The following is a 56123-nucleotide window of genomic DNA, read 5'->3' on the forward strand; positions in this document are numbered from 1 at the left end:
TCTCGGCCATGCTGCCGTCGGAGTTGCGGTAGTCCATGAACCACTCGGCCTGCGCGGCCTGATCGCTCACCTCGTGACTGTCCTTGGTGCGGGCCACGCGGAGCACGCCGTCGGCGCCGATGCCTGCCCTCCTGTCACAGATCTTGGCGACGAGCGCGGCCGACACGTCGACCTCGCCCTCGGGATCGGGCAGGATGACAAAATCGTTCTCGGTGCCGTGCCCCTTGAGAAAGCGCATTGCAAAAGTTTATTCGCACGGGTGCCCCGCGATTCGCGCCAGGGACCGCTCAAGCAGGTCGGGGGCGTCGTACGGCAGCCACCGGACCCGCGGATCCCGGCGGAACCACGACTCCTGCCTGCGGGCGAAACGCCTGGTCAGCCTGACCGTCTCGGCCATCGCCTGCTCCTCGCTCCACTCGCCTTCCAGGAAGCGGACGACCTGGGCGTAGCCGAGGGCGCGGCCGGCCGTGCGCCCCTGCGCCAGCCCCTGGTCGAGCAGCGCGCGCACCTCGTCCACCAGGCCCGCCGCCCACATGCGCTCGACCCTGAGCTCGATCCGGGCGTCCAGCTCCGGCCTGGGCACCTCCAGCCCGATCTGGACGCTCGGGTAGACGGCGTCGTAGGAGGGCATCGTGGCCGAGAACGGGCGGCCCGACAGCTCGATCACCTCCAGCGCCCGCACGATGCGGCGGCCGTTGCTCGGCAGGATCGCCGCGGCGGCGGCCGGGTCGCGCTCGCGCAGCCGCTCGTGCAGGGGGGCCGGGCCGCGCTCGGCCAGCTCGGCCTCCAGGCGCGCCCTGATCTCCGGATCCGTGCCGGGGAACTCCAGCTCGTCGATGGCGGCCCGCACGTACAGGCCGCTCCCGCCGACCAGCACGGGCACCTCGACGGCGTCGATGACCGCCCTGGCCAGCTTCTGGTACTCCGCCACGCTGGCCGTGACCGTCACGTCCCAGATGTCGAGCAGGTGGTGCGGCACCCCGCGCCGCTCCTCCTCCGTCAGCTTGGCCGTGCCGATGTCCATGCCGCGGTAGAGCTGCATGGAGTCGGCGTTGACGCACTCCCCGCCCAGCCTGAGGGCGAGGTCCACGGCGAGATCGGACTTTCCTGCGGCCGTGGGACCCACGACGGCGATGACTGGCTGCTGCTGACGCACACCGACAAGTTTGCTAGAGATCGAGCAGCGTCGGCTGCAGGTATCCCTCATGGGTCAGCAACCAGCGCTTGGTCTCCACGCCCTCGCCGCCGCTGAAACCGCCCAGCCCGCTGCCCGCGATCACCCGGTGGCAGGGCACGACGATCGGGATCGGGTTGGAGCCCATGATCGAGCCGATGCCGCGGGCGGGCACGCTGGAGCCGCTCAGCCTGGCCAGCTCGCCGTAGGTGACGGTCCTGCCGTACGGGACCTCGTGCAGGGCCCGCAGCACCCGCAGCCGCGAGCCCGACATGAGCCGCCAGTCGATCGGCGTCCCGAACGTCTTCAGCTCGCCCGCGAAATAAGCGTTCAGCTCGGCGACGACGGAGGCCGTACGATCCGCATCATGAACCTCAGCCAGGTCGAGGCGGCCCGCCAGCCGGTCGCGGGACCCCCATCCCGACGCGACGAGGCCGATCTCGGTGACGGCCAGCACGAACATGCCTACAGGCGTGGGCACCTCGGCGAAGGCAACCGTGGTGGTCATCGTGTCCTCACGTGAGCTCGTGGTGCTGGGCACGTCCAGCGCCGTTCCTACCCGACACCGTAACCACAACGGCTACCTTCTGCGCTGGGACGGTCATGGCTTCCTGTTCGATCCCGGCGAGGGCACCCAGCGGCAGATGGTGCACGCCGGGCTGAGCGCGAACGACGTGCACTGGCTCTGCCTGACCCACTTCCACGGCGACCACTGCCTGGGCGTGCCCGGCGTCGTCCAGCGCATCGCCCGCGACAAGGTGCGGCACCCGGTGCGGGCGGTCTTCCCCGGCTCCGGCGAGACGTACTGGCGGCGGCTGCGCCACGCCGCCGCGTTCGCCGACACGGACGTCATCTCCGAGCATCCCGTCTCCGGCGACCTGTCCGGCGTCGGGCCGCTCATCGCGCGCCGCCTGTCCCACCCCGTCGAGTCGTACGGCTACCGCGTCCAGGAGCCGGCCGGCCGCCGCATGCTGCCCGACAAGCTGGCCGCCCACGGCATCCGCGGCCCCGAGATCGGCGAGCTGCAGCGCACCGGCTCCGTGCGCGGCGTCACGCTCGCCGAGTGCAGCGAGCCGAAGCCCGGCCAGAGCGTGGCGTTCGTGATGGACACCCGGCTCTGCGACTCCGTCTTCGAGCTGGCCTCCGGGGTGGACCTGCTGGTGATCGAGGCCACGTTCCTGTCCGCGGAGAGCGCGCTGGCCAAGGAGTACGGGCATCTGACGGCGTTCGAGGCGGGCGTGGTGGCGGCGGACGCGGGCGTGCGCAGGCTGGTGCTCACGCACTTCTCGGAACGGTACGGGTTCGACGCCGAGCCGTCCTTCGTCGAGGAGGTACGGCGCAGCTTCGGCGGCGAGGTCGTGACGGCCCGCGACCTGATGCGGATCCCCGTGCCGAAGCGTCAGGCCAGCCAGGCCCCGGCGAGGTAGCCGACCCCGTACGGCGCCGCCTCCATCAGCAGACGCCCCCGGTACGCCCGCGCGCCCGCCGCCCCCGCCAGCACCTGCAGGGCCGCCCGCCCGCTCACCCACAGCCTGTCGGCCTCCTCGGGATCGAGCGCCGCCAGCGTGGCCGGGTCGCCCGTCGCGATCGCCTTCGCGATCAGGTCGTTGTACGGGCCCGCCGCCTCGTCGTGCCTGCCCGGGGCCCTGGGGCTCAGGCAGGCGGAGCCGTCGGCCATGACCAGCAGCGCCACCCGGTCGCCGCGCCCGCCCAGCTCCGCGCCCAGCGCCAGGCAGCCGGCGGTCGTCGTGCCGAAGGCCACGGACTGGAAACCCTGGGGTTCGCCGTCACCGAGGAGCAGGCGGGCGACGGTCAGGGACAGCGGCAGCACCGGCTCCCCGGCCCCCGCCGTGCGGTCCACGCCCCAGGGGCGCAGGGTGCCCGCCGCGCCTGCCGCGTACGCGCGGGTCGCCTCGGCGCCGCCCACCACGACCAGCGCGTCGGGGCGCGCCTCCCGCAGCGCGGCGATCGCGGCCTGGCAGGCGGAGCGCAGCTCGGGCATCCCGAGCACGACCAGCGGGGTCGAGGGGCAGACGGCGGCGGCGACAAGCACGAGCGCAAGCGTACGTGGCCCCTCGCCGCCGCCCCCACCCGGAGGGTTCAGAAGGGCCTGCGGCCCTCCCGGATCCCGGCGATCAGGCCCTGGGTGAAGGCGTGGGACGCCCCGTGCAGCCCGCTCCCGAAGCTGATCCTGGCCACTCCGAGCTCCGCCAGCCTCTCGAGGCTCGGTGCCCGCTCGCCGAAGTACACGTTGACCGGCGCCCCGAGCTCGCTCACCAGGGCCCGGATCTCGTCCTCGTCGGCCAGCAGGATGGGGTACACGCAGTCGGCCCCCGCCTCCAGGTACCGCCGCCCGCGCGTGACGGCCTCCTGCCTGGACGCCGGGCCGTGCAGGTAGACGTCCACCCTCGCGTTGATCACCAGCGCGTCACCGGCGGCGGCCCGCACCTCGGCCAGGAAGTCCGCCTGCGCCCCCGGATCCACCAGCTCGCCGCGGCCCGGCAGGGAGTCCTCCAGGTTGCAACCGGCGGCTCCGGCCTCGGCCAGGCGTTCGACGAGCTCGGCGGGCCCGAGCCCGTACCCGCGCTCGACGTCGGCGGTCACCGGCACACCCGCCACGGCCCTGGCCACGCGGGCGATGGCCGCCATCATCTCGCCGACGGGAGTGCGCTCGCCGTCGTCGTAGCCCAGCACGTGCGCGACGGCGGCGCTGCTGGTGGCCACGGCGGGAAAGCCCGCCTCCCGCACGGCGCGGGCGGAGGCGGCGTCCCAGACGTTGGGCAGGATCAACGGGGTGCCGGGCACATGGAGCGCACGCAGTGCGGACGCGTCGTCAGTCGTCATGGCCCAACCCTAGGAGCGGGAAGTGGCGCCCTGGCAGAGCCAGTCCGCCCTCAAGACGGCAAGCCACTTTCCGGCATGCCGCCCGCGCAGCGGCTCCTCGCCCGCCCTAGCAGCCGCTCTTCGAGCACTGGCCGGCGACCTCGCCCGCGGGGCCGTTGGCCGGGGTGTCGGCGGGAGTGTCGCTGCCGGAGGACTGCGGTGCCTTGGTGGGGGACGTGGTGGCCGGCTTCTTTCCGTCGCCGCGGCTCGTCTGTGTGGCCGGCCCGGTGTCCGTCGAACCGGAGTCCGTCGAACCGGTGTCCGTCGAACCGGTGTCCGTCGAACCGGTGTCGGCGGGGCCGCCCGTGCCGGGGTCGGCGACGTCGCCCATGCTGCCGTCGTCGGGGGCATCGGTGGACAGGTCGCCGTCCTCGGGGGACTCGGCGGTGACGTCGCCCATCGTGGCGTCGTCGCCCCCGAGGTCGTCGCCGGCCTCGGTGCCGCCGGTGGTCTGGGCCGGCGCGGGGCCGCCGCCGCCCTGCTGGGCGGCCTCGCCCCGGCCGCCGGCCAGCATGTAGCCGCCACCCCCCGCCAGCAGAACCGTCAGCACCGCCGCGGCGATGATGAGCGGCCTCTTGTTCGTCGCTTTTCTCTGACGGCCATTTCTCGACGCGGGGCGGATGTCTCCCGGCCCGGTCAGGATCTCGTGACGATCCGGCGCGTTCGGATCATGCATGGGGTTACAGCTCCCTGCGGTCGTATCGGGGAAAGCTCGCCGGCTTCCGCGGGTGATGGACCACACTAGCCGCAACGGCTGAATGCTCGCACACCAATCACAAAGGAATCACGACTTGTCCCCCCTTCGATCCATTTGCCCAGGTAGCCGACCGCCCCTCGCGCCGCTGGCAGGAGTCGCCGGCGTGCTCGCCACCGCCGGGGTGGGAATATTCCTGGCATTCAGCAACGCGCCCGATGCTTCACCGCATAGACATGGCGAATTCGATCAGGAAACCCCGCTTTCCCCAAGATCGAATACGTCGGCTTCGCCACTCTGGGCATCGAACGTGACACCAACAGCGACCGCCGCGGCGACCTCTCCTGGATCGTTCGCCTTCCCGTCCGTCCAGCCGGCGGGCATGATGCTCGGGCCTTTGTCACCGCCCTGGATCGAGGCCGTGCCGCCGTGGAACGCGGCGGTCTCCCCACCCGTGGACGCGGTGCTCTCGCCGGTTCCGGGCGCGCCCGTCGCACCGCCCGCGGACGGGATCCCGTACTCGTCGGACGTGATCGCGCCGCCTCCGGGCGGGGTCGCACCACCCGTCACCGTCCCCGCGGGGACCGCCGGCCCGCTCGCGACGGTCCTCGACCGGCCCGGGCGCTCGTCCGGCGCGCCCGGCCACGCCGCGTCTCCCGGCCGCTCGCCGGTTCCTCCCCGGGAACGCTCAGCCCCTCCCGACCGGGCACAGGCCTTCCTGACGCCGCGGGCGTCCCCGCAGGCGCCTCCCCCGCGCCGGCCGGCACCGAGCAGGCACGCCGACACCCCGCCGCCCGCACGCGGGCGCGGCCTGCCGAACCCCTGCGCCACGATGCACGATTTCCGCCGGCAGCCCTGCGAACAAGTCCTCGACAGCCTCACCCGCTGATCGCCCGCCCTCGCCCCGACCGGGCGAGGGCGGCCGCACGCCGCAGCCCGGTCAGTGGGCCGAGCAGCCTCCGGTGGACGCGGGCAGCGGGGCGGGGCGCCCGATGCCGGGCATGCCGAGCAGCACCCCCGTGCCCGGCGAGGAGGCGGGGGCGGCCTGGCGGGCCTGCCAGGCGTCACCGGCACGGGTGCGCCGGACGCCCAGGACGGCGCCGTCGGCCACCAGGTGGTGCGGGGCCGCGTACGTGACCTCGACCGTCACCATGTCGCCCGGCCGGGGCGTCTCGGCGCCCACCGCGAAGTGCACGAGGCGGTTGTCAGGCGCGCGGCCCGACAGCCGGTGCGTGGCCTCGTCCTTGCGGCCCTCGCCCTCCGCCACCAGCACCTCGAGCGTCCGCCCGACCTGCTTCTTGTTCTCCTCCCACGAGATCTCCTCCTGCAGGGCCACGAGCCGCTCGTAGCGCTCCTGCACGACCTCCTTGGGCACCTGGTCGGGCATGGTGGCCGCGGGGGTGCCGGGACGGATGGAGTACTGGAAGGTGAAGGCGTTGGCGAAGCGGCTCTGGCGGACGACGTCCAAGGTGGCCTGGAAGTCCTCCTCCGTCTCGCCGGGGAAGCCGACGATGATGTCGGTGGAGATGGCCGCGTCGGGCATGGCCGCGCGGACGCGCTCGATGATGCCGAGGTAGCGCTCGGCCCGGTACGAGCGGCGCATCGCCCGCAGCACCCGGTCGGAGCCGGACTGCAGGGGCATGTGGAGCTGGTGCATGACGTTGGGGGTCTCGGCCATGGCCGCGATCACGTCGTCGGTGAAGGCGGCCGGGTGGGGCGAGGTGAAGCGGACCCGCTCCAGGCCGTCGATGTCGCCGCAGGCGCGCAGCAGCTTGCCGAAGGCGAGCCGGTCGCCGAACTCCACGCCGTACGTGTTGACGTTCTGCCCGAGGAGCGTGACCTCCAGCGCCCCCTGATCCACCAAGGTCCGGACTTCGGCCAGGATGTCCCCGGGCCGGCGGTCCTTCTCCTTGCCGCGCAGGGACGGCACGATGCAGAACGTGCAGGTGTTGTTGCAGCCGACCGAGATGGACACCCAGGCGGCATAGGCGGACTCGCGCTTGGTGGGCAGCGTCGAGGGGAAGACCTCCAGCGACTCCTTCAGCTCCACCTGCGCCTCGCCCTCGACGCGGGCCCGCTCCAGCAGCACCGGCAGCGAGCCGATGTTGTGCGTGCCGAACACCACGTCGACCCATGGCGCCTTGCGGACGATCTCGCCCTGGTCCTTCTGCGCCAGGCAGCCGCCGACGGCGATCTGCATGCGCGGGTTGCGCGTCTTGGCCGGCCGGAGGTGGCCGAGGTTGCCGTAGAGGCGGTTGTCGGCGTTCTCCCGCACGGCGCACGTGTTGAACACGACCACGTCGGCCGTCTCGCCGTCGTGGGCGGGCACGTAGCCGGCGTCCTCCAGCAGGCCTGACAGCCGCTCGGAGTCGTGGACGTTCATCTGGCACCCGTATGTGCGCACTTCGTACGTGCGGGCGCCCTCCTGGGTCACAGTCATGGCATGTTCAAGGGTAGTCGTTGTGCGGCTCGCAGCGGCCCGTATGGATCTAAAAGGCCAGCTTGGCGGCATGATGTGATCGGATCGGTACCGCTCGGTTAGTGCACAGCGTTCTAAGGCCCTCTACGTTTTACTCCATGACGGAGAACGGGGACGCCACTCCACTGGTCCAGATGGAGAACGTCAACAAGCACTTCGGGGCGCTGCACGTCCTGAAGGACATCAACTTGACCGTCTCTCGCGGCGAGGTTCTGGTCGTCATCGGCCCTTCGGGCGGAGGGAAGAGCACGCTCTGCCGCACGATCAACCGGCTGGAGACGATCAACGACGGCAGGATCATATTCGACGGCCAGGTGCTACCGGCCGAGGGCAAGGCGCTGGCAAGGCTGCGTTCCGAGGTCGGAATGGTCTTCCAGTCGTTCAACCTGTTCGCTCACAAGACCATCCGGGAGAACGTCACGCTCGGCCCGACCAAGGTCCGCGGCGTCTCGAAGGCCGCCGCCGACGAGCGGGCGATGGAGCTGCTGGAGCGGGTGGGCATCGCGGCGCAGGCCGACAAGTACCCCGCGCAGCTCTCCGGCGGTCAGCAGCAGCGTGTCGCGATCGCCAGGGCGCTGGCCATGGATCCGAAGATGATCCTGTTCGACGAGCCGACCTCCGCACTGGACCCCGAGATGGTGCAGGAGGTGCTCGATGTGATGATCGGGCTGGCGCGTGACGGCATGACCATGATGGTCGTCACGCACGAGATGGGGTTCGCCCGCCGCGCCGCCAACCGGGTCGTGTTCATGGCGGACGGGCAGATCGTCGAGGAGAACACCCCCGACGAGTTCTTCACCAACGCGCAGACGGACCGTGCGCGCGACTTCCTTTCGAAGATCCTCACGCACTGAGAGTTATGAGGCAGGTACACATGCACATGCGTCGAACGGGAGCGGTGCTCTCCATTGCGGCACTCGCCGCGGGCCTGGCCGCTTGTGGCGGTGGGGGAGAAACGTACGCCACCGTGGCTGACAAGATCACGGGCGGCGGCACGATCGTGGTCGGCACCAAGTGGGACCAGCCGAGCCTGGGCCTGAAGATGGGCAACGAGCCCGAGGGCTTCGACGTCGACGTTGCCAAGGCCGTGCTGAAGGAAGTGAACGGCGGCAAGGATGTGAAGGTCGAATGGAAGGAGTCGGCCTCGTCCAACCGCGAGCCGTTCCTCCAGAACGGCACGGTCGACATCATCTTCGCCACCTATTCCATCACCGAGGAGCGCAAGGGCAAGGTCACCTTCGGCGGCCCGTACGTCATCGCGCACCAGGACATCATGGTCCGCAAGGACGACGCCTCGATCAACACCCCGCAGGACCTCAAGGGCAAGAAGATCTGCAAGGCCTCGGGCTCCAACTCCTACAAGCGCATCACCGACCCGCCGCCGGACGGTGAGCTCGACATCGACGCCACCACCGTCGACGCGGCCAACTACTCCGAGTGCGTGCAGAAGCTGACCGGCAGCAACCTCGACGCCGTCACCACCGACGACCTGATCCTGGCGGGCTTCGCCAAGCAGGCCGGCGGCAACTTCAAGGTGCTGGGCCAGGGCTTCACGGACGAGAAGTACGGCATCGGCCTGAAGAAGGGCGACACCAAGACCTGCGAGGCCGTCAACAAGGCGGTGGCCACGCTGTGGAGCAACGGCACCATGAAGACGCTGCTGGACAAGTGGTTCGGCGGCATCCAGGGCCTGAACGTGTCCACGCAAGCGCCGCCGGCCGAGGGTTGCGCCTGATCACGTCGGTGACGGCGGCCGGTGACCCGGCCGCCCGTCGCCCCTGCGGTGGAGCACGATGGACGAACTAATCAAGTACGGGCCCGACCTCGCGCTGGGATTCCTCGAGAACGTCAAGCTGTCGATCGTGGCCGCGATCGTCGCCTTGCTCCTCGGCACGGTCCTGGTGGCGATGCGGGTCTCCCCGACCCCGGTCCTGCGCGCGGCCGGCACCGTCTACGTCAACGTGGTGCGCAACACCCCGCTGACGCTGGTGCTGGCGTTCTCCGCGCTGGGCCTGAGCGACCAGCTCGGCCTGGTCTTCTCCGAGACGCCGACGACCAACTCGTTCTGGATCGTGGCGATGGGGCTGTCGGTCTACACGGCGGCCTTCGTGTGCGAGGCGCTGCGCGCCGGCGTGAACACGGTGCCGATGGGCCAGGCCGAGGCGGCCAGGGCGATCGGGCTGACGTTCATGCAGTCGCTGACGATGATCATCCTGCCCCAGGCGTTCCGCGCGGTCATCGCGCCGCTGGGCAGCGTGATGATCGCCATGATCAAGAACACCACGGTCGCGACGGCCGGCGGCTTCCTCCTCGACTCGGCGGCGGTCATGAAGATCACGTTCGACACGACCGGCGCGTCGATCCCGATCTTCCTCGGCATCGTCGTCGCCTTCATGGCGCTGACCATGCCGATCGGGTTCTTCACCGGCTGGCTGGCGCGACGGCTGGCGGTGGTCCGATGAGCACCTCCGTGCTGTTCGACGCGCCGGGCCCGCGCGGGCGGATCCGCAACCACACGCTCACGGTGCTCAGCGTCATCGCGGTCGGCGCCGTGCTGTACGGCATCTACCGCGGGTTCGACGCCAAGGGCCAGTTCGAGGGCAAGATCTGGCAGCCGTTCCTGCAGTGGGAGACCTGGGACTTCTACATCATCCCCGGCCTCATCGGCACCCTGCGGGCGGCGGCCGTGGCAGCGGTGCTCGCGCTGGCGTTCGGCGCGATCTTCGGCCTGGCCAGGCTCTCCGACCACAAGTGGATCCGGGTGCCGGCCGGCGTGGTGGTCGAGGTGTTCCGGGCCATCCCGCTGCTGCTGCTGATCTTCTTCATCTTCTACCTGGCGCCGATGATCGGCGGTGGCGGCGACTACGCCTTCATGGCGGTCGTCGTCGGGCTCATGCTCTACAACGGCTCGGTGCTGGCCGAGGTGGTCAGGGCCGGCGTGCACGCGGTGCCCAAGGGGCAGTCCGAGGCCGCGTACGCGGTGGGCATGCGCAAGAACCAGGTGATGAGGCTGGTGTTGCTGCCGCAGGGCGTCACGGCGATGATGCCGGCGATCGTCAGCCAGCTCGTGGTGCTGCTCAAGGACACCGCGCTCGGCTACATCATCGCCTACGTCGACCTGCTCAACACCGGCTTCAAGATCCTGCCGGCCCGCTTCTTCGGCTCGCTGATCCCGGCGGCCATCGTCATCGGCGTCATCTACCTGGCGCTCAACATGGCGCTGAGCTACCTGGCCACGTGGCTGGAGCGGCGCAGCAGGCGCAGCCGCAAGACGGCGGCCCGCCCGGTCGCGGCGCCCGGCTCGGCCGAGGTCGGCGTGGGCGCGGGGCAGGGCACCGAGGGCGGCGGCCTGGCCCCCGACAAGCCCCTGGAGTGACCCGTTCCCGGGCGGCGAACGTCATGCTCGCCGCCCGGGATGTCAAAGAAAGCGGCAGATCCGCATTGCAACCCGGTCGGCGCGGGTATCCGGGTGAGCATGCGCAGGGCGGCGCTCGCGGGGGCGGCTGTGACGGTGGGGCTGGCCGCGTGTGGCGGCGGCGGCTCGTACGCGACCGTCGTGGACAAGATCAAGAACACCGGCACCGTCGTCGTCGGCACGAAGTGGGACCAGCCGGGCCTCGGGCTGAAGATGGGCAGCGGCGAGCCCCAGGGCTTCGACGCCGACGTGGCCCGCTACCTCGTCAACCACCTCACCGGCGGCAGCGAGGTGCGGATCATCTGGCGCGAGGCGCCGTCGTCCACCCGCGAGGCGCTGCTCCAGAACGGCACCGTGGACATGATCGTGGCCTCCTACTCCATCACGCACGCCCGCAGGCCCAAGGTGACGTTCGGCGGCCCGTACGCGATCGTCCCCCAGGACACCATGGTGCGCGCCGGCGACACGAGCATCCGCAGGACGAGCGACCTGCGGGGCAAGCGGATCTGCCTGGCCGAGGGCTCGAACTCCTACCGGCGGATCGTGGACCCGCCCCCCGACGGCAAGCTGGACCTGCCGGCCCGGCTGGTCAACGCCGCCAACTACTCCGACTGCGTCCGCAAGCTCGCCGCCGACCAGCTCGACGCGGTCAGCACCGAGAACCTGATCCTGGCCGGGTTCGCCGAGCAGGACCCCGGCAGGTTCCGGCTGCTCAACGAGCCGATCTCGTACGAGAACTGGGCCGTCGGGCTCAAGAAGGGCGACACCGAGACCTGCGAGGCCGTCAACCGGGCGATCGCCCGCATGTGGCAGGACGGCACCACCACGCGGCTGCTGCGCAAATGGTTCGGCAGAACAAATCTCGACCTGCCCTCCGCCCTGCCGCGGCCCGCGGGCTGCCCCTGATCTCCGGGGACCGGTCCGCACTCCAAGCGATCTTCCGGCAGGATGCGGGTATGCCCTTCTGGCCCTCCCCCATTTCGACCAGAGACGTGGCCGGGTCCGGCGTGCGTCCCGGCTGGCCCGTGGCCATGGACGGCCGGGTGTGGTGGACCGAGGATCGTCCCGACGAGGGCGGGCGCACGGTGATCGTCCGCCGCGCCGCCGATGGCACGCGCCGCGATCTGCTGCCCGCGCCCTGGTGCGCGCGCACGCGGGTGCACGAGTACGGCGGCAGGCCGTACGCCGTGACCCCCGCCGGCGACGTGGTCTTCGCCAACCTCAAGGACCAGCGGCTGTACGTCCTGTCCGGCGACGGCGAGCCGGAGCCCCTCACCGACGACGGCTGCCGCTACGCGGACCTGCTGGTGCACGACGGCCAGGTGTGGTGCGTACGCGAGCACCACGACGAGAACGGCAAGGTCACCAGGGCCGTCGTCGCGATCCCGCTGGACGGCGGCGAGACCCGCGTGTGGGCCACCGGCTGCGACTTCTACGCCGGTCCGGCCGTCTCGCCCGACGGGCGGCATCTGGCCTATGTCTGCTGGGACCACCCCCGCATGCCCTGGGACGGCACCGAGCTCCGCGTCGTCCCCCTCGACGGCAGCGGCACCGCGTGGCGGGTCCGCGGCGGCCCCACCGAGTCCGTGCTCGCGCCCTCCTGGAAGGACGACTCCCGGCTCTACCTGGTCTCCGACGCCTCCGGCTGGTGGAACCTCTACGAGGTGGGCCTGCGCGGCGAGGGGGCGCGGGCGCTGCGCCCGGCCGAGGAGGAGTTCACGCTGCCGCCGTGGCAGCTCGGCGGCATGCCGTACGCGGTGCTGCCCGACGGGCGGCTCGCCGTCCTGCACGGGCGCGGCGACCTGCGGCTGGGCCTGCTCGACCCCGGCACCGGCACGCTGACCGACCTCGACCTGCCCCACACCGGCTGGAACGCGGCGCTGGCCGCCGACGGCACGTCCGTGATCGGCGTCGGGTACACCGCCACGTCCCCGCGCTCGGTCGTGGCCGTCGACACCGTCACGGGTGGGCACCAGGCGCTCGAACGGGACCTCACCACGCTGCCCGACCCGGCCTACCTGCCCGTCCCCGAGCCTGTACTCGTGCGGCGGCCCTCAGCGGACGTGCACGCGTTCCGCTACCCGCCCCACGCCGCCGCCACCGACGGCACGCCCCCATACGTGATCTTCGTGCACGGCGGCCCGACCGCCCACGCCGACACCGCGCTCGACCTGGAGAAGGCGTTCCTCACCTCACGCGGCATCGGCGTGCTCGACCTCAACTACGGCGGCTCGACCGGCTACGGCCGCGCCTACCGCGACCGGCTCAAGGGCCAGTGGGGCGTGGTGGACGTCGAGGACGCGATCGCCGCCGCCGAGTGGCTGGCCGCCCAGGGCCTGGCCGACCCGGGCCGGATCGCGATACGCGGGGGCAGCTCGGGCGGCTGGACGGTGATGGCGGCCTGCTGCCGCTCCGACGTGTTCGCCGGCGGCGTCTCCTACTACGGCATCAGCGCCCTCGCCCCGCTCGCCGCGCACACCCACGACTTCGAGTCCCGGTACGTGGAGTGGCTGGTCGGGCCGGAGGATCCGCAGGTGTACGCCGCCCGCGAGCCCCTCGCGCTGGTCGACGGGGTGAGCTGCCCCATGCTGCTCCTGCAGGGCCTGGAGGATCCCGTGGTGCCGCCCGAGCAGTCCTCCGCCTTCGCCGACGCGCTCGCCGACCGCGGGGTGCCGTGCACGTACCTGGCCTTCGAGGGCGAGTCGCACGGCTTCCGCCGCACCGAGACCCGCGCGGCGGCCCTCGCGGCGGAGCTGGCCTTCTACCAGCAGATCTTCTCGTAGGCGGGCGTCGGGAGGCTCAGCGGGCGAACTCGGTCGCCCGCGACTCCCGCACCACCGTGATGCGGATCTGCCCGGGGTAGGTGAGCTCCTCCTCCACCTGCTTGGCCACGTCCCTGGCGATCACCTGGGCCTGGATGTCGTCGATGGCGTCCGGCTTGACCATGACCCGGATCTCCCGCCCGGCCTGCATGGCGAACACCTTCTCCACGCCGTCGTAGGACTGCGCGATCTCCTCCAGCCGCTCCAGCCGCTTGACGTACGCCTCCAGGGACTCGCGCCGGGCGCCGGGCCGGCTGCCGCTGATCGCGTCGGCCGCCTGCGTGAGCACCGCCTCGACGGTACGCACCTCGACCTCGTTGTGGTGCGCCTCGATGGCGTGCACCACGTCCTCCTCCTCGCCGTACCTGCGGGCGATCTCCGCCCCGATCAGCGCGTGGCTGCCCTCGACCTCGTGCGTCAGGGCCTTGCCGATGTCGTGGAGCAGGGCGCAGCGCTTCATCAGCGTCTGGTTCATCTTGAGCTCGGCGGCCATGATGCCGGCGATGTGGGCGGACTCGATGAGGTGCTTGAGCACGTTCTGCCCGTAGGAGGTGCGGTAGCGCAACTGGCCGAGCAGCAGCGTCAGCTCGGGGTGCATGTCGGTGATGCCCAGCTCGACGAGGGCGTCCTCGCCGGCCCGCGCGCACAGGTCCTGGACCTCCTGGCGGCTGCGGTCGTGCGCCTCCTCGATGCGCTGCGGGTGGATGCGGCCGTCGAGCACCAGCTTCTCCAGCGTCAGCCGCGCCGTCTCCCGCCTGACCGGGTCGAAGCACGACAGCAGCACCGCCTCGGGGGTGTCGTCGATGATCAGGTTCACGCCGGTCGTGGACTCGAAGGCGCGGATGTTGCGGCCCTCGCGGCCGATGATCCGGCCCTTCATCTCGTCGCCCGGCAGGTGCAGCACGCTCACGACCGACTCGGCCGTCTGCTCGGCCGCCAGCCGCTGCACGGCCAGCGTCACGATCTTCGTGGCCCGCTTCTCACCCTCCTTGCGGGCCTCCCCCTCGATCTCCCTGATGATCAGCGCGGCCTCGCGCTTGGCCTGGTTCTCGATCTCCTTGACCAGCTCGGACTTGGCCTGCTCGCCGGTCAGCCCGGCCACCCGCTCCAGGATGAGCCGCCGCTCCTGCTCGACCTGCAGCAGCTCCTCGCGCCGGTCGGCCAGCTCGACCTCGGTCTCGGCCAGCTTCCTGTCACGTTCCGCCTGCCGCCTGGCCTCCTCGTCCAGCCGCTGCTCCCGCTCGGCCAGCCTGGCCTCCCGGCGCTCGAGGTCGGAGCGCAGCTCCTTGAGCTCGGACTTGAGTATCCGGCTCTCCTCCTCGACCTCGCGCCGCATCTGCGCGGCGCTCTCGGCCGCCGCCTCCGACCTGCGCAGGATGTCCTCGGCGTCGCTCTCCGCCTTGTGGCGGATCTCCCGCGCCTCCTCCCGCGCCTGCTCCAGCTCCTCGTGGACCGCCTCCACCTGCTCGGCGCTGGGCTTGGCCTTGCCGGGCAGGCTGCCCGAGGTGCGGCGTATGACGACGAGAAGCGCCACGATCATCCCGAACGCGAGCACGAGCACCGCCACCATCAGCACCACGACCAGCGGCCCCATGTGTGCCCCGCCCTCCTCGCGTCGTCAAGAACTCATAACGCGGCCACAAACGGGAGGGGTCACAGGCGCGCCGCGGAAAGCCCTGTCGGCGTCATCGCCGGGATCGATGTCAAGCCAAGGCTGATGGGGCGTCGACCGCTCGTGCCGACACCTCTCCTGCCTCGTTCAATTCGTCCGTCGTTCACCGGTATGGCAATCCGCGCTGCGCGGAGTAACTCCTCACTGCCGTCGAGGTTATGCGTCGAACAGGTCACGAGCAAGCAAACGCGTCATCAAGCGTGTCTTACAGGCCTGCATCTCCACGTTCAGACAGGTGTCACCCATGAGCGCCGGAATCGCCCTTCTGGTCGGGGCATGCTGCGGCATGTCGCCCATGACCCGGGTCACCGAACGGGCAGGGCACACCCGCCAGCGGCTCAGGAGCCCCCATCGCGCCGCCGCCAGGCCCGATGGCCAGTGGCTGACGTACGACCAGCGGCGGCGTCGGCCGTCCACACCCGTCACCGTCACCTACGAAAGGCGGAGGCCGACCGGCCTGTCCCACGGCGCACGAGCACGGAGGATCGGGACGTGACTCAGGAGAAGTCCTCCTCCACCTCGACGCCCTCCTGTTCGAGCGCTTCCCGGATGACGCGGAAGGCCAAGCCGGAAGGGTAGCCCTTGCGGGCGAGCATGCCGGCCAGCCGACGGGTACGGGTCTGCGGGTCGAGCGAACGGGTGGCTGCGAGCTTGCGTTCCACCAGCCGTCGGGCCGTCTCTTCCTCCTGGTCGGGATCCAGCCGTTCCACGGCCTCGTTGACCGTGTCGCTGTCGACGCCCCGGTGACGCAGCTCGGCCGCCAGGGCGCGCTTGGCCAGCCCCCGGCCGTGGTGCCGGGAATCGACCCAGGCCGCGGCGAACGCCTCGTCGTTGATCAGCCCCAGCTCGGAGAAGCGGCTGAGCACCGCCTGCGCGGCCTCCTCCGGCACGTCCCGCTTGCGCAGGGCCTCGGCGAGCTGGGCGCGCGTCTTGGGAGCCATGGTGAGCAGGCGGAGGCAGATGGCGCGGGCCACCGACTCGGGATCCGCCTGAGGCCCCGTGCCGGCCGGGCTCTCGGCATCGGGCCCGTCGGGCAGCCGTCCCCGCCGCCGGCCGCTCTTGCGACCGCCCCGCCGCGACCGTCCTGCGGCACCGCTCTCGAACCACTCGTTGCCGCCCTCGACCTGCCCAGCGCCCTCGACCTGCCCAGCGCCCTCACCGAGCCAGCCAGTGCGCGCATCCGGCTGTCCTGCGCCGCCATGCCGCTGTCCGGCCCCGTCCGGCTGTCCAGCATCATCAGCAGACCGTCCAGCACCGCCATCACGCCGTCCTGCACCGCCTTCGAACCGCTCAGGTCCGTCATCGGCCCGTTCAGCACCGCCTGGGAACCATCCAGCTCCGCCATCGGGCTGATCGAAGCCTTCGCCGAAGGGCCCGAGCCCTTCGCCGGCCTGCCCGAACCGCCCTGAGCCTCCAGCCGTCCGTCCTGATCTTCCGCCTGAGCGCCCGGACTTCCCCCTGGACCGCCCGGCACGTCCGCCGGATCCCGAGACGGTGCGGCCGTCCAGTCGCCGCCCCTCGCTGTCGCTCGGCTCCGCCGCGAACCAGCTGCTCCCGGCCAGGACCTCGGGGTGCCACTCGTCCCCAGGACGGCGCCCCTGGGGTGAGGACTCGGCACGGACGCCCTGGTCGTCTCCTCCGTCAGCCACGCCGGCGACGGGCGGAGGGGCGGCCGGTCGCCCAGACGGACCCAGCGGTGGGCCCAGAGGCGGGCCCAGAGGCGGGCTCGGCGGCTGGTCGGTCTGGCGGGCAGGGGAGCCCTGCGGCGGGTCGACCGGTTGGGCGGGCGGGCCCGGCAGGTCGGGAGAGCCGTCTTCCTCGGAAGGGGTGGCGGCGCGCATGCGGTCGCGTTGCTCGCGCCACTCCGTCACCGACGGCCAGCCGTCCGTGGCCGAGCGGGCCAGGTCGCGCGGGCGGGATGACGTGGGGTCGGGCCAGGCGCCCCGGTCTGGCGGCTGGGGCGCTTGCGGCCGGTCCGTGCTGCTCATCGGGTCAGCGATCAGACGTCACCCGGCTTGGGGGTGGACTTCGAGCCGCGGCCCGACGGGGCGGCGGCCGGTGCAGGAGCAGGGGCGGCGGTCTCGACGGGAGCGTCGAGGCGCGGGCCCACACCCAGCTTGTCCTTGATCTTCTTCTCGATCTCGTTGGCCATGTCGGGGTGGTTCTTCAGGAAGTTGCGGGCGTTCTCCTTGCCCTGGCCGAGCTGGTCGCCCTCGTAGGTGTACCAGGCGCCGGACTTGCGGACGAAGCCGTGCTCCACACCCATGTCGATGAGGCCGCCCTCGCGGGAGATGCCCACGCCGTAGAGAATGTCGAAGTCGGCGACCCGGAAGGGCGGGGCCATCTTGTTCTTGACGACCTTGACCCTGGTGCGGTTGCCGACCGCCTCCGTGCCGTCCTTGAGGGTCTCGATGCGGCGGATGTCCATGCGGACCGAGGCGTAGAACTTCAGCGCCTTACCACCGGTCGTGGTCTCGGGGCTGCCGAACATGACGCCGATCTTCTCGCGGAGCTGGTTGATGAAGATGGCGGTGGTGCCGGTGCTGTTGAGGGCGCCGGCGATCTTGCGCAGGGCCTGGGACATGAGGCGGGCCTGGAGGCCGACGTGGCTGTCGCCCATCTCGCCCTCGATCTCGGCCTTGGGAACCAGGGCCGCGACCGAGTCGATGACGATGATGTCGACGGCGCCGGACCTGATCAGCATGTCGGCGATCTCGAGCGCCTGCTCACCCGTGTCGGGCTGGGAGACCAGCAGGGCGTCGGTGTCGACCCCCAGCTTCTTGGCGTATTCGGGGTCGAGGGCGTGCTCGGCGTCGATGAACGCCGCGATGCCCCCGGCCCGCTGGGCGTTGGCCACGGCGTGCAGGGCGATCGTGGTCTTACCCGAGGACTCCGGGCCGTAGATCTCCACGATGCGGCCGCGCGGCAGGCCGCCGATGCCGAGGGCGACGTCAAGGGAGATCGACCCAGTGGGGACCACCTCGATGGGAGCTCGGGCGTCATCGCCCAGTCTCATGACGGAGCCCTTGCCGAACTGCCGCTCGATCTGGGCGAGCGCGGTCTCGAGGGCCTTCTCGCGGTCGTTGATAGCCATGGGAACTCCCCCTGGGGGTCGTGGTCCGATCAGTCGAGTGAAAGCTACGGCCTGCCACCGACAATTTCTGCCGTGTCGGGGAAGACGTGGCGGCTCGGCTGCGTCCATCGTAGCCGAACGGCTGTTCGATCACAGCAAGAACACGCAGGTCGACCATGAGAGCATGCACATCCGCCCGCCCGTTCCGGCCAGCCGTCAGCCAGAGCCCGCCCCATCCGCCGCCCCACCGGGCGCCCCGCCTGTCGCCCCATCCGCCGCCTCACCTGCCGCCCCGCCCGCCACTCCGTCCTCCCCCGCTCTCGGCCACGCTCGAACAGCTCAGGAGCTTCGCCGGACGTACCCCGTACAGGATCTCGGGGCCCGCGACCGTCAGGATCCCGTTCGCGGCGCAGAGCCCGCTGCCCATGATCGAGGCGTCACTGAACGGCGCGCCGCCCGCCCTGTTCTTCCTCGACACCGGCGCGCTGTTCGCGCTCAACGACGACTACGCCGCCCGCCTCGGCATCCCCACGTACGGCCGCACGACGGGCCGCACCCTCTACGGCGAGCACCCGAACCTCCAGGGCCGCGTGGACCGGCTCACCATGGGCGAGCTGACCATCGAGCAGGTGCCGGCGCACACCATCCCCGACGAGATCCGCCTCACCGCGCCCGACGGCAGGCAGACCCAGGGCGCGATCGGCACCAGCGTGCTGGCCCGGTTCCTGGCCACCATCGACTATCCGGGCCGGGCGCTCGTGCTGCGCCGGGACAGGCGCGCTGCCGTGCGGGCGGAGCACACCGCGCCCCTGTGGTTCCTGGGCGACCACTTCCTGCTGTCCCACGGCACCGTGAACCACCTCGACCGGATGGTGTTCTTCGTCGACACCGGCGGCGGCGACATCGGCTTCACGGCTCCCCGCTCCACCCTCGACGCGGCCGGGATCGCCGTCCCCGCGGACGGCGGCCCGCATCCGGTGACGGCCGGGCGGGTGACGCTCGGCACCGCCGTCCGCCACGACGTCCCCGGCCTGGCAGGGGCGTTCCCCGACTGGTTCGAGCACGGGTTCGGCTTCCGGATCGGCGGCCTGCCCACGCACGAGTTCTTCAGGCCGTACGCGCTCACGTTCGACTTCGCGGGCATGCGCATCCTGATGGGCACCTCACGGGAATGACACGCGGGCGGTTGCCTCCTGCGTGTTGTCGGGCGCCATGAGCTGGGGAGACTCACTCCAGGGCGACGACTGGAGGCGGCACGTGGCGAGCGGCTACACCGGGGAACGACGCGTCCATCTCGAGGCACTCGCCGAGCTGCTGCCCGCCCATGGCCTGGTCAGCCGCATGGTCGGCGGCGAGGACCCGGTGTTGTGGGTATGGCACCCGCGCACCGGGCGCCAGACGATCATCTTCGCCACCCCGGCGAGCCACGGCTGGCAGTTCCTGTGGTCGCCCGGCGGGCAGTGCCCCGCCGCCGACCTGGAGCGCGCGGCCACGGCGCTCCGTGACGCCCTCGATCAGGAGCGATCGGCCTAACGCAGCTTGGACGAGACGTCCTCCACCTGGCAGACCGCCCGCCACACCGTCTTGACGCTCTCGCCGTCGGCCAGCGCCTGCACGACGGTGCGACCGCCGAGAGGGGCCAGGACGTAGTCGCGGGCCCACGACTCCGCGTACATCTCACCGAAGTGAGCGTCCATCCGTCTCCAGAACTCCGTCAGGCGCATGAACCCAAGTATGGAAGCGCACGAGGTGTGGGTAGGACATCCCCATGCCAAAGACCCCCAAGTCTTCACCCCCGAAGACAGCCAGGACGAAGGCCAACAGAGCCAAGCGCCGCCGGTTACTGCTGGCGCTGCAACAGGCCGTGCGGAAGGAGAAGGCGGAGCGTGCCGAACGGCACGCCGGTATCAGACAGGAGCCGCGTGCGGGCAAGCCGCGCACGCGCAGGGCGTCACGGCGCTAGACACCTCGCGGGTCACAACACCCGCGCGCCGTACATCTCACCGAGATGGTCGGCGAGCAGCTCCAGCCGGGCGCCGTCGGGGTCCTTGAAGTAGATGGAGGCGCCGCTCTCGATCTGGTGCGGCACGCCGGCCATCTCCAGCTTCCCGCGCAGCCTCTCCCACGTGGCGGGATCGACGGAGATCGCGATGTGGTGCAGCCCGCCGAGCACTTCCTGGTACGGCCCGAGGTCGAGGCCGGGGAAGTCGAAGAAGGCGAGCAGGTTGCCGTTGCCGATGTCGAAGAAGAAGTGGTTCGACCCCTTGTAGTCGCGATTTTCGATGATCTCCGTGAGCGGGAACTCCAGGAGCTCCTGGTAGAACTTGATGGTGCGTTCCACGTCGGACGAGATCAGCGCCATGTGGTGCAGGCCACGCGCGCTGCTGGACGGCCGGTGCGGTAAAACGTAGCGCTGTCTTATCTCCGCTCGGCGGGCTTCGATGGTCGCGTAATCGATGGTCACGGTCGCTGTATGTCCGCCAGGGCACCGGCTCAATCACCCGCCGCCGCGCCAAATGCGTTTTCTGTCGGTGCCGGGAGGCACTATGTGCAGGTGAGCTCGCTAGCCCAGTTCAGCCAGGTGACCAGGCAATGGTTCGCCGGGGCCTTCCACGCGCCCACGGCCGCCCAGGAGGGGGCGTGGGAGTCGATCTCGCGTGGCGACCACACCCTGGTCGTCGCGCCCACGGGCTCGGGCAAGACGCTGGCGGCGTTCCTGTGGTCGCTCGACCGGCTGGCCGCCGCGCCGGAGCAGCACGCGCAGGACAAGCACGCGGAGGGGCGCAAGGGGACGAGGGTCCTGTACGTGTCCCCGCTCAAGGCGCTGGCCGTGGACGTCGAGCGCAACCTGCGCGCGCCGCTGGCCGGGCTGAAGCAGACGGCTCGGCGGCTCGGCCTGCCGGTGCCCGATATCTCGGTGGCGATCCGCTCGGGCGACACCCCCGCCGAGGACCGCAGGCGGTTCGCCGCCAAGCCGTCCGACATCCTGATCACCACGCCGGAGTCGCTGTTCCTGCTGCTCACCAGCCAGGCGCGGGAGGCGCTGCGCGGCGTGGAGACGGTGATCGTGGACGAGGTGCACGCGGTCGCGGGCACCAAGCGGGGCGCCCATCTCGCGCTCAGCCTGGAGCGGCTCGACGCGCTGCTCGACCGGCCGGCGCAGCGGGTGGGGCTGTCGGCGACCGTGCGGCCGGTGAGCGAGGTGGCGGCGTTCCTCGGCGGGGCGCGGCCGGCCACCGTGGTGCAGCCGCCGTCCGACAAGCGGATCGAGGTCGAGGTCGTCGTCCCCGTCGAGGACATGACGGAGATGGAGGGCCGCGCTGGAGCAGCGCCCCAGGAGGAGGAGTTCGCCCCCGAGCCGGGCAACCGGTCGATCTGGCCCCACGTCGAGGACCGGCTGTTCGACCTGATCGAGGCCCACAGCTCCACGATCGTCTTCGCCAACTCGCGGCGGCTGGCGGAGCGGCTGTGCACGCGGCTGAACGAGCTGGCCTACGAGCGGCAGCAGGGCACCGAGACCGTCGACCTGTCCATCTGGGAGAGCGGGCCTTCCCGGCCCATGCCCGCCGAGGTGATGGCGCAGGCGGGCGCGAGCAAGGGCGTGGTGACGGAGATCGTACGCGCCCACCACGGCTCGGTCTCCAAGGAGGAGCGGGCACAGATCGAGGAGGCGCTCAAGTCGGGCCGCCTGCCTGCCGTGGTCGCCACCTCCAGCCTGGAGCTGGGCATCGACATGGGCGCGGTCGATCTGGTGGCGTGCGTGGAGGCGCCGCCGAGCGTGGCCAGCGGGCTGCAGCGCATCGGCCGGGCGGGCCACCAGGTGGGCGCGGTGTCCAGGGGCGTCATCTTCCCCAAGTACCGGGGCGACCTGGTGCAGACCGCCGTGGTGGCCGAGCGGATGAAGAGCGGCCTGATCGAGGAGCTGCGCTATCCGCGCAACCCGCTCGACGTGCTCGCCCAGCAGATCGTGGCGATGACCGCGCTCGACGAGTGGACGGTCGACGAGCTGGAGAGCGTGATCAAGCGGGCCGCCCCCTACGCCACGCTGCCGCGCAGCGCGCTGGAGGCCACGCTCGACATGCTGGCCGGGCGTTACCCGAGCGAGGAGTTCGCCGAGCTGCGGCCCCGCATCGTGTGGGACCGGGTGACCGGCACCCTCCAGGGCCGGCCCGGCGCGCAGCGGCTGGCGGTGACCAACGGCGGCACGATCCCCGACCGGGGCCTGTTCGGTGTCTTCCTGGTGGGCGAGCGGGCCTCCAGGGTGGGCGAGCTGGATGAGGAGATGGTCTACGAGTCGCGGGTCGGCGACGTGTTCGTGCTGGGCGCGACCTCCTGGCGGATCGAGGACATCACCGCCGACCGGGTGCTCGTCTCGCCCGCGCCGGGGCAGCCGGGCAAGCTGCCGTTCTGGCACGGCGACGCGCCGGGGCGGCCGGCCGAGCTGGGCCGGGCGATCGGGCAGTTCCTGCGCGAGCAGGCCAAGCAGGGCTCGACGGACCGGATGCGGGCGGCGGGTCTCGACGAGTACGCCGCGGGCAACCTGCTGGCCTACCTCCAGGAGCAGCGGGAGGCGACGGGGTACGTCCCCGACGACCGCACGCTGCTGGTGGAGCGGTTCCACGACGAGCTGGGCGACTGGCGCGTGGTCATCCACTCCCCCTACGGCGCCCGGGTGCACGCGCCGTGGGCGCTGGCGATCAACCGGCGGCTGCGCGAGCGCTACGGCATCGACGTGCAGGCCGTGCACTCCGACGACGGCATCGTGCTGCGCATCCCCGACACGCTGGCCGAGCCGCCCACCGACGTGGCGGCCTTCGACGCCGAGGAGATCGAGCAGATCGTCACCGAGGAGCTGGGCGGGTCGGCCATGTTCGCCTCCCGGTTCAGGGAGTGCGCGGGCCGGGCGCTGCTGCTGCCGCGCCGCACGCCCGGCCGGCGCAGCCCGCTGTGGCAGCAGCGGCAGCGCGCGGCCCACCTGCTGGGCGTGGCCTCGCAGTACGCCTCGTTCCCGATCGTGCTGGAGACGATGCGCGAGTGCCTGCAGGACGTCTTCGACGTGCCGGGGCTGGTGCAGCTCATGCGCGACATCGCCGCGCGCAGGGTGCGGGTGGTGGAGGTGGAGACGTCGCAGGCCTCGCCATTCGCGGCGGCGCTGCTGTTCCACTACGTGGGCGCGTTCATGTACGAGGGCGACGCCCCGCTGGCCGAGCGCCGGGCGCAGGCCCTGGCGCTGGACACCACGCTGCTGGCCGAGCTGCTCGGCCAGGCCGACCTGCGCGAGCTGCTCGACCCCGACGTGATCTCCGACAGCGAGCGCGAGCTGGCCAGGCTCGACCGGCCGCTGCGCGACCTGGAGGACCTCGCCGACCTGCTGCGCTCGCACGGGCCGCTGCTGGCTCCCGACGTGAGCGTGCGCGGCGGCGATCCCGCCTGGCTGGAGGAGCTGGAGCGGTCGCGGCGGGCGATCAGGGTGCGCGTCGCCGGCGAGGAGCAGTGGGCGGCCATCGAGGACGCCGCGCGCATGCGTGACGCGCTGGGCGTGCCGCTGCCCGTCGGGATCCCGCACGCGTTCCTGGAGCCGGTGGCCGATCCGCTGGCCGACCTGGTGGCGCGGCACGCCCGTACCCGGGGCCCGTTCCACGCGGGCACGGCCGCGGCCAGGTTCGGGCTCGGGGTGGCCGTGGTGACCGACGCGCTGCGGCGGCTCGCCGCGAGCGGGCGGGTCGTCAGCGGGGAGTTCCGGCCCGGCGGGCGGGGCGAGGAGTGGTGCGACGCGGGCGTGTTGCGGATGCTGCGCCGCAGGTCGCTGGCCCGGCTGCGCAAGGAGGTCGAGCCGGTCGCCCCCGAGACGCTGGCGCTGTTCCTGCCTGCCTGGCACGGAATCACAGGCTCCGGGCAGGGCCCAGCGGGCTCCGGTGCGGCCGGTTCCGGTGCGGCCGGTTCCAGTACGGCCGGTTCCAGTGCGGCCGGTTCCGGTGCGGCAGGTTTCGGCACGGACATGCGAGGCCCGGTCAGCTCAGCCCGTGCGATGGACGCGCTGGTGCGCTCGATCGAGCAGCTCCAGGGGGCGGCTGTGCCCGCGTCGGCGCTGGAGACGCTGGTGCTGCCCTCGCGGGTGCCCGGCTACCATCCGGCGCTGCTCGACGAGCTGACCTCGGCGGGCGACGTCATCTGGGTGGGGCAGGGGTCGCTGCCCGGCGGCGACGGCTGGGTGTCGCTCTACTTCGCCGACACCGCGCCGCTGCTGATGCCCGAGCCCGCCGAGATCACGATGACGCCGGTGCACGAGCGCGTGCTGGAGCTGCTCGGCGGGGGCGGCGCGCTGTTCTTCCGCGGCCTCACCGACCAGTTCGGCTCCGCGCTGGACGACGCCACGCTGGTGGCCGCGCTGTGGGACCTGGTGTGGTCCGGGCGGGTCTCGGGCGACACGCTCGCCCCGCTGCGGTCCACGCTCGGCACCGGGCGGCCCGCCCACCGGCCCGCGACCACGCGGCGGCGCAGGGCGGTGCTGCCGAGCAGGAGCGGCCCGCCGACGGTGGCGGGGCGGTGGTGGCTGCTGCCCTCGGCCGCGGCCGACGCGACCCAGCGGGCGAGCGCGCAGGCCGAGGTGCTGCTGGAGCGGCATGGCGTGGTGACGCGCGGGGCGGTGACGTCGGAGCGGCTTCCTGGCGGGTTCACGCCGATCTACCAGGTGCTGCGGGCGTACGAGGAGAGCGGGCGGTGCCGCAGGGGCTACTTCGTCGAGGGGCTCGGCGGCGCGCAGTTCGCCCTGCCGGGGGCGGTGGACCGGATGCGGGCCATGGCTCCCGGGCTCGCGTCCTCCCCTCGTCAAGAGGGGCGGCGGGCCGTGGTGCTGGCCGCGGCCGACCCGGCCAGCCCGTACGGCGCCGCGCTGCCCTGGCCGCAGCGCCCCGGCGAGGTCGGGCACAAGCCCGGCAGGAAGGCCGGCTCGCTGGTGGTGCTCGTGGACGGCCACCTGGTGCTGTACGTCGAGCGCGGCGGCAAGACGCTGCTGTCGTTCACCGACGGCGACCGGCTGCAGCCTGCGGTCGACGCGCTGGCCCTGGCCGTGCGTGACGGGGCGCTGGGCAAGCTGACCGTGGAGCGGGCCGACGGTGCCGCCATCGTCGACTCGCCCCTGGCGGCGGCCCTGGAGGCGGCCGGGTTCCATCCCACGCCGCGGGGTCTGCGCCTGCGCGCCTGAGCGATCGTCCCGGCACGAATCGGGCCCCCGGCTCCCCCAAGGTTTGAATGACCGTTTAAAGTTCTGAACGTGCCGCCAGAAAGTCGAACGTTCATTGAAGAGGCGCGCCGGGCTCAGATCATCGAGTGCGCCATCGACGTCCTCGCCGAGCACGGCTACCTCCACACGACCCTGGCCAGGATCGCCAAGCGCGCCAAGATCAGCACCGGCGTCATCTCGTACCACTTCGGCGGGAAGGACCAGCTCATCCAGGCCGTGGTGACGGAGGTGGCCAAGCTGGCCACCGACCTGATGATCCCGCGCATCCTCTCCCAGCCCACCGCCACGGAGGGCCTGCGTGCCTACATCGAGAGCAATCTCGAGTTCATGCGGCTGCATCGCAAACCCCTCCTGGCGCTGGTGCAGATCGTCACGCACGCGGTCGGGGAGGACTCCCGCGCCGGCCCGTACGACCAGCAGGCCGACGTGGCCATCACCGACCTGGAGAAGCTGCTGGACTGGGGCCGGCGCACCGGCGAGTTCCGCGACTTCCACCTGCGCAGCATGGCCATCGCCATCCGGGGCGCCATCGACGCCGTGCCCGGCCGCCTGCTCAACGACCCCGACTTCGACCTCGACCTGCTCACCCGCGAGCTGGTCACCACCTTCACCCTCGCCACCAGGAGACACCCATGACAGCGCCGGCGTTAGAGATCAAGGGTCTGACCAAGACCTTCGGCGAGAACACCGCGGTCGACCACGTCGACCTCGACGTCCCCCAGGGCTCCTTCTACGGCCTGGTCGGGCAGAACGGCGCCGGCAAGACGACCACGCTGTCCATGGCGGTGGGCCTGCTGCGGCCCGACGCGGGCACCGCGCGGATCTTCGGGGCGGACGTGTGGTCCGACCCCGCCAAGGCCAAGCAGCTCGTCGGCGTGCTGCCCGACGGGATGGCCATGCCCGAGCGGCTCACCGGCCGGGAGGTGCTGACCTACCTCGGCCTGCTGCGCGGGCTGAGCAAGGAGGTGGTGGCCGAGCGGGCCGAGGAGCTGCTGTCGGTGCTGGAGCTGGACGTGGCGGAGAAGACGCTGGTCATCGAGTACTCCACCGGCATGCGCAAGAAGATCGGCCTGGCCACGGCGCTGCTGCACGCGCCCAGGCTGCTGGTGCTGGACGAGCCGTTCGAGGCGGTGGACCCGGTGTCGGCGGCGACGATCAAGCAGATCCTGCGCGGGTTCGTGGCAGGCGGCGGCTCGGTCGTACTGTCCAGCCACGTGATGGCGCTGGTGGAGCAGCTCTGCGACCACGTGGGCGTGATCGACAAGGGCCGGGTGGCAGCCGCCGGCCCGCTGGAGGAGGTACGCGGCGCGGCGACGCTGGAGGACAGGTTCGTCGAGCTGGTCGGCGCCGGCTCCACCGCCGCCAGGGGGCTGTCATGGCTGTAGCGCTCACCATGGCCAGGATGAAGCTCTCGATCCTGCGCCACTCGGCCAAGGGCCAGCAGGGCGGCATGATGGCCTCCGCCGGCAGCCTCGGCGTCCTGCTGGCGGGCGGCACGATCGTCCTGGCGTTCCTCGGCGGCGACTGGCTGGCCGCCGCGTACTCGGTGTGGATGCTCGGCTGGATCATCGGCCCGGTGTTCTCCGGCGGCGGTGACGAGACGCTGCGGCCGGAGTTCTTCTCGCTGCTCGGGCTGCGGCCGCAGCGCATGGCCGCGGGGCTGCTGGTGGCGGCGTTCGTGGGGGTGGCCCCCGCGGTGAGCCTGCTCGCGCTGGCGGGGCTGGTGGCCGCGGGCGTGCGTGAGGGCGTCGCCGGAGCGCTCGTGGCCGTGCCGGCGATGGTGTTGCAGCTCGCCGTGTTCGTGTTGCTGTCGAAGGTGAGCGTGGCGCTGATGGGGCTCGCGCTGGGCTCCAGGATCGGGGCGATCGGCGCCGGGGTGGTCAACGGGGTGATCCTCGCCTTCCTGGGGCAGATCTGGGTGTTCATGGCGGCCTTCGGGCAGGGCGGGCAGATCCCGGAGGTCGTCCGGTACCTGCCGTCCGGGTGGGGGCTGCTCGCCGTCCAGGGTGAGTACCTGGCGCTGGCCGCGATGGCGGTGCTGGTCGTGCTGCTGCTGGTGGCGTGGGCGGGGCTGCTGACCAGGCGGGCGGGCCGGAGCCGGCCCTCGACGCGGGGCCGCAGGCCGATGCGGGCCGGCACCCCGCACGGCGCCGTGGTGGCCAAGGAGCTGCGGTCGTGGACGCGGGACCTGGTGCGCAACCACCAGCTCGCGTTCGCCTTCACGTACGGCGTGGCGTTCGCGGCCGTGCCGCTGATGCTGGGCATCGAGGAGATGTTGCCGCTGGCCGGGCCGCTGTTCATCATGATGGCGGCGGCGATGACCGCCAACGTGTACGGCACCGACGGCACCGCCCACTGGCTGACGCTGATGACGCCGGGCGCCTCCGACGTGCGGGGCCGCCAGCTCGCCTGGCTGGCGGCGGTGGGGCCGGTCGGGCTGGCGCTGGCGGTGATCTGCACCGCGGTCGTGGACGGGCCGTGGCCGCCGGTCATGGCGGCCACGTTCGCGCTGCTCGGCGGGGCCGCGGGGCTGGTGCCGCTGGTGTCGGTGGCCGGGCTGATCCCGGGCATCGACCCGAAGAACCGGGGCGGCAACCCGCTGCGGACGAGCGAGGACGACGGCTCGGCCACCGGCATGGCGTACCTGATGCTGTTCCTGGTGGCGCTCGCCGCGGCGCCCGCCGTGGCGCTGGCGGTGTTCTTCGGCTGGTGGGGCGTGCCGGCCGGGCTGCTGTCCGGGGCGTTGTGCTGGTGGGGGTTCGGCCTGCTGGCGGAGCGGCGGCTGACGGCCAGGGGGCCGGAGCTGCTGCACCTCATGCGTACGGGGCGGGCGCCCGAGAGCGGCAAGGCGGCGTCGGGGACGTTCCAGCTGCCCGAGAGCATGTCGCGGACGCAGCGGATGATCGTGCTGATCTGCGCGTCGTTCGGCGCGATCCCGCTGGTGCCGCAGGGCATCGTGGCCATGGTCTTCCTGACGAACGGGCAGCTCCAGCACTCGTGGTTCCTGGCCACGCACGTGTCACCCGGCCTGGGCTGGCCGGTGGCGATCGGCTTCGTCCTGCTCGGCCTGGGCATGTACGGCACCGCCCTGTGGCTGTGGTTGCGCGCCAAGAAGGCGGAGAAGCCGGCGGGGGAGGTTACGGACGCCGATAAGCTCGCGGCGCGACACCACTAACATCTTGTATACGATAAATCCCCCTATGACTGATATGACGCTGGGCGGGGCCCATCAGACCTTGCGTGACGAGGTCACCAAGGAGCTGCGCCGCCGCATTCTCTCCGGTGAGCTCGCCCAGGGTGAACGCCTGGTCGAGGACCGGCTGGCCGCCGCGCTCGGCGTCTCGCGCAACCCCGTACGCGAGTCCATCCGGGTCCTGGCCGCCGAGGGCTTCATCCAGGTCGTGCCCCGCCTGGGCGCCACGGTGGCCAGGCTGTCGGCGGAGGAGGGCGAGGAGCTCTTCGACGTGCGCATGGCCATCGAGGGCCTGGCGGCGCGGCTGGCCGCGCGCAAGCGCTCCCCCGCCACGGCCGACCGGCTGCGCCGGCTGCTGGACCAGGCGCGGGAGGCGGTCGAGGCGGGGCGGCTGGAGGAGGTGGCCGATCTCAACACGGCCTTCCACCTGGCCGTGGGCGAGGCGACGGGGAACTCGTACCTGGCGCTGATGATGAAGCCCATGCTCCAGCGGGCGCAGTGGGTCTTCAGCCAAACCGCCGCCGCGCGCGGGCCGCACTCCTGGACCGAGCACCTGAGCCTGTGCGAGGCGATCGCGGCGGGCGACGAGGACGAGGCGCAGGCCAGAGCCATCGCGCACGTGGCAGCCGCCCGGCGGTCGTTCCTGCAGGCCGTAGGCCGCAGGACAAAACACCCAAACGATTAGGAAACGCTCAGATAACAACATAGGGTGATGAAACACCGCTGAAATGTGGCATCTTGTATACAGTCTCCTAAACGTTTCAACGGAGGCCCCATGCGACCGTCCCCCAAGGTCGTCGCGGCGCTCGTCACCCTTCCCCTCGCCCTTGCGGCCTGTGGCGGAGGCGGGACGAACAACACGCCCGCGGCACCGAGTTCCATAGCCAGCGCCTCGGCCGACCACCGGCCGGTCAAGAACGGCGGCACGCTCAACATCGCGCTCAACGCCGACCCCGACGCCCTGGACCCGAGCATCTCGACCACGCTCGTGGGCCGCGAGGTGTTCGCGAACATGTGCGAGAAGCTCTACGACATCGACGCGTCCTCCACCCTGATCCCGCAGCTCGCCGCGGCCATGCCCGAGCTGTCGGACGGCGGCAGGGCAGTGACGATCAAGCTGCGCGAAGGCGTCAAGTTCAACGACGGCACCGCGCTCGACGCCGAGGCGGTCAAGAAGTCGCTGGACCGGCACCGCACCTGGGAGAAGTCAGCACGGCAGGCCGACCTGGCCGCCGTGTCCAAGGTGGAGGTGGTCGACCCCGCGACGGTGAAGCTCACGCTGACGCAGCCGTTCACGCCGCTGACCGCGCAGCTCGCGGACCGCGCCGGCATGATCATGTCGCCGAAGGCGCTGGACTCCGAGGGCGACAACTTCGGTGCCGCCCCGGTCTGCGCCGGGCCGTTCAAGTTCGCCGGCCGCACCTCCGGCAGCCAGATCGTGCTGGAGAAGTCGGCCGACTACTACGACGCCGCCAAGGTCAAGCTCGACAAGCTCGTATACAAAATCATCGTCGACCCCAACGTGCGGGCCGCGAACCTCAAGTCCGGCGACGTGCAGGTGGCCGACCAGCTCGCCACGAACACGGTCGCGGGCGTGCAGTCCGACCCGAACCTGACCGTCGTGTCCGGCGGCGGCCTCGGGTACTACGGCTTCCAGATCAACATCGGCAACGCCAGCGGCTCCACCGAGAAGCCGGGGCCGATCGACACGCCGCTGGGCAAGAGCCCCGAGCTGCGCGAGGCGTTCGAGCTGGCGCTCGACCGCGACGCCATCAACAAGGCCGTCTACAACGGGCTGCACGAGGTCGACTGCTACCCCGTCCCCCTGGACAGCCCGTACCGGCCGAAGGACCTGACCTGCCCCAAGCGCGACCTGGCCAAGGCCAAGCAGCTCGTGCAGGCCTCCGGCGTGCCGACGCCGATCCCGGTCACTCTCGCCACCCCGAACGACGCCGTCAACCAGCGCCTGGCGCAGGTCATCCAGTCGATGGCCAAGGAGGCCGGCTTCAACGTGAGCGTGCAGACGGCCGAGTTCGTCAGCGTCCTGGAGCAGGGCAAGGCCGGCAAGTTCGACGTCCTGCTGAGCGGCTGGTCCGGCCGCGTCGACCCGGACGGCAACCTCACCAACCTGGTCACCACCCAGGGCAGCAACAACTACGCGGGCATGTCCGACCCCGGCATCGACGACCCGATCAAGCAGGCCGCCGCCGAGACCGACACCGCCAAGCGGGCCGAGCTGTACGGCAGCGCCATGAAGAAGGCCGCCGAGCTGCGCGGCGTGGTGTACCTGTACCACAACCTGTACTACCTCGGCATGCACAAGACCGTCGCCGGCGTCCAGTACTTCAAGGACGGCCTCCCCCGTTACGTCACCGCCGGGTTCGCCGCCTGATGCTCTGGTTCATCCTCCGGCGCTGCGGATCGGCCGTGCTCGTGCTGTTCCTGTCCAGCGTCCTGATCTTCCTGGGCATCCGGGCGCTGCCCGGTGACCCGGCCTCGGTCATGGCCGGCCAGGAGGCCTCGCCGGCCGCGATCGAGGCCATCCGCAAGGAGTTCGGCCTGGACAAGCCGCTGCCCGCGCAGTACCTGGACTACGTCGGACAGACCCTCACCGGCAACTTCGGCCGCTCGACCCAGGACCAGCTCCCCGTGGCCGACATCCTGGCCGAGCGGCTCCCGGTGACGCTGGAGCTGTCGCTGCTGGCCATGCTGGTCGCGATCGTCGTCGGCGTGGGGGCGGGCATCGTGGCCGCCGTCCGCCGCGGCAAGTTCGCCGACTACGTGGCCACCGGGTTCGGCCTGGCCGGGCTGTCGGTGCCGCACTTCTGGCTGGGCCTGCTCGGCATCCTGCTGTTCGCCGTCACCTGGCGCGTGCTGCCGGCCTCCGGGTACGTGCCCTTCACCGAGGACCCGGCCGGGAACCTGCAGCGCATGATCCTGCCGGCCCTGGTGCTCGGCACCGGCTTCGCGGCGATCCTGATGCGGCAGACCCGCTCGGCCATGCTGGGCGCGCTGTCGGCCGACTACGTCAGGACCGCCAGGTCCAAGGGCCTGTCCGAGGCCAAGGTGGTGGGCGCGCACGCGCTGCGCAACAGCCTGACCACCGTGGTGACCGTGCTCGGCCTGCAGCTCGGCGCACTCATCAGCGGCGCCGTGGTGACCGAGCAGATCTTCGTCATCCCCGGCTTCGGCAAGCTCACCGTGGACGCGGTGCTGACCAGGAACTACCCCGTCATCCAGGCGGTCGTGCTGGTCACGGTCATCGGATACGTGCTGGTGAACCTGCTGGTCGACATCGCCTACGCCTTCCTCAACCCCCGGATCAGGCTGTCGGGAGGCTCCCGTGACTAGGCACTGGCGACGTTTCAGGCGCCGGCCGATGCCGATGGCGGGCCTGGTGCTGGTGGTCGCGTTCGTCCTGCTGGCCCTGATCGGCCCGCTGGTGACCGGCGACCCCGCGGCCCAGGACTACCTGGCCACGCTGGCGCCCCCGTCGGGCGCGCACCCGATGGGCACCGACGACCTCGGCCGGGACGCCTTCGCCCGGATCGCGCACGGCGCCCAGGTCTCGCTGCAGGCGGGCGTGCTGTCCACGCTGCTGGCGATGGTGGTCGGCATCCCGATCGGGCTGGTCGCCGGCTTCTACCGGCGCTGGCTGGACCCGATCGTGATGCGGCTGGTGGACGTGACGCTGGCCTTCCCGTTCCTGGTGTTCGCGGTCGGCCTGGCGGCGATCATCGGGCCCTCGCTGAAGGGCGTCGTGCTGGCGCTGGGCTTCTCCCAGCTCCCCGCGATCATCCGGATCACCCGCGGCGAGGTGCTGGCGGTCAGGGAGATGGACTACGTGGCCGCGGCCATCGCCGACGGCTCGGGCGACGGGCACATCATCTTCCGTTACGTGCTGCCGAACTGCGCCAGCCCTCTCATCGTGCAGGCCACGGTGGCCATCCCGGCGGCGATCATCGGCGAGTCCACGCTGTCGTTCCTGGGTCTGGGCGTGCAGCCGCCGACGCCGTCGTGGGGCGTGATGCTGACGACCGCGCAGCAGTACCTGAGCGACGCGCCGTGGCTGGCCATCTGGCCCGGCCTGATGATCGCTCTGGCCACGCTCGGCTTCAACCTGCTCGGCGACGGGCTGCGCGACGTACTGGACCCGAGGAGCCACCGATGAGCCTGCTGGAGATCACCGACCTCAAGGTCGGCTTCGACACCGAGGACGGCCTCGTCCAGGCGGTCAGGGACATCTCGCTCACCCTGGACGAGGGCGAGATCCTCGCGCTGTGCGGGGAGTCGGGCTGCGGCAAGTCGGTCACCGCGATGTCCATCCCCCGGCTGCTGCCGCCCGCCACGACGCGGCTGTCCGGCTCGATCAAGCTGGACGGCCGCGAGCTGACCACGCTGCCCGAGCCGGAGATGCGGCAGGTGCGCGGCAAGACCGTCTCGGTCGTCTTCCAGGAGCCGATGACCTCGCTGAACCCGTCGTTCACGGTCGGCTACCAGATCGCCGAGGTGCTGCGCCGGCACGAGAAGCTGTCGCGGCAGGCCGCCGCCAAGCGGGCCGTGGAGCTGCTGGAGCTGGTGGGCATCCCCGCCCCGGTGCGCCGGATGAAGGAGTACCCGCACCAGCTCTCCGGCGGCATGCGGCAACGCGTGATGATCGCCATCGCGGTGGCCTGCTCGCCGCGGGTGCTGATCGCCGACGAGCCCACCACGGCGCTCGACGTGACGATCCAGGCGGGCGTGCTGGACGTCTTCCGCGACCTGCGCGACCGGCTCGGCACCGCGATCATCCTCATCACGCACGACCTGGGCGTGGTGGCCGACATCGCCGACAGGGCCATGGTCATGTACGCGGGCCGCGCCGTCGAGCAGGCCCCGGTGGCCGAGCTGTTCGCGAACCCGCGGCACCCGTACACGCTGGGCCTGATGAAGGCCCTGCCGTCCGCCGCCGTGAACGGCCGCCTGGCGGAGATCCCCGGCATGGTGCCCTCGCCGCTGTCGGACCCCGACGAGTGCGCGTTCCGTGACCGCTGCCCGCGCGCCCAGGAGGACTGCGCGCTGTCGCGGCCCCCGCTCACCCGCCAGGCCGACGAGCATCTGGCGGCCTGCTTCCACCCCGGAGGTCAGTCGTGATCCTGCGGATCGACAACCTGGTCAAGCACTACGGCCCCGTGCGGGCCGTGGACGGCCTGTCGCTGGAGATCGGCGAGGGCGAGGTGCTCGGCCTGGTCGGCGAGTCGGGCAGCGGCAAGTCCACGGTCGGCAAGTGCGTGCTGCGCCTGACCGAGCCGACCGCGGGCACGATCGAGCTGGGCGGCAGGGACATCACCCACCTGTCGCGCCGGGCCATGCGCCCGCTGCGCAGGGACGTGCACATGGTCTTCCAGGACCCGTTCTCCTCGCTCAACCCGCGTTTCACGATCGAGCGGATCGTGGCCGAGCCGCTGCTGCGGCACAAGGTGACCGACCGGCGCGAGGTCGCGAACCGGGTGGCGGCCATGCTGGAGAAGGTCGGGCTGCGCCAGGAGATGCGCAGGCGGTTCCCGCACGAGCTGTCCGGCGGGCAGCGGCAGCGGGTGGGGCTGGCCAGGGCGCTGATCCTGGAGCCCAAGCTGGTCGTGGCGGACGAGCCGGTGTCGGCGCTGGACGTGTCCGTGCAGGCGTCGGTGCTCAACCTGATCACCGACCTGCAGCGGGACATGGGGTTCTCGTGCCTGTTCATCACGCATGACCTGTCGGTCGTGGAGTTCCTGGCCGACCGGATCGCGGTCATGTACCTGGGCAGGATCGTGGAGTCGGGGCCGACGGCCGAGATCTTCGCCGGGCCGCGGCATCCGTACACGCAGGCCCTGCTGTCGGCCGCGCCGGTGGCGGACCCGGCCAAGCAGCGGGAGCGGCGCAGGATCGTGCTCGGCGGCGACGTGCCGAGCCCGATGGACCCGCCGCCCGGCTGCCGCTTCCACACGCGGTGCCCGCTCGCCTACGACGAGTGCCGCACCTCGGAACCTCTTTTGAACGACCCGCGTGGCAGCGGTCACCCCGCCGCGTGCCACCTGGTAACGGCGGACCGCGTCCCCGACGCGGCCAAGTAAGGAGAAATCTTGTTCACCACCAGGCCCGAGCTGTCGGGCGACTTCGGCATGGTCGCCAGCACCCACTGGCTGGCCTCGGCCACCGGCATGGGCGTCCTCGAACGCGGCGGCAACGCGTTCGACGCCGCGGTGGCGGCCGGGTTCGTGCTGCAGGTCGCCGAGCCGCACCTGAACGGCCCCGGCGGCGAGGTGCCGATCCTGTTGTGGAGCGAGGCCGAGCAGAAGGTGTCGGTCGTGTGCGGGCAGGGCGTGGCCCCCGCCGCGGCCACCATCGAGCGCTTCGCCGAGCTCGGCCTGGACGTGGTGCCCGGCACCGGGCTGCTGGCGGCCACCGTGCCGGGGGCGTTCGGCGGCTGGATGCTGATGCTGGAGCGCTGGGGCACCTGGTCGCTGGCCGACGTGCTGGCGCCCGCGATCCACTACGCCGAGCACGGCGTGCCGGTGCTGGAGCGGATCTCGGCCACGATCGGCTCGGTCGAGGAGCTGTTCAGGCAGGACTGGCCGACGTCGGCGGCCACCTGGCTGCCGGACGGGAACGTTCCGAAGCCCGGCTCGAAGCTGGCCAACCCCGTGCTGGCCGCCACCTACCGCCGGGTGGTCGCCGAGGCCGAGGCCGCGTCGAACACCCGCGAGGGGCAGCTCGCCGCCGCCAGGAAGGCCTGGTACGAGGGCTTCGTCGCCGAGGCGATCGCCGCGTTCAGCGCCACGACCGCCTGGCGTGACAGCTCGGGCGAGGTGCACGGCGGCCTGCTCACGGGCGACGACCTGGCGGGCTGGTCGGCCTCGGTGGAGGAGCCGCTGACCTTCGACTACCAGGGCTGCACCGTGGCCAAGACCGGGCCGTGGGGTCAGGGGCCGGCGTTCCTGCAGCAGCTCGCCCTCCTCGACGGGTTCGACCTGGACGGGATGGACTTCCTGGGCGCCGACTACCTGCACACGGTGACGGAGGCCGCCAAGCTGGCCTTCGCCGACCGCGAGGCCTGGTACGGCGACACCGACGTGCCCATGGCCGACCTGCTGAGCCCGGCCTACAACGCCGAGCGGCGGCGGCTGATCGGCGCCGAGGCCAGCCTGGAGCTGCGCCCCGGTGCCCCAGGCGGGCGGGCGCCCCGGCTGCCCGTCTTCCCGGACCCCGGCACGGCCAGCGACGCGCCCGGCCTGTCCGGCGCCCGCAAGCCGCAGGGGGTCGGCGAGCCGACGGTGTCGCGTGACGGCATGGTCAAGGGCGACACCTGCCACGTGGACGTCGTGGACCGCTTCGGCAACATGGTGTCGGCCACCCCCAGCGGCGGCTGGCTGCAGAGCTCCCCCACCATCCCCGAGCTGGGCTTCTGCCTGGGCACGCGGGCCCAGATGTTCTGGCTGCAGGAGGGCGTGGCCACCGCGCTGCGGCCCGGCGCCCGCCCGCGTACGACGCTGTCGCCGTCGTTCGCGCTCAGGGACGGCAAGCCGTGGCTGGCGTTCGGCACCCCGGGTGGCGACCAGCAGGACCAGTGGAGCCTGAACTTCTTCCTCGCGGTCGTCCACGGCAGGCTCAACCTGCAGGAGGCCATCGACGCCCCCATGTTCCACTCCGAGCACTTCCCCAGCTCGTTCTTCCCGCGCGGCTCCCGCCCCGGCGTCATGCACGTCGAGGACCGCGTGGACGCGGGCGTCATCGCGGAGCTGCGCCGGCGCGGGCACGAGGTCGAGGTGCAGGGCCCGTGGTCGCTCGGCCGGCTGAGCGCGGTCGCCCGTGACGGCGCCTTCCTCAAGGCCGCCGCCAACCCGCGTGGCGCCCAGGGCTACGCTGCCGGCCGATGACCGACCTGCTCTTCCTGGTCGGTGCCGGCCTGCTGGCCGGTGTGGTGAACGCCCTGGCGGGCGGGGGGACGCTCATCTCGTTCCCCGCCCTCCTGGCGCTGGGCTACCCGGGCCTGACCGCCACCGTCACGAACGCGGTGGCGCTGTGGCCCGGCTATCTGGGGGGCGTGCTCGGCTACCGGGCCGAGCTACGGGGGCAGCGGCGCAGGGCCACCCTGCTGTCGATCACGGCGGTGCTGGGGGCCTGCGTGGGCAGCTCGCTGCTGCTGCTCACGCCGGGCAAGCTGTTCGAGTCGATGGTGCCGTGGCTGGTGGCCTTCGCCAGCCTCGCCCTGCTCGCGCAGCCGTGGCTGCGCAAGCTCATCGGCGGGGAGGCCGACGGGCGCACCAGCCGCATGGTGTACGCCGGGGTGTTCCTCGGCGGCTGTTACGGCGCCTACTTCAACGGCGGCATGGGCGTGGTGCTGCTGACCGTGCTCGGCCTGTTCCTGCACGACAGCCTGCATCGCGTCAACGCCGTGCGGGCCGTGCTCTCGCTGGTCGTCAGCTCGGTCTCGGTCGTCGCGTTCTCGCTGTTCGGGCCCGTGGAGTGGAAGGCCGCGGCAGTGATCGCGCCGGCCAGCCTGGCGGGCGGCTTCCTCGGCACCCGCCTGGCCAAGCTGATGCCCGCCAAGGTGCTCAGGGGCGTGGTGGTCGCCTTCGGCCTGGGAGTCGCGGTGGCGCTGGCCCTGCACTAGGCCACCGTCGCCTCGATGAGGTCGTCCACCACCTCCTCGAGGGCGTTCCCCTTCGCGTACGCCCGCCGCTGCCGCATGGCCCCCGACCCCTTGCGCAGCAGCCGGTCGAGGCCCTCCTGGATGAACGTCAGGTCGCCGGCCTCGGCCAGCGCCGGGCGTACGTGCTCCAGGAGGCGCCCGGCCAGCACGGCCGCGGGCACGAGGGTGCCGTGCCGTACGTCGAGGCTGTCGCCCTGCAGCCCGTCGCGGGCGGCCCGCCAGTAGGCGGCGCGCAGCACCTCGGCCGGCACGGGCAGCCCGCGGTCGCCGCGCGCGACGGCGGCCAGCGCGGTGACCACCAGCCCGCGGATGAGCCCGATCAGGGTGAGGCTGTCGGCCACGTCGAGCGGCACGTCGGCCACCCTGATCTCGACGGTGGGCAGGCGCGGCGACGGGCGGGTGTCCCAGTAGACGGTCTTGGCGTCGAGCAGCACGCCCGACTCCGCCAGCGCCCGCAGGGCCAGCTCGTACGCCCCGAACGACGGGAAGTACGGAGGCGCGCCGGAGACCGGCCACCGCCCCCAGCTGATGACCCTCCAGGAGGCGTACCCGGTGTCGCGGCCCACGAAGAACGGCGAGTTGGCGGCCAGCGCGATGAGCGTCGGCAGCCAGGGCCGTAAGTGGTTGCCCACGTAGACGGCGTGCTCGGCGTCGGGGACGTCCACGTGCACGTGCAGGGCGCAGATGCTGATCTCGTCCTGCAGCGCGCGGTAGAGCGTGCGGCCCTGGTGGTAGCGGTCGTCGTCGGTGAGCGGCGGCGGCATGACGTTGCCGAGCACGGGGATGCCGCTGGCGACGACGGCCAGGCCGCACGAGCGGGCAGCGCCCGCCACCTCCTTGCGCGCCGCGCGCAGTTGCGAGCCGAGCTCGCTCAGGTCGGCGGAGGGCGGCGTGCGGGCCTCCACCTGGAATCGGGTGATTTCATGCACCACGTCAAGCATGTCCGTCGCGGCGGCCAGCACCTCGGCCGCCCGGGGAGCCACGTGGCGAGTGCGGGGATCGACGATGAGGTACTCCTCCTCGATCCCGATGAGTGGAACCATGCCCACACCTCGCTGGGGAGTCCAACCCTCCGTAGGGAGTTGTGCCCCTACCTCACCCCCCGGAAAACCAGGTTGTCAGGGCGTGAACTCCACGGGGCCGTAGAGCGCGTGCGCGGCGCGGGTGGACATCGCCCAGTAACGGTCGCCGTACGACCAGTGCCACCACTCGGTGGGGTAGTTGACCAGGCCGGCGGGCTCCAGCGCGGCGGCGAGCAGCTTGCGGTGGGCGCGGGCGTCGTCGGAGATGTTCGGGGCGGCGGTGTAGCAGGCACCGGAGCTCTGCTCCGGATTGTCGTTGACCTCGGTGCCCATGTCGTACTCGGTGCCGTCGGGCGCGCACAGGGTCAGGTCCACGGCGGCGCCGGCGGTGTGCGGGGCCACCTCGACCGGGGAGACGTAACGGCTGGCCGCGACGTACGACTCCTCAGGGGTCAGCCCGGTGAGGGTCGCGCGGTACTCGTCGAAGATCCGGCGCTGGGTGGCGACGGGGCGGTACCCCTCGACGATCAGCAGGTGGTAGCCGTCGGGCAACAGGCTCTCCGCGTGCTCCAGGCGCTCCAGCACGCCGGAGCGCAGGTGGGCGTAGGCGCCCTGCTCGTCGGCCAGGCGCGGGTCCACGCGCAGCCGCCCGCGCACGTCCGCGAGCGGTTCGCCGCTCTCCTGCACCGGGATCGAGGTCACGCGGGGGTCCGAGATCAGCACGACCTCGTTCGGGGACTGCCACATGGGCAAGAATTCTCACACAGTGTCGGAGAAGACCTGCTCCCGGGCCTGTTCCAGGGCGGCCACCAGGGCGCCGCGCAGCACCGGGTTGCCCGCGACCCTGGTCGTGACGACGGTCGGGCGGCTCGGGCACACCCGGGCCACGGCCTCCTGCACCTTGGCCGCCAGCCGCTCGCCGCCTGCCCGGCCGATGTCGCCGCTGAGCACGATGAGGCCGGGGTCGAGCACGACGGTGACGGCCGCCGCGCCCAGGGCCAGCCGGGCGGCCACGGCGTCCAGGTAGCCCTCGTCGCCGCCGCGTACCAGGTCGGGCACCGTGTGGCCGCTCACGCCGCGCTCGTCGGCGAGCCCGCGCAGCGCGTCGTGGCCCACCAGGCGCTGGAACGAGCCCGTCTGCGGCCGGGTGACGTCGGTGGGCAGCGGCTCGCCGGGGACGGGCAGCCAGCCGATCTCGCCCGCGCCGCCGGTGATGCCCCGGTGCAGCCGGCCGCCCAGCATGACGCCGAGGCCCTGGCCGACGCCGGCCCAGATGACCACGAAGTCGTCGTGGCCGATGGCCGCGCCGTGCCGGTGCTCGGCCAGGGCGACCAGGTTGACGTCGTTCTCGATGGTCACCGAGGCGCCGAGGGTCTCGCGCAGGCTGGCCAGCACGCCGACGTGCCAGGCCGGCAGGTCCACCGAGATGCGCACGTCGCCGGTGGCCGGGTCGACCACGCCTCTGGTGCCGATGACGAACGCGCGCAGTTGCGACAGGCTGACACTGGCGGCGTCGCACGCCCGCTGCACCGCGGCGTGCACCGCCTTGACCGGATCGCGCGCGTCGGAGGGGTTGACCGTGATCTCGACCACGACCCTGCCTGTGATGTCCGCCACACCCACGGTGAGGCTGTCGGGCAGGACCTCCAGCCCGGCGACGTACGCGCTCGACGGGACCACGGCGTACAGGGCGGCGTGCGGCCCCCTGCCTCCCGCCCGCTCGCCCGCGACCTCCACGAGCCCCCGCTCCTCCAGGCGCGCAAGGAGCTGACCTGCGGTTACCTTGGAGAGCCCGGTCCGCTCGCCGAGCTCGGCACGGGTGAGAGGACCGTCTCCGAGGAGCAGTTCGAGCGCGGCGCGGTCGTTCAACCGGCGCAGCAACCGGGGAGTTCCCGGGTCTCGGCTCATCGGCGCACCCTTCTCGTCACGATCGGCTAACGAGCGTTTCTTTTAAGAAAGTTTCTTGTTAGTTTACCAGCATCGTTCGGATTTGACGATCAGCCTGGTGCGGACCGTAGGCCAGCACCCGGGAAGGGAGAACCCTGTGAGGATCGCGAAGATCACAGCCGCTACGGTCACCACGGCCGCGCTGGCCCTGGGCCTGGCCGCCTGTGGCTCCGGTGGCTCCGCTGAGCAACCCCCCACGTCCTCACCCAGCGCCGCCGCCTCCGGCCCCAAGTTCGCCGGCAAGACGCTGAGCGTCTGGCGGCTCGGGAACAGCAACCCGGCCGCGGCCACGTACATGGAGGAGCTCAACGCCGAGTTCACCAAGCAGACCGGCGCGCAGGTCAAGCTGGAGTGGATCCCGTGGCCCCAGGTGGCCGACAAGTTCGCCGCCGCCGCCACCGGCACCGGCCCCGACGTGACCGAGATCGGCAACGACCAGGTCCCGATGTGGCAGAGCCAGGACGCGCTGACGCCGATCACCGACATCGCCCGCGAGGGCGACCGGGCGCAGATCCCCCAGAACCTCTACGGCTACGAGACCGTGGACAACGAGATCTACGCCGTGCCGTGGGGCGCGGGGGCCCGCGCGGTGCTCTACCGCAAGGACTGGTTCGAGGACCTCAAGATCGAGGTCCCGAAGAGCTGGGACGAGCTCGTCGCCGCGGCCAAGAAGATCCAGGCCGAGAAGAAGGGCGTGGACGGCTTCGCCTTCAACGGCGGCTCGGACGCCAACCACCTGCTGGCGGCCTTCGCCTGGTCCGAGGGCGGCGAGTACGCCGTCAAGGAGGGCGACAAGTGGGTCGGCAAGCTCACCGAGCCCGGCTTCCAGAAGGGCTTCGAGACCTACACCGGCCTGGTCACCGGCGGCCTGTCCAACAAGGCGAACCTGACGCACGACACCACCCACATCCGCACCCGCTTCGCCAACGACAAGGTCGCGATGTACCTCACCGCGGCCTGGGACCTGTCGGGCATCGAGGAGGAGTCCAAGGGCAAGCTGAAGGGCGACAAGATCGGCTTCTTCCCGCTGCCCGCCAAGACCGGCGGCGTGGCGCCCTCCTTCTTCGGCGGCAACGACATCGCGCTGTGGGGCACCACCCAGCAGGCCGACCTGGGCAAGGAGTACATCAAGCTGGCCACCAGCAAGACCTGGGCCGACCGGTACGCCAAGGAGGGCGGCCTGCTCCCGGTCTACCCCGACACCCTGCAGGCGATGAACGAGGACCCGGCGCAGGGCGCGTTCGCGCAGGCGTTCGCCAAGGCCAAGGCCTTCCCCGCCGACCCCAACTGGTCCGAGGCGGACGCGACCAAGGCGGTGCTGCAGAACGCCGCTCGTGAGGTCATCGAGGGCAAGAAGGACGCCGCCACCGCCCTCGCTGACGCCAACAAGGAACTCGAAGAGATCCTGAACCAGTAACGATGGCGAACACGACAACGGTCACCCGGGGCAGGGATTCCTCTCCCTCCCCGGGACACCGGCGCAAGAACGCCGGGCGTGTGCGCGCCAGCGGGCTGCCGGCCTGGAGCGTCCCGTACGTCCTGCTCGTCCCCGGCCTGCTGGTCATCGCCGGCCTGCTGCTCTACCCGATGGTCCAGCTCGGCATCATGTCGTTCCAGAAGGTCGGGCTGGCCCAGGTGAGGGGGACCAGGCCCGCCGAGTGGGTCGGCCTGGACAACTTCGAGAAGGTCCTGTCCAACGACATCTTCTGGTCGGCCCTGCGCAACAGCCTGGCCTTCGCCTTCTTCGGCGTCAGCCTCACGCTGATCCTCGGCACCGCGGTCGGCGTGCTGCTGCACCGGCTGGGCAGGAAGATGTCGCTGTTCGTGGTCATCGGCTGCATGTTCGCCTGGGCCGTGCCGCCCGTGGCGCAGGGCGTCATCTGGCGCTCCCTGTTCGACGCGGAGGCCGGCATCGTCAACTGGGGGCTGGACCTGCTGCCCGACTGGCTGGCCGCACCGCCGGCGGGCCAGGCGAGCTGGGCCGGCACCCCCTGGCTCAACGACACCCTGCCCCTCTACATCGCGCTGGTCATCTGCGTGGTGTGGGCCGGGTTCCCGTTCATCGCGGTCTCCGTGCTGGCCGGCCTCAAGGGCATCCCCGCCGAGCTGTACGAGGCGGCCAAGGTGGACGGGTCGGGGGCCTGGCACACGTTCAGGAAGATCACCCTGCCCATGCTCAGGCCGGTCTTCGCCGTTCTCACGATGCTGTCGATCATCTGGGACTTCAAGGTGTTCAGCCAGCTCTACGTGCTCATGAACGGGCCCACGAACCGTGACGGCTTCAACCTGTCCATGTACGCCGTCGCCGAGGCGTTCCGGCCCCCGCAGAAGCTGGGCACCGGCGCGGCGATCTCCATCGTCCTGACGATCATCCTGCTCATCATCACCGTCTTCTACGTCAGGCAGATCGTGAAGCAGGAGGAGATGTGACCCCGATCGCCCGCAAGAGGCTCGGCAGGGTCCTTCTGAACGCCGCCGGCCTGCTGGTCTTCCTGTTCGCGACCTTCCCCGTCTACTGGATGGTCTCGACCGGCTTCAAGCAGAACGACCAGATCTTCACCACGGAGTTCATCCCGTTCCCGACGCACTTCACCTTCGAGCACTTCGAGCGGGTGCTGACCGAGGGCGTCGCGAACAACTCCATCTGGCTCTACATGCGCAACAGCGCGATCGTGGCGCTCGGCACCGTGCTCATCGGCTCGGCCTTCGCCCTGCTGTCGGCCACCGCCATCGCCCGCTTCCGGTTCAAGGGCCGCGGCGCCTTCCTCATCACGCTGCTCATCGTGCAGATGTTGCCGTCGGAGGGGCTGCTCATCCCCCTCTACATGATGGTCAAGCGGGTCGGGCTCGGTGACCAGCTCCTCGGGCTGATCGTCACCCAGGTCGCGCTGACGCTGCCGTTCGGCGTGTGGATGTTGCGGACGTTCGTCGCCGCGGTGCCCAAGTCGCTGGAGGAGGCCGCCTGGATCGACGGGGCCAGCCGGATGACGACGTTCTGGAGGGTGCTGTTCCCGCTGGTCGCGCCGGGGCTGGTGGCCACGAGCATCTTCTCGTTCATCACCGCGTGGAACGACCTGGTCTTCGCCCTCTACCTGATGTCGGGTTCCGAGGGGTACACGATGCCGGTCGCCCTGCAGTTCTTCTTCGGCCAGGAGGGCGTCGACTGGGGCGCGATCATGGCCGGGTCCACCCTGATGACGATTCCGGTCGTCGTCTTCTTCCTTCTCGTGCAACGCCGCATGGTCCAGGGGCTGACGGCGGGCGCCGTGAAGGGCTGACCAATCCCGAAATATCCGTACGGTGCCGCCGGCACCGTACCCGACCCTGCCTTGATACGGATGAGGAGCCATGAGTCAGAGTGATCGGGGGCTGCGCCGACTCGCGGCCGGCACGCTGCTCGTCGCCTTCCAGGGCACCACGGCGCCCGACTGGGTGCTGCGCGAGCTGGAGCACGGCCTCGGCGGCGTGACGCTCTTCGGCTTCAACGTGGCCGACCCCGGCCAGGTGCTCGCCCTGACCACCGCGCTGAGGGGAGCCGGTGAGCCCGTCATCTCGCTCGACGAGGAGGGCGGGGACGTGACGCGGCTGGCCTACCACGTCGGCAGCCCGTACCCCGGGAACGCGGCGCTGGGGGCCGTGGACGACGTGGAGCTCACCCGCCGGGTCTACCGGGCCATCGGGTCCGAGCTGGCCGCCTGCGGCATCAACCTGGACATGGCGCCGAGCGCCGACGTCAACACCGAGGCCGACAACCCGGTGATCGGCACCAGGTCGTTCGGCACCGAGCCGGAGCTGGTGGCCAGGCACACGGTCGCCGCCGTCCAGGGCCTCCAGTCGGTGAACGTGGCCGCCTGCGTCAAGCACTTCCCCGGGCACGGCGCCACCCGCGTCGACTCGCACGTGGCCGTCCCGGTCGTGGACGTCAGCCTCGACGTGCTGCGCGAGCGGGAGCTGGTGCCGTTCCGCGCCGCGATCGGCGCGGGCGCCAAGTCGGTGATGACCGCGCACGTGGCGGTGCCGGCGGTGACGGGCCACACGCCCGCCACGCTGTCCGGCGCCGCGCTGACCGGGCTCCTCAGGGGCGAGCTCGGCTACGACGGCGTGGTCGTCACCGACGCGCTCGACATGCAGGCGATCACCAAGAGCGTGGGCCTGGCCGGGGGCGCCGTGCTCACCCTCGCGGCCGGCTCGGATCTGCTGTGCCTGGGGCCGCTGCCGACGTACGACGACGTGCAGGCCATCATCGCCGAGATCGTCAGCGCCGTGCGCGAGGGCAGGCTGCCCGAGTCCAGGCTGGAGGAGGCGGCGGCGCGGGTCGCGGCGCTGCGCTCCTGGGCCGCCGCGCCCGCGCGGACCGCGGCCGTCGGGGCCGTCGGGGCCGTCGCTGCCGACCTGGACAGCGCCGACCAGAACAGCACCGGCCAGAACGGCGCCAAGCAGAGCGTGGCCGAGCAGAAGGTGGTCGGTCTGCACGCCGCCCGCCGCGCCGTCCGCCTCACCGGCTCCGCCGCCCCGCTCGTCGAACCCCTGGTGATCGAGGTGGACACCCCGCCGACCATCGCCGTGGGCGACGTGCCGTGGGGTGTGGGGCCCTGGCTGCCCGACGCCGAGATCCTGCGCGTCAAGCCCGCCGCCGCCGACGTACCCGGCCTGCTGGCCAAGGCCGACGGCCGCTCGCTGGTGGTGGTCGTCAAGGACGCGCACCGCCATCACGAGAGCCAGGACCTGGTCTCGGCGCTGGTGTCGGCCCGTCCGGACACGACGGTGATCGAGATGGGGCTGCCGGTGTGGCGGCCGGACAGCGCCGCCTACATCGCCACGTACGGCGCCGCCCGCGCCAACGCCCAGGCCGCCGTCGAACTCCTCACCGCCTAGGCCGCCCGGTCCCAGGCGCGTGTCAGGAGGCCGGCAACTCCTCACGCGCCTGGCCCAGCGTGCCGATCACGAGGTCGGCAACCCCCTACGCGCCTGGCCGAGCGCGCCGGTCAGGAGGTCAGCAACTCCTCACGCGCCTGGTTCAGCGCCGCCAGCACGGCTCCCCGCAACACCGGGTTCCCGTCGGTCACCGTGGTCGTGACGACCTGCGGCCGCACCGGGCAGATGCGCGCCACGGCCTCCTCCACCCGGGACGCCAGCGCACCACCACCGGCGTGCCCCACCTCCCCGGCCAGCACCACCAGCCCGGGATCGAGGATCACGCACACCGCCGCCACCCCCAGCGCCAGCCGCTGCGCGATCTCGTCCAGCAGCGCCTCTCCCTCGGCACCCGCCGCCACCGCCACCTTGACGCACTCGGTCGCGCTCCCGGCCGCGAAGCCGTAGCTCTGCGCCAGCTCGGTCACCGCCTCGGCGCTGACCAGCGACTGCAGCCCACCGGCCAGCGAGGGCAGCCGCCCCGGCAGCGTACGGATGTCCTCGGGCAGCGGCACCCCGGGCACCGGCAGGTAGCCGATCTCCCCCGCGCTGCCCGAGCGCCCCCGGTGCAGCTTGCCGCCGAGCGTTACGGCCAGCCCCAGGCCACGGCTGGCCCACAGCAGCACGAAGTCGTCGAGCCCCTGCGCGGCCCCGTCGACGCGCTCGGCGATGGCGGCGAGGTTGACGTCGTTCTCTATCGTCACCTGGCGCCGCAGGTCTCCCGCCAGGGCTTCGTGGATGCCCTCGTGCCAGCCCGGCAGGTCGAAGGAGAAGCGGATGTCGCCGCTGCGCGGATCGACCACGCCGGGGGTGCCGATGACGACGCCGCGCAGCTTGGAGATGCTCACCTTGGCGCTGCGGCACGCCTTGACGATCGCCCCGTGCACCAGCGAGACGGGGTCGTCGTGGCCGTCGGGGTCGACGGTGACCTCGGCGATCGTGTTGCCGTGGATGTCGGCGACGGCCGTGGAGATCAGCTCGGGCCCGACCTCGAGGCCGGCGACGTACGCGCTGGAGGCGATCACCGAGTAGAGCGCCGCGTTGGGCCCCCGCCCGCCGGCCTGCGTGCCGACCACCTCGACCAGCCCGCGCTCCTCGAGCCTGGCCAGCGTCTGCGACGCCGTGACCTTGGACAGACCGGTCTGGATGCCGATCTGCCCCCGCGTCATCGGGCCGGTCGCCAGCAACAGCTCCAGCGCGGCCCGGTCGTTGATCTCCCTGAGCAATCTGGGCACACCAGGGCGTCGCTCCACGCTGAATCCCACCGTCAAATCGAAAAGGTTGTTGGAAGTTTAGCGCTCCCATTCTCGCCTGGTGTGAAGGCCGATTTCCGCACCTGGGACGCGCCCGGCGCGAGCGGATCTCGTGCCCGTTCTGGCAGGCTTGCGCCTAACCAGTGTTGACCAGGAGGGATAATCGAGAACATGCGCCTATCCGCTCGTGTCGACTACGCCCTCCGCGCCGCCGCTGAACTGGCCGCAGCCGGTGCGGGCCCGACCACCGTGGGCGAGCTCGCCAAGGAGCAGGACATGCCGCCCAAGTACCTGGAGAACATTCTGCTGCAGATGCGCCGCGCCGGGCTGGTGCGCGGGCAGCGCGGGCCGGAGGGCGGCTACGTGCTGGCCAGGCCCGCCTCCGACATCTCGCTGGCCGACGTGATCCGCGCCGTGGACGGCCCGCTGGCCAACGTGCGCGGCGAGCGGCCCGAGCACGTCGGCTACCGGGGCCCGGCGGAGTCTCTGCAGCAGGTCTGGATCGCGTTGCGGGCCACCGAGCGGTCGATCCTGGAGGAGGTCACGCTCGAACAGGTCGCCTCCGGGGCGCTGCCCGAGCGCATCCGCCAGCTCACCTCCGACCCCGCCGCCTGGGACTGACCCGCCCACCATCCGATCCGGCCCGCCACCTGGCCCGCTACCCGGCCCGTCCACGGATCCGGCCCGGCCCGCCACCTGGTCCCGCCCGACCGTGGCATGACCGCGGCCGGCGGGCGTTGCGCGTGGAGGAGAGGGGTGGTCAGCGGGCCGTCGGCACGCCCAGCGCGTACGCGACGCCCGCGTCCAGATCGGTGTCCCGCCCGGCGCGGAAGGCGCTGTCGTAGGCCAGGTCGCCGAGCACCCCGCGCACCTCCCTCTCGCAGGCCCGCCGGGCGGCCACGAGCTCCGGCGTGCCGATCTGGTGCTTGCCCACGGTGTCCCAGATCTGGTCGGCCAGCCCCAGCATGCGGGCGGCCCGCTCCCCCTCCCCGGCCGCCACCGCCGCCGGCGCGAGCACGTCGATCGCCATCGCCATCCCCAGGCTGTCGTGCAGCCGCCACTTGACCTCCAGCGCCGCCTTCGCGTACGCCCGCGCCTGCTCCGGCCGCCCGCACGCCAGCTCGGCCTGGGCCCGCAGGACGTCGCCGTACGCCCGCTGCCAGCGCTCACCGTGCTGGTCGCAGAGCGTACGCAGCCGTTCCAGCGCGGCGATGCCGTCCTCGAAGTCGCCGACCATCGTCCTGCTCATGCCGTAGCTGGTGTGGGCCAGCAGCACGGGGAAGCAGAACAGCGAGCGTTCCTCCTGCTCGATCACCTTCCTGGCCGCCTCGGCCGCCCGCGCGTTGTCGCCCATGATGATGCCGGCGCAACTGATCGCGCACCAGGCCATCAGCGTCGCCTCCACGTCCCCCTGCTCCTCGGCCTCGGCCGCGCACTCGGCGGCCAGCTTCTCCGTGAGCGCCCCCTCGCCCTGGCACACCAGGACCAGCGCGCACGCCCACATGGCCTTGCGGCGCGCGGGGCCTGGCGCGCGGTCCTGGGCCAGCGCCCGCTCCAGGAAGTGCCGTCCCTCCTGGAGGAAGCCGCAGGGGTACCAGAAGAACCACAGCGCCCCGGCCAGCTCCAGCGCGGTGTGCCCCTCCGGCCGCACCAGGGCGAACTGCAGCGCCGCCCGCAGGTTGGGCAGCTCGACGGTCATCCGGTCGTACCAGGCGTACTGGTCGGGGCCGATCCAGCAGGCGTCGCCCTCCCTGGCCAGCGCCAGGTAGTAGTCGCGGTGCCGGCGCCTGACGCGCTCGTCCTGGCCGAGGTCCTTCAGCCAGATGGCGCCGAACTCGCGGATCGTGTCCAGCATCCGGTAGCGGTCGCCCGCCCCTGTCGGCTCCCAGATCAGGATCGACTTGTCCGCGAGCGATTCGAGCAGTTGCGGGATCTGCCAGCTCGGCAGCCGGTCGTCGGCGCAGACCTGCTTCACGGCCACCGGGTCGATGCCGCCGGCGAACACCGAGGCCCGCGCCCACAACAACCGCTCGGCGGGGGTGCAGAGCTGGTGACTCCATCCGATCGCGGTACGCAGGGCCTGGTGCCAGGGCGGGTCGGCGTCGTAGACCCTGTGGTCGGTCGTGCCGAGGACGGTGAAGCGGTCCTCCAGCCGCTCGGCCAGCCGCTCGGGGGACAGCTCGCGCAGGCGGGCGGCGGCCAGCTCGATGGCCAGCGGCAGCCCTTCCAACCGCCGGCACACCCGCATCAGGGCGTCGCGGTTGCGCTCGTCGATCACGAAGCCGGGCACCGTGGCCGCGGCGCGGTCGAGAAGCAGCTCCAGCGCGTCGCCCTCCTGCCACTCGTCGCCCGCGGGGACCGGCAGCGGCTCCACCGTGCGGACCTGCTCCTCCGCGCAGCCCAGCGGCCTGCGGCTGGTGGCCAGGACGCGCAGCCGGGGCGCGGCGGCGAGCAGCGTCCCGACCGCCGCCGCGCAGGCTTCGGTCAGGTGCTCGCAGGTGTCGAGCACGAGCAGGAGCTCCCGGTCGGCGAGGTAGTCGGCCAGCACCTCGGTGACCGGCCGCGAGCTCTGGTCGCTCAGCGGCAGCGCCTCCGCGATCGCGTACGGCAGCGCGCTGCCCTCCACCAGCGGCGACAGCGCCACCAGCCAGACCCCGTCGGCGAACTCCGCCCGCAGCTCGGCGGCGGCCCGCAGGGCGATCCTGGTCTTCCCGACCCCGGCCACTCCGGTGACCGTCACCAGCCGGGAACTGCCCAGCAGCGCCCGCACCCCGTCCACCTCCTCGCGGCGACCGATCAGTCTCGTGCTCTCGCTGGGGAGGTTTCCCTGCCACTGGCTGACTTGCATGATCGTCACCTCACAGGATTCGGCCTGTCCCACAGTTTGCCGGAATCGCTCCCGCACCGTCACTAAAAGTGAGAAGGTGGCTACTCGCGAGCGCAACCCCCTGAGGACCCGCAATCACCCGAGGAGGCGTCATCTCGCGGCAAATCGCCTCCAGACATCAGCGCGGGCTGCTGCTCGCGCTGCTGGCGGCCGAGGTGGTGGTCGCCCTGGCGGACGCCGCGTATGCCACGGTCTCGCTGTCGGCCCTGCTGCTGATCGGGCCGATGGTCGCCGCCCACCTGCTGACCGTCCGCCACACCGTCCTGGCCGGCGCCACCGCGCTGGCCCTGGCGCTGCCGCTGCCCGCGGTGGACGAGGGCGCCGACCTGCCGCACCACCTGGTACGCGCGCTGATCGTGGCCACCGGCGGCCTGTGGGCGTACGTGACGGCGCGCGCCCATGCCCGCCACCAGGCCGAGCTGGCCCGCATGACCCGCATCGCGGAGTGGGCGATGATCCCCGCCCTCCCCGCCGAGCTGGGCGGGGTCGGCCTGGCGGCGCACACCCGATCGTCGGCCGGGGCCGGCCGCATCGGCGGCGACCTGCACGACGCCGTCGCCACGCCCACGGGCCTGCGCCTGATCGTCGGGGACGTCAAGGGTCACGGCCTGGACGCCGCGCACCTCAGCGCGACCGTGCTGGCGGCCTTCCGCCGCACCGCGGCCACCGCGCCCGATCTGGCCGCCCTGGCTCGCGAGCTCGACGCCGCCGTCTCCCCCAGCCTGGGGCCGGAGGACTTCGCGACGGTGCTGCTGGCGGAGTTCGTGCCCGGAGGGGTGCTGCTGGTCAACTGCGGCCATCCCGCTCCCGTGCGCGTGGACAGCCGCCTGCGGGCGCTGCACCCGCCCCGCCCGTGCCGCCCTCTCGGCCTGTCTCCCGAGCCTTACGTGTGGCGCGTGCGCCTGCTGCCGTCCGACCGCCTGCTGCTGTTCACCGACGGGCTGGCCGAGGCCCGCAGTCGCGACGGCGTGGAGCTGCCCTTCGACGAACACCTGCACGGGGCGCTGACGCAGGCCACGCTGGAGGAGTCGCTGCGCGAGGTGCTCGACCTGCTGCGGCGGCACACCGCCGGGTCGAGCGCGGACGAGGTGGACGATCTGACGCTGATCCTGGCCCAGCCCCTCGCGGTACGGGAGCCACCCGCCCCCGCGCCGGTCATGGAGGACAGGCGCAGCCTCGACTGACCCCCGCGCGCCGCGCGACAAGGGCAGAGCTCAGCGCAGACGGACCAGAAAGCCGCTCTTAAACTGGGAAAATGCCTGAAGGAGACGCCGTCTACCGCACCGCCGCGCGGCTCAGAGGCGCGCTGGACGGCCGGATCCTGACGAGATCAGACTTCCGCGTGCCCCGGCACGCCACGGCCGACCTCACCGGACGTCAGGTGATCACCACCGTCTCCAGGGGAAAGCATCTCCTCACCCGGATCGAGGGTGACCTCACCGTCCACACCCACCTGCGCATGGAGGGGAGCTGGCAGGTCTCCGAGACCGGCCGCCGGATCCCGCCCGGCGACCAGGTCAGGCTGATCCTGGCCAACGAGCGGTGGCAGGCGGTCGGGGTCAGGCTCGGGATGGTGGATCTCGTCAGGACGGCCGGCGAGGCGCGCCTGGTGGGCCACCTGGGGCCGGATCTGCTAGGCCCGGACTGGGACCCGGAAGAGGCCGTGCGAAGACTACGAGGGGCGCCCGACAGGACCATCGGGGAGGCGCTGCTCGATCAGCGCAACCTGGCGGGGATCGGCACGATCTATCGCGCCGAGACCCTGTTCCTGCGCGGGATCTGGCCGTGGAAGCAGGTCGGGGAGATCGAGGATCTCAAGGGGCTCGTATCGCTGGCCCAGCGGCTGCTGGAGGCCAACAAGGGACATGCGGGCACGGTGACCACAGGTGATCGCCGCCCAGCGAATCAGACCTGGGTCTATGGCAGGACGGGGAAGCCCTGCCGCCGATGCGGCACCCGCATCAGCCGTGGGGAGATGGGGGCGCAGCCACAGGAACGGCTGATCCTGTGGTGTGCGGGCTGCCAGCCGCGTTAGGCAGCCACCATGTCCTTGACTTCGGGGAACACGGAGTCGGAGATCGACCCGGGAACCGTCTCGCCAAGAGGCAGGCGCTCGTGGTCGGGCACGTCGGCAAGCACAGGAGCAGCCTGGAGCTCCGCCAGCGCGAACTGGTCGGAAACCTCACGCAACACCTGCGAAAGCGGCACACCGAGCGCGCCGCAAATCGACGCGAGCAGCTCGGACGAGGCCTCCTTCTGGCCGCGCTCCACCTCGGACAGATAGCCGAGTGAGACACGGGCCAGCGTGGACACTTCGCGTAGCGTGCGCCCCTGCCGCACCCGCAGCCGCCTCAGCACATCTCCGAGCAGCTGACGCAGCAGAATCATCTGTCGCTCCCTCCCCGGCGCGGATGTCTTCACCACGCCCCGCGCGATCGGATCGTGCCGCACTTTGTTCTTCTTGGCTTCGTACATACTCCTCGCCGTCATCATGGGGCGTCGCCGACCCTGGACCGCCGCTCGTGGCTCGTTGCGCGACTGATCAGGCCCGCCTGCCGGGCGCTCGGTGCTTGCAGTTGGCTCACGGACCTCACTCACAGCTCCACCGTACCCGTATCCACCGACACCGCGTCAGACCGCGCATCGCATGTTCGCTCGGGACGTAACACGGTAATCACCCGGAATGTTCCCCTATGTTCGCCTTCAGCACACCTGACAGTAGATCGACTGCCTCGTCCACCGTCTCTACCCTGATACGTTCGCGCGACCCCCCAAGTCTCAATTCCCGGGACCAAATCTGCCCGCCCGGCCCTGAGACGGCCGCGTACACCAGGCCGACCGGCTTGCCGTCCTGCGGCTCGGGCCCCGCCACGCCCGTCACGGCGAGCCCGTAGGTCGCCCCGCACACCCGCGCGACCCCCGCCGCCATCGCGGCCGCCACGCCGGCGTGCACGGCCCCCTCGCGCGCCAGCAGCTCCTCGGGCACGCCCAGGAGCCCGTGCTTGAGATCGGTCGCGTAGGAGACCACCGCGCCCCTGAAGGCCTTGGAGGACCCGGGCACCGAAGTGATCGCCGCCCCGATGAGCCCTCCCGTCAGCGACTCGGCCACGGCCACCGTCGCCTCCTGGGCCACCAGCATCGTCAGCACCTCGGCCATGTCCGCCATCGATCACTCCCCGCGTGCCTGCTTGGCCACTTTGCGTAGTCTCACGGCTCTGAAGAGGTAGTCGGCCCCGGTCGCCACGGTGACCACGACCGCCGCGCCCATCACCACCCACCGGACGGGCCCCGGCACGAAGGGCAGGAGGTACAGGACGATGGCGGCGATCTGCAGCACGGTCTTGACCTTGCCGCCGTAGCTGGCCGGGATGACCGCGTGGCGCAGCAGCACGAGCCTGAGCACCGTGATGCCCAGCTCCCTGCCGAGGATCACGATCGTGACCCACCAGGGCAGCTCGTCCAGGATCGACAGGCACACCAGCGCCGCCCCGGTGAGCGCCTTGTCGGCGATCGGATCGGCGATCTTGCCGAAGTCGGTGATGAGGCCGTAGCGCCTGGCCAGCTCCCCGTCGAGATGGTCGGTGAGCGAGGCCACCGCGAAGACCGCCAGCGCGGCCACCCGCCAGCCCGTGCCCGGCAGGAAGAGGCAGACGACGAAGAAGGGGACGAGCGCCAACCGGAGGACCGTGAGGACGTTGGCGATGTTCCACGGGCTCACCACCCGGCGCTCGTCCCTCTTCATGGACCGCCGGCCTTGATGCGCGCGATCAGGTCAACCCCCTCGGCATCGACCACGTGCGCGCGTACGATCTGCCCCTTGACCAGGCCGATGCCCTGCACCGTGACGGAGCCGTCGACCTCGGGCCCCTGGTGCGCCGCCCTGCCCTCGTAGCCGCCGTCGCCGAGGTCGTCGTCGATCAGCACGTCGACCTCGGTGCCGATGCGCTCCTCCGCCCGCTGGGCGGTCAGCTCCTCGGCCAGCTCGGTGAGCATGCGCACGCGCTCGTCGATGACCTCCTGGTCCAGCTTGCCGGGCAGCCCGGCCGCCTCCGTGCCGTCCTCGTCGGAGTAGCCGAACACGCCGATCACGTCGAGCCTGGCCTCCTCCAGGAACCCGACCAGCTCGCCGAACTCCTCCTCGGTCTCGCCGGGGAAGCCCACGATGAAGTTGGAGCGCACGCCCGCCTCGGGGGCACGCTCGCGGATGCTCTCCAGCAGCGCGAGGAAACGCTCGGGGTCGCCGAAGCGGCGCATCCGGCGCAGCACCGTGCCGCTGGCGTGCTGGAAGGACAGGTCGAAGTAGGGCGCCACGCCCTCGGTGCCGCAGATCACGTCGATCAGGCCAGGGCGCAGCTCGGCGGGCTGCAGGTAGCTGACGCGCACGCGCTCGACGCCCTCGACGGCGGCGAGCTGCGGCAGCAGCTTCTCCAGCGCCCGCAGGTCGCCCAGGTCCTTGCCGTAGGACGTGGAGTTCTCGCTCACGAGGACGAGCTCCCGCACGCCCCTGTGGGCCAGCCAGTCGGCCTCGGCGAGCAGTTCGTCGGGCTTGCGCGAGACGTAGGAGCCGCGGAAGGCCGGGATGGCGCAGAACGTGCAGCGCCGGTCGCAGCCGGAGGCCAGCTTGAGCGAGGCCACCGGGCTCTCGTCGAGCCGTTTGCGCAGCACGCGCGGCCCGCTGGCGGGCGCCAGGCCCTCCGGCAGGTCGCCGTGGCCGGGGATGCTGGCCTTGGGGGCGCTGGCACGGTCCACCGGCGAGATGGGTAGCAAGGTGCGGCGGTCGCGTGGCGTGTGCGGCTTCAGCGGCCGGTCGGCCAGCACGTCGTCGAGGCGGTCACCGATCTCGGCGTAGTCGTCGAAGGAGATGACCGCGCTGGCCTCGGGCAGGGCCTCGGCGAGCTCGTTGCCGTAGCGCTCGGCCATGCAACCCGCGGCCACCACCTTCGCGCCGGAGTCAGCGGCGGCCAGGAGCGTGTCGATGGAGTCTTTCTTGGCCGAGTCAATGAAGCCACACGTGTTGACGACGACGACATCGGGGTCGTCGTCGCCCAGCTGCCAGCCGGCAGCCTCGAGTCGCGCGGCCAGCTCTTCGGAGTCGACCTCGTTGCGTGCGCAGCCCAGAGTGATCAGCGATGCGGTTCGGCGGGATGACATGGTGAACACTACGGTATCGGGAGTTGGCCACCACCCGATGCACTGGCTCCCCCCGCACGGCTACCGCGACTGCGGTTTGGGCGGCCCGAACGAGCGCCGCACCACCTCTCCCCTGCCCCCGAGACCCTTCACCCTCTTGCCGTTGACGTGCACCGTTACCGCTCCGGCGTCCGCCAGCAGCACGTTGACCTTCTCGGCCGCGCGCCACGTGGAGGTCTTGCCCGCCTTGAGCGTGCCCGCGAACAGCTTCTGCCCCTCGGCGTCGTGCAGGCTCACGTACGACGACTGCTTCGCCTTGATACGTACCGTAACCGTGTTCTTGGCCGACGTCTTGGACGGCGTCGGCCTCGGCGTCTCGGTGATCGGCGTGTTCGGCGGCACGCTGGGCCGCGCCGAGGCGGCCCGCACGTCACCCGTGCGCACCTGATCGCTCGCCCCGCCCATCACCCGCATCATGCCGAAGACCACGACGATGGCCAGCGCCACGCCGAGCGCCATCGTCCAGTTGGGCCCGCGCCGCTCCGGCAGGTTGATCTTGCGATCGGCCTGGAACACGGCCGAGGCCGGCATGGGCTGCGGCGGCCCGCCGTACTGCTGGTCGTAGAGATGGACGGTGGCCTCGGGATCGAGCCCCACCGCCCTGGCCACGGCCCTGACGTGCCCCCTGGCGTAGAAGGCGCCGCCGCACTGGCCGTAGTCGTCCTGCTCCATGCAATGGATCATGGCCTCGCGAATCCTGGTGGCCGCGCTGACCTGCGCGACCGACAGCCCGGCCGTCTGCCTGGCCGCCCGCAGCATGGCCCCGATGCTCTGCTCCTGCACAGCGAACCGCCCCCCACCACACTGGCTACTCTTCGTGGTGGTACATATTCAATCAGTTATCGCCGTGCAACCGTGCATTGGGGTCATTCGCCACGCAGATCCGCCAGCAAACCCGGCAGATCGTCGGGCTTGACGAGCACCTCGCGCGCCTTGGAGCCCTCGCTCGGGCCCACCACGTTCCGGCTCTCCAGCAGGTCCATCAGCCGCCCCGCCTTGGCGAACCCGACCCGCAGCTTGCGCTGGAGCATGGACGTCGAGCCGAACTGCGTGGTCACGATCAGCTCGGCCGCCTGGATCAGCAGGTCGAGGTCGTCGCCGATGTCCTCGTCGATCTCCTTCTTGACCGGCGCGGCCGCCACGTCCTCGCGGTACTCGACCTGCATCTGCTCCTTGCAGTGCGAGACGATCTCGGCGATCTCCTTCTCCGAGACGAACGCGTTCTGGATGCGGATCGGCTTGCTGGCCCCCATGGGCAGGAACAGCGCGTCACCCTGGCCGACCAGCTTGTCGGCGCCCGGCTGGTCGAGGATGACCCGCGAGTCGGTGAGGCTGGAGACGGCGAAGGCGAGCCTGGACGGCACGTTCGCCTTGATCAGGCCGGTGACGACGTCCACCGACGGCCGCTGCGTGGCGATCACCAGGTGGATGCCCGCCGCCCGGGCGAGCTGGGTGATCCGCACGATCGAGTCCTCGACGTCGCGCGGGGCCACCATCATGAGGTCGGCCAGCTCGTCCACGATCACCAGCAGGTACGGGTACGGCTGGTAGACGCGCTCGCTGCCGGGCGGCGGCTGCAGCTTGCCCGCCC

The 56123-nt window shown here is 71.6% G+C and carries 53 protein-coding genes (2 of these 53 only partly in view); 30 read left to right on the forward strand and 23 right to left on the reverse strand.

Going from position 1 to position 56123, the window contains the following annotated elements; translation table 11 throughout:
• The 3 genes in view from dapF to ACBJ32_RS25055 are tightly spaced (at most 13 nt apart) and all read right to left on the reverse strand, a layout consistent with a single transcriptional unit that may run on beyond the window.
• On the reverse strand, positions 1–238 hold the start of the coding sequence (gene dapF / locus ACBJ32_RS25045; protein ID WP_357870434.1) for a diaminopimelate epimerase. The gene continues 575 nt to the left of window position 1, outside the view; only the first 238 of its 813 coding nucleotides appear in the window; it begins with the start codon at positions 236–238; its stop codon lies beyond the left edge, outside the window.
• A gap of 9 nt (positions 239–247) precedes the next feature.
• The gene (gene miaA / locus ACBJ32_RS25050; RefSeq protein ID WP_375128762.1) at positions 248–1156 is read right to left on the reverse strand and encodes a tRNA (adenosine(37)-N6)-dimethylallyltransferase MiaA; all 909 of its coding nucleotides are present in this window, start codon (positions 1154–1156) and stop codon (positions 248–250) included.
• A gap of 13 nt (positions 1157–1169) precedes the next feature.
• On the reverse strand, positions 1170–1682 hold the full coding sequence (locus tag ACBJ32_RS25055) for a methylated-DNA--[protein]-cysteine S-methyltransferase (protein ID WP_375128763.1): 513 nt from the start codon (positions 1680–1682) through the stop codon (positions 1170–1172).
• Position 1683: 1 nt separating this feature from the next.
• Here ACBJ32_RS25055 and ACBJ32_RS25060 point away from each other — a divergent pair, with 1 nt between their 5' ends.
• A complete protein-coding gene (locus tag ACBJ32_RS25060; RefSeq protein WP_375128764.1) occupies positions 1684–2601 on the forward strand; it encodes a ribonuclease Z in 918 nt (305 codons plus the stop codon).
• Here the strand turns inward: ACBJ32_RS25060 and ACBJ32_RS25065 are convergent.
• From ACBJ32_RS25065 to ACBJ32_RS25075, 3 genes are all read right to left on the reverse strand, one after another.
• Positions 2574–3227: a hypothetical protein gene (locus tag ACBJ32_RS25065; RefSeq protein ID WP_375128765.1), complete on the reverse strand. Its 654-nt coding sequence runs from the start codon at positions 3225–3227 to the stop codon at positions 2574–2576. The two genes, ACBJ32_RS25060 and ACBJ32_RS25065, sit on opposite strands and share 28 nt — an antisense overlap.
• Positions 3228–3274: 47 nt before the next feature.
• The gene (locus ACBJ32_RS25070) at positions 3275–4018 is read right to left on the reverse strand and encodes an isocitrate lyase/phosphoenolpyruvate mutase family protein (protein ID WP_375128766.1); all 744 of its coding nucleotides are present in this window, start codon (positions 4016–4018) and stop codon (positions 3275–3277) included.
• Between the two features lie 106 nt (positions 4019–4124).
• Entirely contained in the window at positions 4125–4607 is a 483-nt protein-coding gene (locus ACBJ32_RS25075; protein ID WP_375128767.1) for a hypothetical protein, read from the reverse strand.
• 454 nt (positions 4608–5061) lie between these two features.
• Here ACBJ32_RS25075 and ACBJ32_RS25080 point away from each other — a divergent pair, with 454 nt between their 5' ends.
• Positions 5062–5640, forward strand: a complete 579-nt coding sequence (locus tag ACBJ32_RS25080; protein WP_375128768.1) for a hypothetical protein — start codon at positions 5062–5064, stop codon at positions 5638–5640.
• Between the two features lie 51 nt (positions 5641–5691).
• Here ACBJ32_RS25080 and miaB read toward each other — a convergent pair whose 3' ends face one another.
• Positions 5692–7191 (reverse strand): tRNA (N6-isopentenyl adenosine(37)-C2)-methylthiotransferase MiaB, encoded by a 1500-nt coding sequence (miaB, locus tag ACBJ32_RS25085; RefSeq protein ID WP_375128769.1) that lies wholly within the window; start codon positions 7189–7191, stop codon positions 5692–5694.
• Positions 7192–7364: 173 nt separating this feature from the next.
• On the opposite strand from miaB, the gene ACBJ32_RS25090 reads away from it, so the two are divergent.
• The 6 genes from ACBJ32_RS25090 (at position 7365) to ACBJ32_RS25115 (ending at position 13428) form a co-directional block, all read left to right on the forward strand.
• Positions 7365–8084 carry an amino acid ABC transporter ATP-binding protein gene (locus ACBJ32_RS25090; RefSeq protein ID WP_375128990.1) on the forward strand — a complete coding sequence of 240 codons (720 nt, stop codon included), beginning with the start codon at positions 7365–7367 and terminating at the stop codon, positions 8082–8084.
• A gap of 113 nt (positions 8085–8197) precedes the next feature.
• Complete coding sequence (locus ACBJ32_RS25095; protein WP_357870409.1) at positions 8198–8965, forward strand: glutamate ABC transporter substrate-binding protein; 768 nt, start codon at positions 8198–8200, stop codon at positions 8963–8965.
• A 58-nt stretch (positions 8966–9023) separates the two neighbouring features.
• Positions 9024–9692, forward strand: coding sequence for an amino acid ABC transporter permease (locus ACBJ32_RS25100; RefSeq protein ID WP_357870406.1), 669 nt, complete (start codon positions 9024–9026; stop codon positions 9690–9692).
• On the forward strand, positions 9689–10606 hold the full coding sequence (locus tag ACBJ32_RS25105; protein ID WP_357870403.1) for an amino acid ABC transporter permease: 918 nt from the start codon (positions 9689–9691) through the stop codon (positions 10604–10606). Before ACBJ32_RS25100 ends, ACBJ32_RS25105 begins: the two co-directional genes overlap by 4 nt.
• 99 nt (positions 10607–10705) lie before the next feature.
• Positions 10706–11551, forward strand: coding sequence for a glutamate ABC transporter substrate-binding protein (locus ACBJ32_RS25110; RefSeq protein ID WP_375128770.1), 846 nt, complete (start codon positions 10706–10708; stop codon positions 11549–11551).
• A gap of 50 nt (positions 11552–11601) precedes the next feature.
• Positions 11602–13428, forward strand: a complete 1827-nt coding sequence (locus ACBJ32_RS25115; protein WP_375128771.1) for a S9 family peptidase — start codon at positions 11602–11604, stop codon at positions 13426–13428.
• 16 nt (positions 13429–13444) lie between these two features.
• Here ACBJ32_RS25115 and rny read toward each other — a convergent pair whose 3' ends face one another.
• Together rny and recX are read right to left on the reverse strand one after the other, a co-directional pair.
• Positions 13445–15061, reverse strand: a complete 1617-nt coding sequence (gene rny, locus ACBJ32_RS25120) for a ribonuclease Y (RefSeq protein WP_357870397.1) — start codon at positions 15059–15061, stop codon at positions 13445–13447.
• A 575-nt stretch (positions 15062–15636) separates the two neighbouring features.
• The gene (recX, locus tag ACBJ32_RS25125; protein WP_375128772.1) at positions 15637–16113 is read right to left on the reverse strand and encodes a recombination regulator RecX; all 477 of its coding nucleotides are present in this window, start codon (positions 16111–16113) and stop codon (positions 15637–15639) included.
• Positions 16114–16338: 225 nt separating this feature from the next.
• Between recX and ACBJ32_RS25130 the strand changes: the two genes are divergently transcribed.
• Positions 16339–16548, forward strand: coding sequence for a hypothetical protein (locus ACBJ32_RS25130; protein ID WP_375128773.1), 210 nt, complete (start codon positions 16339–16341; stop codon positions 16546–16548).
• A gap of 590 nt (positions 16549–17138) precedes the next feature.
• Here ACBJ32_RS25130 and recA read toward each other — a convergent pair.
• Positions 17139–18233, reverse strand: a complete 1095-nt coding sequence (gene recA / locus ACBJ32_RS25135) for a recombinase RecA (RefSeq protein WP_357870394.1) — start codon at positions 18231–18233, stop codon at positions 17139–17141.
• Positions 18234–18637: 404 nt separating this feature from the next.
• Between recA and ACBJ32_RS25140 the strand changes: the two genes are divergently transcribed.
• Together ACBJ32_RS25140 and ACBJ32_RS25145 are read left to right on the forward strand one after the other, a co-directional pair.
• Complete coding sequence (locus ACBJ32_RS25140) at positions 18638–19387, forward strand: aspartyl protease family protein (RefSeq protein WP_375128774.1); 750 nt, start codon at positions 18638–18640, stop codon at positions 19385–19387.
• Between the two features lie 37 nt (positions 19388–19424).
• Positions 19425–19745: a hypothetical protein gene (locus ACBJ32_RS25145; protein WP_375128775.1), complete on the forward strand. Its 321-nt coding sequence runs from the start codon at positions 19425–19427 to the stop codon at positions 19743–19745.
• Here the strand turns inward: ACBJ32_RS25145 and ACBJ32_RS25150 are convergent.
• Together ACBJ32_RS25150 and ACBJ32_RS25155 are read right to left on the reverse strand one after the other, a co-directional pair.
• Positions 19742–19936 (reverse strand): DUF3046 domain-containing protein, encoded by a 195-nt coding sequence (locus ACBJ32_RS25150; protein ID WP_375128776.1) that lies wholly within the window; start codon positions 19934–19936, stop codon positions 19742–19744. The two genes, ACBJ32_RS25145 and ACBJ32_RS25150, sit on opposite strands and share 4 nt — an antisense overlap.
• A 251-nt stretch (positions 19937–20187) precedes the next feature.
• Entirely contained in the window at positions 20188–20574 is a 387-nt protein-coding gene (locus tag ACBJ32_RS25155) for a VOC family protein (protein ID WP_246547069.1), read from the reverse strand.
• A 192-nt stretch (positions 20575–20766) separates the two neighbouring features.
• Between ACBJ32_RS25155 and ACBJ32_RS25160 the strand changes: the two genes are divergently transcribed.
• The 12 genes from ACBJ32_RS25160 (at position 20767) to ACBJ32_RS25215 (ending at position 37280) form a co-directional block, all read left to right on the forward strand.
• The gene (locus ACBJ32_RS25160) at positions 20767–25416 is read left to right on the forward strand and encodes an ATP-dependent helicase (protein ID WP_375128777.1); all 4650 of its coding nucleotides are present in this window, start codon (positions 20767–20769) and stop codon (positions 25414–25416) included.
• A 69-nt stretch (positions 25417–25485) separates the two neighbouring features.
• Complete coding sequence (locus ACBJ32_RS25165) at positions 25486–26091, forward strand: TetR/AcrR family transcriptional regulator (protein WP_357870379.1); 606 nt, start codon at positions 25486–25488, stop codon at positions 26089–26091.
• The gene (locus tag ACBJ32_RS25170; RefSeq protein WP_375128778.1) at positions 26088–26840 is read left to right on the forward strand and encodes an ABC transporter ATP-binding protein; all 753 of its coding nucleotides are present in this window, start codon (positions 26088–26090) and stop codon (positions 26838–26840) included. Before ACBJ32_RS25165 ends, ACBJ32_RS25170 begins: the two co-directional genes overlap by 4 nt.
• A complete protein-coding gene (locus ACBJ32_RS25175) occupies positions 26831–28630 on the forward strand; it encodes a hypothetical protein (protein ID WP_375128779.1) in 1800 nt (599 codons plus the stop codon). Before ACBJ32_RS25170 ends, ACBJ32_RS25175 begins: the two co-directional genes overlap by 10 nt.
• Before the next feature lie 25 nt (positions 28631–28655).
• Positions 28656–29333, forward strand: coding sequence for a GntR family transcriptional regulator (locus ACBJ32_RS25180; protein WP_357870370.1), 678 nt, complete (start codon positions 28656–28658; stop codon positions 29331–29333).
• Between the two features lie 90 nt (positions 29334–29423).
• Positions 29424–31040 carry an ABC transporter substrate-binding protein gene (locus tag ACBJ32_RS25185; protein WP_375128780.1) on the forward strand — a complete coding sequence of 539 codons (1617 nt, stop codon included), beginning with the start codon at positions 29424–29426 and terminating at the stop codon, positions 31038–31040.
• A complete protein-coding gene (locus tag ACBJ32_RS25190; protein ID WP_357870364.1) occupies positions 31040–31999 on the forward strand; it encodes an ABC transporter permease in 960 nt (319 codons plus the stop codon). The genes ACBJ32_RS25185 and ACBJ32_RS25190 overlap by 1 nt, the downstream gene beginning before the upstream one ends.
• A complete protein-coding gene (locus tag ACBJ32_RS25195; RefSeq protein ID WP_375128781.1) occupies positions 31992–32819 on the forward strand; it encodes an ABC transporter permease in 828 nt (275 codons plus the stop codon). The genes ACBJ32_RS25190 and ACBJ32_RS25195 overlap by 8 nt, the downstream gene beginning before the upstream one ends.
• On the forward strand, positions 32816–33781 hold the full coding sequence (locus ACBJ32_RS25200; RefSeq protein WP_375128782.1) for an ABC transporter ATP-binding protein: 966 nt from the start codon (positions 32816–32818) through the stop codon (positions 33779–33781). Before ACBJ32_RS25195 ends, ACBJ32_RS25200 begins: the two co-directional genes overlap by 4 nt.
• Complete coding sequence (locus ACBJ32_RS25205; protein ID WP_357870358.1) at positions 33778–34740, forward strand: oligopeptide/dipeptide ABC transporter ATP-binding protein; 963 nt, start codon at positions 33778–33780, stop codon at positions 34738–34740. Before ACBJ32_RS25200 ends, ACBJ32_RS25205 begins: the two co-directional genes overlap by 4 nt.
• A 48-nt stretch (positions 34741–34788) precedes the next feature.
• A complete protein-coding gene (locus ACBJ32_RS25210) occupies positions 34789–36543 on the forward strand; it encodes a gamma-glutamyltransferase family protein (RefSeq protein WP_375128991.1) in 1755 nt (584 codons plus the stop codon).
• Positions 36540–37280: a sulfite exporter TauE/SafE family protein gene (locus ACBJ32_RS25215; protein WP_357870355.1), complete on the forward strand. Its 741-nt coding sequence runs from the start codon at positions 36540–36542 to the stop codon at positions 37278–37280. The genes ACBJ32_RS25210 and ACBJ32_RS25215 overlap by 4 nt, the downstream gene beginning before the upstream one ends.
• Here the strand turns inward: ACBJ32_RS25215 and ACBJ32_RS25220 are convergent.
• From ACBJ32_RS25220 to ACBJ32_RS25230, 3 genes are all read right to left on the reverse strand, one after another.
• Positions 37277–38362, reverse strand: a complete 1086-nt coding sequence (locus tag ACBJ32_RS25220) for a glutamate--cysteine ligase (protein WP_357870352.1) — start codon at positions 38360–38362, stop codon at positions 37277–37279. The two genes, ACBJ32_RS25215 and ACBJ32_RS25220, sit on opposite strands and share 4 nt — an antisense overlap.
• A gap of 75 nt (positions 38363–38437) precedes the next feature.
• The gene (locus ACBJ32_RS25225) at positions 38438–39088 is read right to left on the reverse strand and encodes a M15 family metallopeptidase (RefSeq protein WP_375128783.1); all 651 of its coding nucleotides are present in this window, start codon (positions 39086–39088) and stop codon (positions 38438–38440) included.
• Between the two features lie 12 nt (positions 39089–39100).
• Complete coding sequence (locus ACBJ32_RS25230) at positions 39101–40249, reverse strand: ROK family transcriptional regulator (RefSeq protein WP_357870346.1); 1149 nt, start codon at positions 40247–40249, stop codon at positions 39101–39103.
• Between the two features lie 136 nt (positions 40250–40385).
• On the opposite strand from ACBJ32_RS25230, the gene ACBJ32_RS25235 reads away from it, so the two are divergent.
• The 4 genes from ACBJ32_RS25235 to ACBJ32_RS25250 all read left to right on the forward strand — a co-directional run bounded on the left by ACBJ32_RS25235 (position 40386) and on the right by ACBJ32_RS25250 (position 45163).
• A complete protein-coding gene (locus ACBJ32_RS25235; RefSeq protein ID WP_357870344.1) occupies positions 40386–41705 on the forward strand; it encodes an extracellular solute-binding protein in 1320 nt (439 codons plus the stop codon).
• A gap of 80 nt (positions 41706–41785) precedes the next feature.
• Positions 41786–42718, forward strand: a complete 933-nt coding sequence (locus tag ACBJ32_RS25240; RefSeq protein ID WP_375128784.1) for a carbohydrate ABC transporter permease — start codon at positions 41786–41788, stop codon at positions 42716–42718.
• Positions 42715–43566 (forward strand): carbohydrate ABC transporter permease, encoded by an 852-nt coding sequence (locus ACBJ32_RS25245; RefSeq protein WP_357870339.1) that lies wholly within the window; start codon positions 42715–42717, stop codon positions 43564–43566. The genes ACBJ32_RS25240 and ACBJ32_RS25245 overlap by 4 nt, the downstream gene beginning before the upstream one ends.
• Before the next feature lie 70 nt (positions 43567–43636).
• Positions 43637–45163, forward strand: coding sequence for a glycoside hydrolase family 3 protein (locus ACBJ32_RS25250; protein WP_375128785.1), 1527 nt, complete (start codon positions 43637–43639; stop codon positions 45161–45163).
• Positions 45164–45273: 110 nt separating this feature from the next.
• Here the strand turns inward: ACBJ32_RS25250 and ACBJ32_RS25255 are convergent, their stop codons facing one another.
• Positions 45274–46455, reverse strand: coding sequence for an ROK family protein (locus ACBJ32_RS25255; protein WP_375128787.1), 1182 nt, complete (start codon positions 46453–46455; stop codon positions 45274–45276).
• Positions 46456–46626: 171 nt separating this feature from the next.
• Here ACBJ32_RS25255 and ACBJ32_RS25260 point away from each other — a divergent pair, with 171 nt between their 5' ends.
• Positions 46627–47076 (forward strand): Rrf2 family transcriptional regulator, encoded by a 450-nt coding sequence (locus tag ACBJ32_RS25260; RefSeq protein ID WP_357870332.1) that lies wholly within the window; start codon positions 46627–46629, stop codon positions 47074–47076.
• Positions 47077–47215: 139 nt separating this feature from the next.
• Here the strand turns inward: ACBJ32_RS25260 and ACBJ32_RS25265 are convergent, their stop codons facing one another.
• The gene (locus ACBJ32_RS25265; protein WP_375128788.1) at positions 47216–49303 is read right to left on the reverse strand and encodes an NB-ARC domain-containing protein; all 2088 of its coding nucleotides are present in this window, start codon (positions 49301–49303) and stop codon (positions 47216–47218) included.
• Positions 49304–49500: 197 nt separating this feature from the next.
• Between ACBJ32_RS25265 and ACBJ32_RS25270 the strand changes: the two genes are divergently transcribed.
• Positions 49501–50526, forward strand: coding sequence for a PP2C family protein-serine/threonine phosphatase (locus tag ACBJ32_RS25270; RefSeq protein WP_375128789.1), 1026 nt, complete (start codon positions 49501–49503; stop codon positions 50524–50526).
• 71 nt (positions 50527–50597) lie between these two features.
• Positions 50598–51377, forward strand: a complete 780-nt coding sequence (locus tag ACBJ32_RS25275) for a DNA-formamidopyrimidine glycosylase family protein (RefSeq protein WP_375128790.1) — start codon at positions 50598–50600, stop codon at positions 51375–51377.
• Here the strand turns inward: ACBJ32_RS25275 and ACBJ32_RS25280 are convergent.
• The 6 genes from ACBJ32_RS25280 to ACBJ32_RS25305 form a co-directional block, all read right to left on the reverse strand.
• Positions 51374–51730, reverse strand: a complete 357-nt coding sequence (locus ACBJ32_RS25280; protein WP_375128992.1) for a helix-turn-helix domain-containing protein — start codon at positions 51728–51730, stop codon at positions 51374–51376. The genes ACBJ32_RS25275 and ACBJ32_RS25280 overlap by 4 nt on opposite strands.
• Positions 51731–52016: 286 nt before the next feature.
• Entirely contained in the window at positions 52017–52508 is a 492-nt protein-coding gene (locus tag ACBJ32_RS25285) for a nicotinamide-nucleotide amidohydrolase family protein (RefSeq protein ID WP_357870325.1), read from the reverse strand.
• A 3-nt stretch (positions 52509–52511) separates the two neighbouring features.
• On the reverse strand, positions 52512–53084 hold the full coding sequence (gene pgsA, locus ACBJ32_RS25290) for a CDP-diacylglycerol--glycerol-3-phosphate 3-phosphatidyltransferase (RefSeq protein ID WP_357870322.1): 573 nt from the start codon (positions 53082–53084) through the stop codon (positions 52512–52514).
• Positions 53081–54493 (reverse strand): 30S ribosomal protein S12 methylthiotransferase RimO, encoded by a 1413-nt coding sequence (gene rimO, locus ACBJ32_RS25295; RefSeq protein ID WP_375128791.1) that lies wholly within the window; start codon positions 54491–54493, stop codon positions 53081–53083. The genes pgsA and rimO overlap by 4 nt, the downstream gene beginning before the upstream one ends.
• 60 nt (positions 54494–54553) lie before the next feature.
• A complete protein-coding gene (locus ACBJ32_RS25300; protein ID WP_375128792.1) occupies positions 54554–55315 on the reverse strand; it encodes a helix-turn-helix domain-containing protein in 762 nt (253 codons plus the stop codon).
• 83 nt (positions 55316–55398) lie between these two features.
• Positions 55399–56123 carry the 3' portion of a DNA translocase FtsK gene (locus ACBJ32_RS25305; protein WP_357870316.1) on the reverse strand. It continues 1606 nt past the right edge of the window, so the window shows 725 of its 2331 coding nt (coding positions 1607–2331); the start codon falls outside the window, past its right edge — the gene reads right to left on this strand; it ends in the stop codon at positions 55399–55401.

The sequence above is a fragment of the Nonomuraea sp. GTA35 genome (genome assembly GCF_041950525.1).
GTDB lineage: Bacteria > Actinomycetota > Actinomycetes > Streptosporangiales > Streptosporangiaceae > Nonomuraea.

Excerpts from the sequence above, each read along its gene's own strand:
- ACBJ32_RS25055 (WP_375128763.1), bottom strand. The coding sequence starts at position 1,682 with ATGACCACCACGGTTGCCTTCGCCGAGGTGCCCACGCCTGTAGGCATG.
- ACBJ32_RS25070 (WP_375128766.1), bottom strand. The coding sequence starts at position 4,018 with ATGACGACTGACGACGCGTCCGCACTGCGTGCGCTCCATGTGCCCGGC.
- miaB (WP_375128769.1), bottom strand. The coding sequence starts at position 7,191 with ATGACTGTGACCCAGGAGGGCGCCCGCACGTACGAAGTGCGCACATAC.
- ACBJ32_RS25090 (WP_375128990.1), top strand. The coding sequence starts at position 7,365 with ATGGAGAACGTCAACAAGCACTTCGGGGCGCTGCACGTCCTGAAGGAC.
- ACBJ32_RS25100 (WP_357870406.1), top strand. The coding sequence starts at position 9,024 with ATGGACGAACTAATCAAGTACGGGCCCGACCTCGCGCTGGGATTCCTC.
- ACBJ32_RS25105 (WP_357870403.1), top strand. The coding sequence starts at position 9,689 with ATGAGCACCTCCGTGCTGTTCGACGCGCCGGGCCCGCGCGGGCGGATC.
- ACBJ32_RS25110 (WP_375128770.1), top strand. The coding sequence starts at position 10,706 with ATGCGCAGGGCGGCGCTCGCGGGGGCGGCTGTGACGGTGGGGCTGGCC.
- ACBJ32_RS25115 (WP_375128771.1), top strand. The coding sequence starts at position 11,602 with ATGCCCTTCTGGCCCTCCCCCATTTCGACCAGAGACGTGGCCGGGTCC.
- rny (WP_357870397.1), bottom strand. The coding sequence starts at position 15,061 with ATGGGGCCGCTGGTCGTGGTGCTGATGGTGGCGGTGCTCGTGCTCGCG.
- ACBJ32_RS25130 (WP_375128773.1), top strand. The coding sequence starts at position 16,339 with ATGCCGCTGTCCGGCCCCGTCCGGCTGTCCAGCATCATCAGCAGACCG.
- recA (WP_357870394.1), bottom strand. The coding sequence starts at position 18,233 with ATGGCTATCAACGACCGCGAGAAGGCCCTCGAGACCGCGCTCGCCCAG.
- ACBJ32_RS25140 (WP_375128774.1), top strand. The coding sequence starts at position 18,638 with ATGATCGAGGCGTCACTGAACGGCGCGCCGCCCGCCCTGTTCTTCCTC.
- ACBJ32_RS25145 (WP_375128775.1), top strand. The coding sequence starts at position 19,425 with ATGAGCTGGGGAGACTCACTCCAGGGCGACGACTGGAGGCGGCACGTG.
- ACBJ32_RS25150 (WP_375128776.1), bottom strand. The coding sequence starts at position 19,936 with ATGCGCCTGACGGAGTTCTGGAGACGGATGGACGCTCACTTCGGTGAG.
- ACBJ32_RS25155 (WP_246547069.1), bottom strand. The coding sequence starts at position 20,574 with ATGGCGCTGATCTCGTCCGACGTGGAACGCACCATCAAGTTCTACCAG.
- ACBJ32_RS25170 (WP_375128778.1), top strand. The coding sequence starts at position 26,088 with ATGACAGCGCCGGCGTTAGAGATCAAGGGTCTGACCAAGACCTTCGGC.
- ACBJ32_RS25175 (WP_375128779.1), top strand. The coding sequence starts at position 26,831 with ATGGCTGTAGCGCTCACCATGGCCAGGATGAAGCTCTCGATCCTGCGC.
- ACBJ32_RS25180 (WP_357870370.1), top strand. The coding sequence starts at position 28,656 with ATGACTGATATGACGCTGGGCGGGGCCCATCAGACCTTGCGTGACGAG.
- ACBJ32_RS25185 (WP_375128780.1), top strand. The coding sequence starts at position 29,424 with ATGCGACCGTCCCCCAAGGTCGTCGCGGCGCTCGTCACCCTTCCCCTC.
- ACBJ32_RS25190 (WP_357870364.1), top strand. The coding sequence starts at position 31,040 with ATGCTCTGGTTCATCCTCCGGCGCTGCGGATCGGCCGTGCTCGTGCTG.
- ACBJ32_RS25200 (WP_375128782.1), top strand. The coding sequence starts at position 32,816 with ATGAGCCTGCTGGAGATCACCGACCTCAAGGTCGGCTTCGACACCGAG.
- ACBJ32_RS25210 (WP_375128991.1), top strand. The coding sequence starts at position 34,789 with ATGGTCGCCAGCACCCACTGGCTGGCCTCGGCCACCGGCATGGGCGTC.
- ACBJ32_RS25215 (WP_357870355.1), top strand. The coding sequence starts at position 36,540 with ATGACCGACCTGCTCTTCCTGGTCGGTGCCGGCCTGCTGGCCGGTGTG.
- ACBJ32_RS25220 (WP_357870352.1), bottom strand. The coding sequence starts at position 38,362 with ATGGTTCCACTCATCGGGATCGAGGAGGAGTACCTCATCGTCGATCCC.
- ACBJ32_RS25225 (WP_375128783.1), bottom strand. The coding sequence starts at position 39,088 with ATGTGGCAGTCCCCGAACGAGGTCGTGCTGATCTCGGACCCCCGCGTG.
- ACBJ32_RS25230 (WP_357870346.1), bottom strand. The coding sequence starts at position 40,249 with ATGAGCCGAGACCCGGGAACTCCCCGGTTGCTGCGCCGGTTGAACGAC.
- ACBJ32_RS25250 (WP_375128785.1), top strand. The coding sequence starts at position 43,637 with ATGAGTCAGAGTGATCGGGGGCTGCGCCGACTCGCGGCCGGCACGCTG.
- ACBJ32_RS25260 (WP_357870332.1), top strand. The coding sequence starts at position 46,627 with ATGCGCCTATCCGCTCGTGTCGACTACGCCCTCCGCGCCGCCGCTGAA.
- ACBJ32_RS25265 (WP_375128788.1), bottom strand. The coding sequence starts at position 49,303 with ATGCAAGTCAGCCAGTGGCAGGGAAACCTCCCCAGCGAGAGCACGAGA.
- ACBJ32_RS25275 (WP_375128790.1), top strand. The coding sequence starts at position 50,598 with ATGCCTGAAGGAGACGCCGTCTACCGCACCGCCGCGCGGCTCAGAGGC.
- ACBJ32_RS25280 (WP_375128992.1), bottom strand. The coding sequence starts at position 51,730 with ATGATTCTGCTGCGTCAGCTGCTCGGAGATGTGCTGAGGCGGCTGCGG.
- ACBJ32_RS25285 (WP_357870325.1), bottom strand. The coding sequence starts at position 52,508 with ATGGCGGACATGGCCGAGGTGCTGACGATGCTGGTGGCCCAGGAGGCG.
- pgsA (WP_357870322.1), bottom strand. The coding sequence starts at position 53,084 with ATGAAGAGGGACGAGCGCCGGGTGGTGAGCCCGTGGAACATCGCCAAC.
- rimO (WP_375128791.1), bottom strand. The coding sequence starts at position 54,493 with ATGTCATCCCGCCGAACCGCATCGCTGATCACTCTGGGCTGCGCACGC.